This is a genomic window from Jatrophihabitans cynanchi (assembly GCF_027247405.1).
Taxonomy (GTDB): domain Bacteria; phylum Actinomycetota; class Actinomycetes; order Mycobacteriales; family Jatrophihabitantaceae; genus Jatrophihabitans_B; species Jatrophihabitans_B cynanchi.
In genome coordinates, this window is sequence record NZ_CP097463.1 from 3,176,349 (window position 1) to 3,230,505 (window position 54,157).

59 protein-coding genes, 1 tRNA gene and 1 riboswitch (2 of these 61 only partly in view) are annotated in these 54,157 nt (G+C 72.0%); of the genes, 31 read left to right on the forward strand and 29 right to left on the reverse strand.

Features of this window, described 5'->3' with window-relative positions; all coding sequences use genetic code 11:
* The 9 genes from M6B22_RS15445 to M6B22_RS15485 all read left to right on the forward strand — a co-directional run.
* On the forward strand, positions 1-253 hold the 3' end of the coding sequence (locus M6B22_RS15445) for an NAD(P)/FAD-dependent oxidoreductase (RefSeq protein ID WP_269442457.1). It extends 1,079 nt beyond the left edge of the window; 253 of the gene's 1,332 nt are visible here — the last part of the coding sequence; its start codon lies off the left edge, out of view; it ends in the stop codon at positions 251-253.
* Between the two features lie 61 nt (positions 254-314).
* A tRNA-Leu gene (locus tag M6B22_RS15450) sits at positions 315-387 on the forward strand.
* A 63-nt stretch (positions 388-450) separates the two neighbouring features.
* A riboswitch (cobalamin riboswitch) is annotated at positions 451-704 on the forward strand.
* 134 nt (positions 705-838) lie between these two features.
* Positions 839-3,178, forward strand: coding sequence for a ribonucleoside-diphosphate reductase subunit alpha (locus M6B22_RS15455; RefSeq protein WP_269442458.1), 2,340 nt, complete (start codon positions 839-841; stop codon positions 3,176-3,178).
* Between the two features lie 5 nt (positions 3,179-3,183).
* Positions 3,184-4,179, forward strand: coding sequence for a ribonucleotide-diphosphate reductase subunit beta (locus tag M6B22_RS15460; RefSeq protein ID WP_269445834.1), 996 nt, complete (start codon positions 3,184-3,186; stop codon positions 4,177-4,179).
* A gap of 112 nt (positions 4,180-4,291) precedes the next feature.
* A complete protein-coding gene (locus M6B22_RS15465; protein WP_269442459.1) occupies positions 4,292-4,537 on the forward strand; it encodes a hypothetical protein in 246 nt (81 codons plus the stop codon).
* A gap of 13 nt (positions 4,538-4,550) precedes the next feature.
* The gene (locus tag M6B22_RS15470; protein ID WP_269442460.1) at positions 4,551-4,964 is read left to right on the forward strand and encodes a Fur family transcriptional regulator; all 414 of its coding nucleotides are present in this window, start codon (positions 4,551-4,553) and stop codon (positions 4,962-4,964) included.
* A complete protein-coding gene (locus M6B22_RS15475; protein WP_269442461.1) occupies positions 4,961-5,383 on the forward strand; it encodes a rubrerythrin family protein in 423 nt (140 codons plus the stop codon). The genes M6B22_RS15470 and M6B22_RS15475 overlap by 4 nt, the downstream gene beginning before the upstream one ends.
* A gap of 69 nt (positions 5,384-5,452) precedes the next feature.
* A complete protein-coding gene (locus tag M6B22_RS15480; protein ID WP_269442462.1) occupies positions 5,453-6,037 on the forward strand; it encodes a DUF3501 family protein in 585 nt (194 codons plus the stop codon).
* Between the two features lie 56 nt (positions 6,038-6,093).
* Positions 6,094-6,606: an SDR family oxidoreductase gene (locus tag M6B22_RS15485; protein WP_269442463.1), complete on the forward strand. Its 513-nt coding sequence runs from the start codon at positions 6,094-6,096 to the stop codon at positions 6,604-6,606.
* A 39-nt stretch (positions 6,607-6,645) separates the two neighbouring features.
* Here the strand turns inward: M6B22_RS15485 and M6B22_RS15490 are convergent, their stop codons facing one another.
* From M6B22_RS15490 to M6B22_RS15500, 3 genes are read right to left on the reverse strand one after another with little or no spacing between them, the layout of a single operon-like run.
* Positions 6,646-6,831, reverse strand: coding sequence for a DUF5302 domain-containing protein (locus M6B22_RS15490; RefSeq protein ID WP_269442464.1), 186 nt, complete (start codon positions 6,829-6,831; stop codon positions 6,646-6,648).
* 37 nt (positions 6,832-6,868) lie between these two features.
* Entirely contained in the window at positions 6,869-7,276 is a 408-nt protein-coding gene (locus M6B22_RS15495; protein WP_269442465.1) for a nitroreductase family deazaflavin-dependent oxidoreductase, read from the reverse strand.
* Complete coding sequence (locus M6B22_RS15500) at positions 7,273-8,235, reverse strand: pirin family protein (RefSeq protein WP_269442466.1); 963 nt, start codon at positions 8,233-8,235, stop codon at positions 7,273-7,275. Before M6B22_RS15500 ends, M6B22_RS15495 begins: the two co-directional genes overlap by 4 nt.
* A gap of 34 nt (positions 8,236-8,269) precedes the next feature.
* Here M6B22_RS15500 and M6B22_RS15505 point away from each other — a divergent pair, with 34 nt between their 5' ends.
* Complete coding sequence (locus M6B22_RS15505) at positions 8,270-8,548, forward strand: GNAT family N-acetyltransferase (RefSeq protein WP_269442467.1); 279 nt, start codon at positions 8,270-8,272, stop codon at positions 8,546-8,548.
* Between the two features lie 556 nt (positions 8,549-9,104).
* Here M6B22_RS15505 and M6B22_RS15510 read toward each other — a convergent pair.
* Together M6B22_RS15510 and M6B22_RS15515 are read right to left on the reverse strand one after the other, a co-directional pair.
* Complete coding sequence (locus M6B22_RS15510) at positions 9,105-10,313, reverse strand: acyl-CoA dehydrogenase family protein (protein ID WP_269442468.1); 1,209 nt, start codon at positions 10,311-10,313, stop codon at positions 9,105-9,107.
* Between the two features lie 55 nt (positions 10,314-10,368).
* Entirely contained in the window at positions 10,369-11,712 is a 1,344-nt protein-coding gene (locus M6B22_RS15515) for an acyl-CoA dehydrogenase family protein (protein WP_269442469.1), read from the reverse strand.
* Between the two features lie 190 nt (positions 11,713-11,902).
* Between M6B22_RS15515 and M6B22_RS15520 the strand changes: the two genes are divergently transcribed.
* Entirely contained in the window at positions 11,903-12,679 is a 777-nt protein-coding gene (locus M6B22_RS15520; RefSeq protein WP_269442470.1) for a Bax inhibitor-1/YccA family protein, read from the forward strand.
* A gap of 169 nt (positions 12,680-12,848) precedes the next feature.
* Here the strand turns inward: M6B22_RS15520 and M6B22_RS15525 are convergent, their stop codons facing one another.
* The 3 genes from M6B22_RS15525 to M6B22_RS15535 form a co-directional block, all read right to left on the reverse strand.
* A complete protein-coding gene (locus M6B22_RS15525) occupies positions 12,849-14,069 on the reverse strand; it encodes an acetyl-CoA C-acetyltransferase (protein WP_269442471.1) in 1,221 nt (406 codons plus the stop codon).
* A gap of 60 nt (positions 14,070-14,129) precedes the next feature.
* Entirely contained in the window at positions 14,130-15,173 is a 1,044-nt protein-coding gene (locus tag M6B22_RS15530; RefSeq protein ID WP_269442472.1) for an SGNH/GDSL hydrolase family protein, read from the reverse strand.
* 76 nt (positions 15,174-15,249) lie between these two features.
* Positions 15,250-15,771, reverse strand: a complete 522-nt coding sequence (locus tag M6B22_RS15535; RefSeq protein ID WP_269442473.1) for an SGNH/GDSL hydrolase family protein — start codon at positions 15,769-15,771, stop codon at positions 15,250-15,252.
* 115 nt (positions 15,772-15,886) lie between these two features.
* Between M6B22_RS15535 and M6B22_RS15540 the strand changes: the two genes are divergently transcribed.
* Both M6B22_RS15540 and M6B22_RS15545 read left to right on the forward strand, forming a co-directional pair.
* Complete coding sequence (locus tag M6B22_RS15540) at positions 15,887-17,251, forward strand: cystathionine beta-synthase (protein ID WP_269442474.1); 1,365 nt, start codon at positions 15,887-15,889, stop codon at positions 17,249-17,251.
* Between the two features lie 122 nt (positions 17,252-17,373).
* Positions 17,374-18,510 carry a cystathionine gamma-synthase gene (locus tag M6B22_RS15545; RefSeq protein ID WP_269442475.1) on the forward strand — a complete coding sequence of 379 codons (1,137 nt, stop codon included), beginning with the start codon at positions 17,374-17,376 and terminating at the stop codon, positions 18,508-18,510.
* On the opposite strand, the gene M6B22_RS15550 is transcribed toward M6B22_RS15545, so the two are convergent.
* Positions 18,495-19,076 carry a GNAT family N-acetyltransferase gene (locus M6B22_RS15550; protein WP_269442476.1) on the reverse strand — a complete coding sequence of 194 codons (582 nt, stop codon included), beginning with the start codon at positions 19,074-19,076 and terminating at the stop codon, positions 18,495-18,497. The two genes, M6B22_RS15545 and M6B22_RS15550, sit on opposite strands and share 16 nt — an antisense overlap.
* Positions 19,077-19,099: 23 nt before the next feature.
* Here M6B22_RS15550 and M6B22_RS15555 point away from each other — a divergent pair, with 23 nt between their 5' ends.
* On the forward strand, positions 19,100-20,272 hold the full coding sequence (locus M6B22_RS15555) for an acetoin utilization protein AcuC (protein WP_269442477.1): 1,173 nt from the start codon (positions 19,100-19,102) through the stop codon (positions 20,270-20,272).
* Complete coding sequence (locus tag M6B22_RS15560; protein WP_269442478.1) at positions 20,265-22,772, forward strand: bifunctional acetate--CoA ligase family protein/GNAT family N-acetyltransferase; 2,508 nt, start codon at positions 20,265-20,267, stop codon at positions 22,770-22,772. The genes M6B22_RS15555 and M6B22_RS15560 overlap by 8 nt, the downstream gene beginning before the upstream one ends.
* A gap of 101 nt (positions 22,773-22,873) precedes the next feature.
* Here the strand turns inward: M6B22_RS15560 and M6B22_RS15565 are convergent, their stop codons facing one another.
* The 8 genes from M6B22_RS15565 to M6B22_RS15600 all read right to left on the reverse strand — a co-directional run bounded on the left by M6B22_RS15565 (position 22,874) and on the right by M6B22_RS15600 (position 29,755).
* A complete protein-coding gene (locus M6B22_RS15565; protein WP_269442479.1) occupies positions 22,874-23,683 on the reverse strand; it encodes a hypothetical protein in 810 nt (269 codons plus the stop codon).
* On the reverse strand, positions 23,680-24,162 hold the full coding sequence (locus M6B22_RS15570; RefSeq protein WP_269445835.1) for a SigE family RNA polymerase sigma factor: 483 nt from the start codon (positions 24,160-24,162) through the stop codon (positions 23,680-23,682). Before M6B22_RS15570 ends, M6B22_RS15565 begins: the two co-directional genes overlap by 4 nt.
* Positions 24,155-24,637 carry a GNAT family N-acetyltransferase gene (locus tag M6B22_RS15575; RefSeq protein ID WP_269442480.1) on the reverse strand — a complete coding sequence of 161 codons (483 nt, stop codon included), beginning with the start codon at positions 24,635-24,637 and terminating at the stop codon, positions 24,155-24,157. The genes M6B22_RS15570 and M6B22_RS15575 overlap by 8 nt, the downstream gene beginning before the upstream one ends.
* Before the next feature lie 3 nt (positions 24,638-24,640).
* A complete protein-coding gene (locus M6B22_RS15580) occupies positions 24,641-25,090 on the reverse strand; it encodes a hypothetical protein (protein ID WP_269442481.1) in 450 nt (149 codons plus the stop codon).
* 10 nt (positions 25,091-25,100) lie between these two features.
* Positions 25,101-25,466 (reverse strand): SET domain-containing protein-lysine N-methyltransferase, encoded by a 366-nt coding sequence (locus M6B22_RS15585; RefSeq protein ID WP_269442482.1) that lies wholly within the window; start codon positions 25,464-25,466, stop codon positions 25,101-25,103.
* A complete protein-coding gene (locus M6B22_RS15590) occupies positions 25,463-27,421 on the reverse strand; it encodes a VWA domain-containing protein (RefSeq protein ID WP_269442483.1) in 1,959 nt (652 codons plus the stop codon). The genes M6B22_RS15585 and M6B22_RS15590 overlap by 4 nt, the downstream gene beginning before the upstream one ends.
* A gap of 96 nt (positions 27,422-27,517) precedes the next feature.
* Complete coding sequence (locus tag M6B22_RS15595) at positions 27,518-28,954, reverse strand: sigma 54-interacting transcriptional regulator (RefSeq protein WP_269442484.1); 1,437 nt, start codon at positions 28,952-28,954, stop codon at positions 27,518-27,520.
* A 39-nt stretch (positions 28,955-28,993) separates the two neighbouring features.
* The gene (locus M6B22_RS15600; RefSeq protein ID WP_269442485.1) at positions 28,994-29,755 is read right to left on the reverse strand and encodes a hypothetical protein; all 762 of its coding nucleotides are present in this window, start codon (positions 29,753-29,755) and stop codon (positions 28,994-28,996) included.
* A gap of 77 nt (positions 29,756-29,832) precedes the next feature.
* Between M6B22_RS15600 and M6B22_RS15605 the strand changes: the two genes are divergently transcribed.
* Entirely contained in the window at positions 29,833-30,321 is a 489-nt protein-coding gene (locus tag M6B22_RS15605; RefSeq protein WP_269442486.1) for an Lrp/AsnC family transcriptional regulator, read from the forward strand.
* Here the strand turns inward: M6B22_RS15605 and greA are convergent.
* Complete coding sequence (greA, locus tag M6B22_RS15610; protein ID WP_269442487.1) at positions 30,311-30,808, reverse strand: transcription elongation factor GreA; 498 nt, start codon at positions 30,806-30,808, stop codon at positions 30,311-30,313. The two genes, M6B22_RS15605 and greA, sit on opposite strands and share 11 nt — an antisense overlap.
* 198 nt (positions 30,809-31,006) lie before the next feature.
* Between greA and mca the strand changes: the two genes are divergently transcribed.
* Together mca and M6B22_RS15620 are read left to right on the forward strand one after the other, a co-directional pair.
* A complete protein-coding gene (gene mca, locus M6B22_RS15615; RefSeq protein WP_269442488.1) occupies positions 31,007-31,897 on the forward strand; it encodes a mycothiol conjugate amidase Mca in 891 nt (296 codons plus the stop codon).
* Complete coding sequence (locus M6B22_RS15620; protein WP_269442489.1) at positions 31,894-32,229, forward strand: hypothetical protein; 336 nt, start codon at positions 31,894-31,896, stop codon at positions 32,227-32,229. The genes mca and M6B22_RS15620 overlap by 4 nt, the downstream gene beginning before the upstream one ends.
* On the opposite strand, the gene M6B22_RS15625 is transcribed toward M6B22_RS15620, so the two are convergent.
* Complete coding sequence (locus M6B22_RS15625) at positions 32,160-33,194, reverse strand: helix-turn-helix transcriptional regulator (protein ID WP_269442490.1); 1,035 nt, start codon at positions 33,192-33,194, stop codon at positions 32,160-32,162. The genes M6B22_RS15620 and M6B22_RS15625 overlap by 70 nt on opposite strands.
* 95 nt (positions 33,195-33,289) lie before the next feature.
* Here M6B22_RS15625 and M6B22_RS15630 point away from each other — a divergent pair, with 95 nt between their 5' ends.
* The 3 genes from M6B22_RS15630 to M6B22_RS15640 are packed head-to-tail and all read left to right on the forward strand — an operon-like array spanning position 33,290 to position 35,433.
* Complete coding sequence (locus tag M6B22_RS15630) at positions 33,290-33,775, forward strand: DUF3224 domain-containing protein (protein WP_269442491.1); 486 nt, start codon at positions 33,290-33,292, stop codon at positions 33,773-33,775.
* Entirely contained in the window at positions 33,759-34,874 is a 1,116-nt protein-coding gene (locus M6B22_RS15635; protein WP_269442492.1) for a DNA glycosylase AlkZ-like family protein, read from the forward strand. Before M6B22_RS15630 ends, M6B22_RS15635 begins: the two co-directional genes overlap by 17 nt.
* A gap of 40 nt (positions 34,875-34,914) precedes the next feature.
* The gene (locus M6B22_RS15640) at positions 34,915-35,433 is read left to right on the forward strand and encodes a DinB family protein (RefSeq protein ID WP_269442493.1); all 519 of its coding nucleotides are present in this window, start codon (positions 34,915-34,917) and stop codon (positions 35,431-35,433) included.
* Between the two features lie 26 nt (positions 35,434-35,459).
* On the opposite strand, the gene M6B22_RS15645 is transcribed toward M6B22_RS15640, so the two are convergent.
* Positions 35,460-35,852: an antibiotic biosynthesis monooxygenase family protein gene (locus M6B22_RS15645; RefSeq protein WP_269442494.1), complete on the reverse strand. Its 393-nt coding sequence runs from the start codon at positions 35,850-35,852 to the stop codon at positions 35,460-35,462.
* Positions 35,853-35,935: 83 nt separating this feature from the next.
* Here M6B22_RS15645 and nhaA point away from each other — a divergent pair, with 83 nt between their 5' ends.
* Positions 35,936-37,834, forward strand: a complete 1,899-nt coding sequence (nhaA, locus tag M6B22_RS15650; RefSeq protein ID WP_269442495.1) for a Na+/H+ antiporter NhaA — start codon at positions 35,936-35,938, stop codon at positions 37,832-37,834.
* A 15-nt stretch (positions 37,835-37,849) separates the two neighbouring features.
* Here the strand turns inward: nhaA and M6B22_RS15655 are convergent, their stop codons facing one another.
* The 3 genes from M6B22_RS15655 to M6B22_RS15665 form a co-directional block, all read right to left on the reverse strand.
* Positions 37,850-38,065: a hypothetical protein gene (locus M6B22_RS15655; protein WP_269442496.1), complete on the reverse strand. Its 216-nt coding sequence runs from the start codon at positions 38,063-38,065 to the stop codon at positions 37,850-37,852.
* 69 nt (positions 38,066-38,134) lie between these two features.
* Positions 38,135-38,584 carry an alternative ribosome rescue aminoacyl-tRNA hydrolase ArfB gene (gene arfB, locus M6B22_RS15660; protein ID WP_269442497.1) on the reverse strand — a complete coding sequence of 150 codons (450 nt, stop codon included), beginning with the start codon at positions 38,582-38,584 and terminating at the stop codon, positions 38,135-38,137.
* A complete protein-coding gene (locus M6B22_RS15665; protein WP_269442498.1) occupies positions 38,581-40,074 on the reverse strand; it encodes an aminopeptidase P family protein in 1,494 nt (497 codons plus the stop codon). The genes arfB and M6B22_RS15665 overlap by 4 nt, the downstream gene beginning before the upstream one ends.
* A gap of 39 nt (positions 40,075-40,113) precedes the next feature.
* Here M6B22_RS15665 and M6B22_RS15670 point away from each other — a divergent pair, with 39 nt between their 5' ends.
* Positions 40,114-41,160: a hypothetical protein gene (locus M6B22_RS15670; protein WP_269442499.1), complete on the forward strand. Its 1,047-nt coding sequence runs from the start codon at positions 40,114-40,116 to the stop codon at positions 41,158-41,160.
* A 4-nt stretch (positions 41,161-41,164) separates the two neighbouring features.
* On the opposite strand, the gene M6B22_RS15675 is transcribed toward M6B22_RS15670, so the two are convergent.
* The gene (locus M6B22_RS15675) at positions 41,165-42,334 is read right to left on the reverse strand and encodes a saccharopine dehydrogenase family protein (RefSeq protein ID WP_269442500.1); all 1,170 of its coding nucleotides are present in this window, start codon (positions 42,332-42,334) and stop codon (positions 41,165-41,167) included.
* Positions 42,335-42,786: 452 nt separating this feature from the next.
* Here M6B22_RS15675 and M6B22_RS15680 point away from each other — a divergent pair, with 452 nt between their 5' ends.
* Positions 42,787-43,032, forward strand: coding sequence for a DUF6458 family protein (locus tag M6B22_RS15680; RefSeq protein ID WP_269442501.1), 246 nt, complete (start codon positions 42,787-42,789; stop codon positions 43,030-43,032).
* 43 nt (positions 43,033-43,075) lie between these two features.
* Here M6B22_RS15680 and M6B22_RS15685 read toward each other — a convergent pair whose 3' ends face one another.
* From M6B22_RS15685 to pdhA, 3 genes are read right to left on the reverse strand one after another with little or no spacing between them, the layout of a single operon-like run.
* Positions 43,076-44,383 carry a dihydrolipoamide acetyltransferase family protein gene (locus tag M6B22_RS15685; RefSeq protein WP_269442502.1) on the reverse strand — a complete coding sequence of 436 codons (1,308 nt, stop codon included), beginning with the start codon at positions 44,381-44,383 and terminating at the stop codon, positions 43,076-43,078.
* The gene (locus M6B22_RS15690) at positions 44,376-45,344 is read right to left on the reverse strand and encodes an alpha-ketoacid dehydrogenase subunit beta (RefSeq protein ID WP_407935717.1); all 969 of its coding nucleotides are present in this window, start codon (positions 45,342-45,344) and stop codon (positions 44,376-44,378) included. The genes M6B22_RS15685 and M6B22_RS15690 overlap by 8 nt, the downstream gene beginning before the upstream one ends.
* Positions 45,345-45,403: 59 nt before the next feature.
* Complete coding sequence (gene pdhA, locus M6B22_RS15695) at positions 45,404-46,585, reverse strand: pyruvate dehydrogenase (acetyl-transferring) E1 component subunit alpha (RefSeq protein WP_407935532.1); 1,182 nt, start codon at positions 46,583-46,585, stop codon at positions 45,404-45,406.
* Between the two features lie 100 nt (positions 46,586-46,685).
* Between pdhA and M6B22_RS15700 the strand changes: the two genes are divergently transcribed.
* A complete protein-coding gene (locus tag M6B22_RS15700; protein WP_269442505.1) occupies positions 46,686-47,120 on the forward strand; it encodes an Lrp/AsnC family transcriptional regulator in 435 nt (144 codons plus the stop codon).
* 288 nt (positions 47,121-47,408) lie between these two features.
* Here M6B22_RS15700 and M6B22_RS15705 read toward each other — a convergent pair whose 3' ends face one another.
* Positions 47,409-48,071: a TetR/AcrR family transcriptional regulator gene (locus M6B22_RS15705; protein ID WP_269442506.1), complete on the reverse strand. Its 663-nt coding sequence runs from the start codon at positions 48,069-48,071 to the stop codon at positions 47,409-47,411.
* Positions 48,068-48,487 carry a hydroxyphenylacetyl-CoA thioesterase PaaI gene (gene paaI, locus M6B22_RS15710; RefSeq protein WP_269442507.1) on the reverse strand — a complete coding sequence of 140 codons (420 nt, stop codon included), beginning with the start codon at positions 48,485-48,487 and terminating at the stop codon, positions 48,068-48,070. Before paaI ends, M6B22_RS15705 begins: the two co-directional genes overlap by 4 nt.
* A gap of 151 nt (positions 48,488-48,638) precedes the next feature.
* Between paaI and paaZ the strand changes: the two genes are divergently transcribed.
* The 6 genes in view from paaZ to paaE are tightly spaced (at most 56 nt apart) and all read left to right on the forward strand, a layout consistent with a single transcriptional unit that may run on beyond the window.
* Positions 48,639-50,666, forward strand: a complete 2,028-nt coding sequence (gene paaZ / locus M6B22_RS15715; protein ID WP_269442508.1) for a phenylacetic acid degradation bifunctional protein PaaZ — start codon at positions 48,639-48,641, stop codon at positions 50,664-50,666.
* Positions 50,663-51,604, forward strand: a complete 942-nt coding sequence (gene paaA, locus M6B22_RS15720) for a 1,2-phenylacetyl-CoA epoxidase subunit PaaA (RefSeq protein WP_269442509.1) — start codon at positions 50,663-50,665, stop codon at positions 51,602-51,604. Before paaZ ends, paaA begins: the two co-directional genes overlap by 4 nt.
* The gene (paaB, locus tag M6B22_RS15725) at positions 51,601-51,882 is read left to right on the forward strand and encodes a 1,2-phenylacetyl-CoA epoxidase subunit PaaB (protein WP_269442510.1); all 282 of its coding nucleotides are present in this window, start codon (positions 51,601-51,603) and stop codon (positions 51,880-51,882) included. The genes paaA and paaB overlap by 4 nt, the downstream gene beginning before the upstream one ends.
* 11 nt (positions 51,883-51,893) lie before the next feature.
* On the forward strand, positions 51,894-52,781 hold the full coding sequence (paaC, locus tag M6B22_RS15730; protein WP_269442511.1) for a 1,2-phenylacetyl-CoA epoxidase subunit PaaC: 888 nt from the start codon (positions 51,894-51,896) through the stop codon (positions 52,779-52,781).
* A gap of 56 nt (positions 52,782-52,837) precedes the next feature.
* On the forward strand, positions 52,838-53,275 hold the full coding sequence (gene paaD / locus M6B22_RS15735; protein ID WP_407935718.1) for a 1,2-phenylacetyl-CoA epoxidase subunit PaaD: 438 nt from the start codon (positions 52,838-52,840) through the stop codon (positions 53,273-53,275).
* Positions 53,275-54,157 carry the 5' portion of a 1,2-phenylacetyl-CoA epoxidase subunit PaaE gene (gene paaE, locus M6B22_RS15740; protein ID WP_269442513.1) on the forward strand. 194 nt of this gene lie beyond the right edge of the window, so the window shows 883 of its 1,077 coding nt (coding positions 1-883); its start codon is at positions 53,275-53,277; the stop codon falls past the right edge of the window. Before paaD ends, paaE begins: the two co-directional genes overlap by 1 nt.

A 54,157-nucleotide genomic window follows, 5' to 3' on the forward strand; every position in this document is an offset into this window, starting at 1 on the left:
CGCCTCGCTCGGGCTGTATCGCGGCGTCGCGGAGGTCTACGGCATCAAGCTGCGCGGCTTCCCGGCGTGGTGGATGCACCGCACCTACCACGTGTCGCGGATGCCGACGTTCAACCGCAAGGTGCGGATCATCGCCGACTGGACCGGCGCGCTGCTGTTCCGCCGCGAGGTCGTCTCGCTCGGGCAGTTGCAGCGGCCGCGGACCGAGTTCGAGCAGGCGGCCGGCAAGCGCGAGTTGCCCGAGGTCTCCTGACCCGAGCGCGCAACGTTCCGCGGCGTCGGGCCGCGATACGTTGCACAATCGGGTCGGCGGCGCCCCCGTAGCCCAATGGCAGAGGCAGACCCCTTAAAAGGGTCCCAGTGTCGGTTCGAGTCCGACCGGGGGTACTCGCGGGACCGAACGACACGCCGACGGAACATGTGGTGCCGCCTGTTGTCAGAGCGTCCACATATAGTGCTCAACGCAGCTGGTTCGCGCGTCCCGGCCAGGGGCGTGCGAGGCAACAGGGAACCCGGTGCGATACCGGGACTGCCCCGCAGCGGTGAGTGGGAACGACAACCGTCCGCTTCGTGAAGACGAAGCGACAGCACTGGGATCCGGCCAGCCAGATCGGGCCCCGGGAAGCGACGGTCAGTAGGTGATCGGGTGCGTGCACCTGATCGTGCCCGCGAGTCCGAAGACCTGCCAGCGCGCTGCGCCCCGACCGGGGTGCAGTGGTCCGAGGCTCCGTGGGAGAGCCGACGGCACGTGCGGCGGGAGCACCTACTCTCCGGCCCGGCGACCGCCCCCTCCCCGCAGCCTCGGACCTTCGGACCGAGCTCGCGAGGAGAGAGCCAGATGACGGTCACCGACACCCCACCCCCGACCCGGCGCACGACGATGCAGGTGCGCAAGCGCAACGGCGACACCGAGGACGTCGACGTCAACAAGATCGTCCGCGCGGTCGAGCGCTGGGCGGGCGAGTTGGACGAGGTCGACCCGCTGCGCGTGGCCACCAAGACGATCAGCGGCCTGTACGACGGCGCCACCACGTCCGAGCTGGACCGGCTCTCGATCCGGACGGCGGCGGAGATGATCGGCGAGGAGCCGCAGTACTCCCGGCTCGCCGCCCGCTTGCTGGCCGGTTACCTCGACAAGGAGGTACGCGGTCAGGGCATCGCGTCGTTCAGCCAGGCGATCGCGCTCGGGCACGCCGAGGGCCTGATCGGCGACGAGACCGCCGGCTTCGTCAAGGACAACGCGCGCAAGCTCGACTTCGCCGTCGACCACCGCGCCGATCTGCGCTTCGAGTACTTCGGGCTGCGGACCGTGTACGACCGCTACCTGCTGCGGCACCCGAGCAGCCGGCTGGTGATCGAGACGCCGCAGTACTTCCTGCTGCGCGTCTCTTGCGGCCTGTCACACACGCCGGCCGAGGCGATCGACTTCTACCGGCTGATGTCCTCGCTCGCATACCTGCCGTCCAGCCCGACGCTGTTCAACTCCGGAACGCGGCACACCCAGATGTCCTCGTGCTACCTGCTCGACTCCCCGCGCGACGAGCTGGACTCCATCTACGAGCGCTACCAGCAGGTCGCCCGGCTGTCCAAGTTCGCCGGCGGGATCGGCATCTCGTGGTCCCGGGTGCGGTCGCGCGGCGCGCTGATCCGCGGCACCAACGGCGAGTCCAACGGCATCGTGCCCTGGCTGCGCACGCTGGACTCGTCGGTCGCCGCCGTCAACCAGGGCGGCCGGCGCAAGGGCGCGGCGTGCGTCTACCTCGAGCCGTGGCACCCGGACGTCGAGGAGTTCCTCGCGCTGCGCGACAACACCGGCGAGGACGCCCGCCGCACGCACAACCTGAACCTGGCCAACTGGATCCCGGACGAGTTCATGCGCCGCGTCGAGGCCGACGAGGCCTGGTCGCTGATGGACCCGGACGCCGTGCCCGAGCTGCCCGACCTGTGGGGCGAGGCGTTCGACGCGGCGTACCGCGCCGCCGAGGCGGACGGCCGGTACGTGCGGCAGGTGCCGGCACGCGAGCTGTTCGGCCGGATGATGCGCACGCTGGCGCAGACCGGCAACGGGTGGATGTGCTTCAAGGACGCCGCCAACGCACGCTGCAACCAGAGTGCCGACCCGGCGAACGTCGTGCACCTGTCCAACCTGTGCACCGAGATCATCGAGGTCAGTTCGGACGCCGAGACCGCGGTGTGCAACCTCGGCTCGGTCAACCTGGCGCAGCATCTGACCGGCGACGCGGTCGACTGGGACAAGCTGCGCGCGACCGTGCGCACCGCCGTCCCGTTCCTGGACCGGGTGATCGACACCAACTACTACCCGAGTGCCGAGGCGGCGGCGTCCAACCCGCGCTGGCGGCCGGTCGGGCTCGGCGTGATGGGACTGCAGGACGTCTTCTTCGCGCTGCGCCTGCCGTTCGACTCCGCGGCCGCGCGCGAGCTGTCCACCCGGATCGCCGAGGAGATCTACCTGACGGCGCTGGAGACGTCAGCCGGGCTGGCCGAGCAGTTCGGCCCGCACCCCGCGTTCGCCGCGACGCGTGCCGCCGACGGGCAGCTGCAACCGGACCTGTGGGGCGTGCCGCCGACCCAGACGCAGCGATGGGCCGAACTGCGCGCGCGGGTCGCGCGGACCGGGCTGCGCAATTCGCTGCTGATCGCGATCGCCCCCACCGCGACGATCGCGTCGATCGCCGGCTGCTACGAGTGCATCGAGCCGCAGGTGTCCAACCTGTTCAAACGCGAGACGCTGTCCGGGGAGTTCCTGCAGCTCAACGGCGCGCTCGTGCGCGAGCTCAAGCGGCTGGGGCTGTGGACCGTGCAGACGCGTGATGCGATCAAGCGCGCGGACGGCTCGGTGCAGGGCATCGCCGAGCTCCCCGCCGAGACGCGCGAGCTGTTCCGCACCGCGTGGGAGTTGCCGCAACGCGCCCTGATCGACCTGGCCGCCGCGCGGGCGCCGTACGTCGACCAGAGCCAGTCGCTGAACCTGTTCATGGCCGCGCCGTCGATCGGCAAGCTCAGCTCGATGTACCTGTATGCGTGGCAGGCCGGGCTGAAGTCGACCTACTACCTGCGCTCGCGCCCGGCCACCCGCATCGCGCAGGCGACCGTGACCGACCAGGCGGCGATCGCCTGCAGCCTGGAGAACCCCGAGAGCTGCGAGGCGTGCCAGTGACCGGCATGCTGCTGGATCCCGGGATGAACCTGACCCTGCGGCCGATGCGCTACCCGCACTTCTACGACCGGTACCGCGACGCGATCAAGAATCACTGGACGGTCGAGGAGGTCGACCTGCACAGCGACCTGAAGGACCTGACCCGGCTCACGCCCGCCGAGCAACACCTGGTCGGCCGGCTGGTCGCATTCTTCGCCACCGGCGACACCATCGTCGCGAACAACCTGGTGCTCAACCTGTACCAGCACCTCAATGCGCCCGAGGCCCGGCTGTACCTGAGCCGCCAGCTGTTCGAGGAGGCGGTGCACGTCCAGTTCTACCTGACCCTGCTGGACACGTACGTCCCCGACGAGCGGGAGCGGTTCGAGGCGTTCGCCGCGGTCGAGAACATCCCGTCGATCAAGGTGAAAGCGGAGTTCTGCTTCACCTGGATCGACACGGTGTTCGAACTCGATGCGCTGCGCACGCGGGACGAACGCCGCGCCTTCCTGCTCAACCTGATCTGCTTCGCGGCCTGCATCGAAGGGCTGTTCTTCTACGGCGCGTTCGCCTACGTGTACTTCCTGCGCTCGCGCGGGCTGTTGCACGGGCTGGCGTCCGGGACGAACTGGGTCTTCCGCGACGAGTCCATGCACATGGCGTTCGCCTTCGACGTGGTCGACACGGTGCGCGCCGAGGAACCCGACCTGTTCGACGCGGAGCTGGCCGGGCAGGTGCGCGAGATGATCGTCGCCGCGGTCGAGGCCGAGGCGCAGTTCGCCGAGGACCTGCTCGGCGGCGGGGTGGCCGGGCTGTCGAGCGCGGACATGCGCAGCTACCTCGAGCACGTGGCAGACAGGCGGATGCGCCGGCTCGGGCTCGAGCCGATCTACGGCACCGCGAACCCGCTCGCGTTCCTGGACCTGCAGGACGTCCAGGAGCTGTCGAACTTCTTCGAGCGCAAGGTGTCGGCCTACCAGGTCGGTGTGGGCGGATCGGTGGCGTTTGATGACGATTTCTAGGCCCGGCGCGAAGGGTTGCAGATCACATGGCGGCATCCCGGTGCCAGCTGTCCGGCGCGTCGTCCTGATACTCAGATTGGAGTGAGAACAGTTATCAGGACGGGGAGTGCCGATGACCGACGTTGCGTTGCCGTTGCCCGAGCCCACCGAGCTGGACGAGGCGCGGCACCGGGAACTGCAGATCCTCGCCGACGACGCCGTGCTGAAGGGGCATCCCTACGGCGATGAGCGCTGCCGGAACTGCCTGTTCTACCTGGACGTCGACGACTCGATCTCCTACTGCTGGCACCCGAAGCTGCGCGTCCTGGTCGGCGCCGACTGGTGGTGCCAGTGGTGGGAGGAGATCCCCGAGAGCTGAGGCGATGCGCGCAATGGCCGACGACCTGCGGCTGACACCGCAGCGGCAGGCGGTACTCGACACGCTCGCCGCCTCCGACGATCACCCCACCGCGGCCCAGGTGCTCGAGCGGGTACGCGCGCACCTACCGGGCATCGGGCCCGCGACCGTGTACCGCGCGCTCGCCCTGCTCGTCGAAGCCGGCCGGGCGGGCGAGCTGCGGGCCGGCGAGGGACAGGCCATCCGGTACGACCGCACCGCGACCCGGCACGACCACCTGGTGTGCACCGGTTGCGGGCGGGTCTGCGACGTCCAGGTCGGGCTCGATCCGGACGCGCTTCGAGAGCTGAACACGAGCACGTCGTTCACCGTCACGGGGTACGACGTCCGACTGCACGGCCGCTGCGCACGGTGCGCGGCGCAGGACACCGTCAAGGAGAGAGCATGAGTGAGCTGAAGGGTTCCCAGACCCACGCCAACCTCAAGGAGGCGTTCGCCGGCGAGAGCATGGCCAACCGCCGGTACCTGTTCTTCGCCCGCCAGGCGGACAAGGACGGTGTGCCCGAGGTCGCCGAGCTGTTCCGCGACACCGCCGAGGGCGAGACCGGCCATGCGTTCGGCCACGCCGAGTACCTCGTCGGTGCGGGCGACCCGGCGACCGACGAGCCGATCGGCAGCACCGAGCAGAACCTGGCCTCGGCCGTCGTCGGCGAGACGTACGAGTTCACCGCCATGTACCCCGGCTTCGCCGCCACCGCGCGCGAGGAGGGCTTCGAGGAGATCGCCGACTGGTTCGCAACGCTAGCGCGTGCCGAGCGCACGCACGCCGGCCGTTTCCAGAAGGCGCTGGACAAGCTGCGCGGCTGAGCGAGCCGCCTGGGTGCGGGCCGGCCGATCGGGCCGTCCCGCACCGATCACGACGACGTTGGAGGAACCGTGCCCGGTCTCAACCTGGACGAGCTGATTCTCGACCGCGAGCAATACCGAGCCGTGCGTGCCGAGGTGCGCGCGCGGATGCTGCCGCTGCGCCGTAGCCGGCGGGTGCAGGTCGGTGACGCGCTCGCGCTGGAGTTCGAGAACGAGCAGACGCTGCGCTACCAGGTGCAGGAGATGATCTACGCCGAGAACATCACGTCCGAGGCAGCGGCCGGCGAGGAGATCGAGACCTACCGGCGGCTGCTGCCTACGGCGGGCTCGGTATCGGCGACGATGTTCCTGGAGTTCGCCGACCTGGACACCGTCCGCACGAGCCTGGACGGCCTGAGCGGCATCCAGCACCTGATCGAGCTACGGCTCGGCTCGTCCCGGATCGCCGGTGTGGACGTGCCGCCGCCGGACGAGGCGGACGATCGCCAGACGTACTCGGTGCACTTCGTCCGCTTCGACCTGGCGCCGGCTCAGCGCGCCGACCTGGCGAACCTGACCGTTCCGGCGCAGCTGTCGGTGGAGCATCCCGCGTATCGCGCCGCGACCGAACTGCCTGCCGAGTTGCGCACCCAGCTGGTCGCCGACCTGGCCTGACCCGATCGGGCAACGCGCTGCGGCCCGAGGCCGCAGCGCGTTGCACAATCGGGTTCATGCGCATCGCGGTGGCCGGTGGCACCGGCCGAGTCGGCCGGCTCGTCGTCGAGGCCGCCGGGTCGTCCGGCCACGAACCCGTGGTGCTGGCCCGCTCGGCCGGGGTCGACCTGACGACCGGTGCCGGACTGGATGCGGCGCTGGCTGGTGTCGCCGCGGTGATAGACGTGAGCGATCCGGCAACCACCAGCCGGCGCAAGGCGACCGCGTTCTACGAGCGTGCTGCCGAACACCTGCTGCCCGCCGAGCAACGCGCCGGCGTTCGGCATCACGTGGTGCTGTCCATCGTCGGCATCGACCGCGTAGGGCTCGGTTACTACCGCGCCAAGCAGCGGCAGGAGGCGCTCGCGATGGCCGGTCCGGTGCCGGCGAGCGTGCTTCGGGCTACCCAGTTCCACGAGTTCACGCTGCAGGTCAGCGAGCGCGGCGGCCGGTTCGGGGGTGCGCTGCTGCCGAAGGGCCCAGGCCCGCGCGGTCAGCAGACCTTCGACGAATGGTTCGCTGCGCGCTGAGGTCGCCAGTCGCCCCGTGTCGGCGGTGAGCCGGTGCCGTCAGCCGCTCTTGCGGCGGAAGGTGCGCTTGGCGCCGGCGGCGCCGTGCGCCTCGTGGATCTTGGACTCGCCGTGCGTCTCGGCCGCCCGCTCGGCCTGGTGGTGGCGCTTGCGCTCCAGGGCCTCGCGGAACTTGGCCTTGGGGTCGTCGGTGTCGCCGCCGGCCTTGGCGTCGTTGTCAGGCATGGCCCCAGCCTCGCACGCGACGCCGCGGCCGTGCCACTCAGGCCCGCTCGAGGACGACGACGGGGATCTCGCGGGCCGTCTTCTGCTGGTACTCGTCGTAGGCCGGCCACACCTCGGTCATCTCGCGCCACAGCTGGGGCTTCTCCTCGGCGGTGGCGGTGCGGGCGCGGGCGTTGAACACCTCGCCCTTGATCTGCACCGTCACCTCGGGGTCGGCCTGCAGGTTGACGTACCAGGCCGGCGGCTCGGGCGCGCCGCCCTTGGAGGCGACGACCAGGTAGGCGCCGTCGTGCTCGCGGAAGATCAGCGGGTGGGTGTACTCGCGGCCGGACTTGCGGCCCTTGGTGCCCAGCAGCAGGATCGTCGTCCCCTTCTGCCACTCGTAGCCCTCGGCGCCGTCGGTCGCCCGGTACCGCTCGACGTGCTCCTTGCCGAACAAGGTCATCGTTCGCGTCCTCTCGGTCGTAGTCGTCCCGCCGGCAGCGGGGGAGCGGGCAACGGTGCGCCCGCGTCGCGTACAACCCCGAAGCGCTCCTGGTTCATCCAGTCCGCACGCGCGGCCTCGATCTCGTCGTGGTCGCGCGCGAGGAAGTTCCACCACATCAGGATCCGTTCCTCGAACGGGACGCCGCCGAGCAGCAACGCGCGCGCGCCGGCGGGGGCATGCAGCCGCAGGTCGCGCCGTCCGCAGCCGAGGTAGAGCATCGAGCCGACCGTCAGTGTCGCGTTCTCGACTGCCACCGAGCCGCTCATCGCGAGCAGGGCGTACTCGAAGCCGGGCTCCAGCGGCAGCAGCACCTCGCCGTCCGCGTCCAGCGCCACATCGGCGCCGACCATCGGGGCATAGGTGCGGCCCGGCGAGACCGCGCCGGCCAGCTCGCCCATGATCACCGTGGTGCGGGCGCCGGGTTCGGTGAGCACGGGCAGCATCGCGTGGTGATCCCACGCCGGTGCGACCGTCCTCGATCCGTCCGGCAGCGCCACCCACAGCTGGACGCCGTGCAGCAGCGCCGGGTGCGGCACGGGGGAGCGCTCGGCGTGCGCGATGCCCACGCCGGCCGTCATCAGCCCGAGCTGGCCCGGGCTGATCAGCTGGTCGCTGCCGAGGCTGTCCTGGTGGTGCACCTCGCCGGCGAGCAGCCAGCTGACCGTCTGCAGCCCGCAGTGCGGGTGCGGCGGCACCTGCATGCCGGGCGACGTGCTGATGTCGTCCGGACCGTAGTGGTCGACGAAGCACCACGGCCCGACCAGGCGCCTGCCCAGGTTCGGCAGCAACCGGCGCACCTTGGTGCTCTCGCCGAGCAGCACCTCGCGGCCGGCGAACAGTTCGTGCACCGGCCGGATGGCGACGTCGGTCAACCCGCCGAGCGGTGTCAGCCCCGGCGTACGGTCGAGGTTGCTCATATCCCGACAGTAACGCCGTTCGAGGAGAGTGCCGATGGCAACCGAGGTACGCCGCAACGACGAGGCCGGCCGTTACGAGATCACCGTCGACGGCGACGTCGCCGGCTTCGCCGCGTTCCACCCGGACGGCGATGTGCTGGTCTTCCCGCACACCGAGATCGACGAGCGCTACTCCGGGCAGGGGCTGGCCAAGGTCCTGATCGGACAAGCCTTGGGCGACGTGCGTGCGCGCGGCCTCACCATCGTGCCGACCTGCGAGTTCGTGCAGGGGTACCTGGAGAAGAACCCGCGGTACCAGGATCTGATCGCGTAGCCGCCGTCTCGAGCGCGCTCGCGGCGTCACGCAGCACACGCGGCTGTGGATGAAGGTGTGTGCGAGCCGGTGGAAAACCAGCGCAGCGGGGGATAACCCGTCCACTTCTGTGGACGAGCGTGTGGACGAGCAAAACTTCTCGAAATTGCCCTCGATTGCCTATTGCGCAAGCAGATCGTGGTCAGTAGAAATACGTCATCGCTTCGGCGAGGAGTTCGAACCGGAGGCAACTTCGGGCGCAGGAGGACCGGGCAAGCGGGACTTCGGAGGATCGGGAAACCGGATCTTCGAAAGGAACGGGCGGCCGGGACTCGACGGGAACCGGGAGACCGGTGACCGGCGGGATCGGCAGTACGGGAGACCGGGGTGCCGAGCCACGGATTTCCACGCGGGGCGACGGTCGCGCAACGCACGCGCGCCGAGCGATCGGCGAGTGGTGCAGCGAGACAGGACGAGGCCCCTCCATCTCATACATGGAGGGGCCTCGTCTGCGTCTGGCTACCGACAGTCTGTCGCGCCCGGCCCGTGATCGCCGGCAGCGACACGCCGCCGCGCCCTACTTCAGTTCGGTCGAGCTCTTGTTCAGCAGCCGGCGCGCGACGATCAGCTGCTGGATCTGCTGGGTGCCCTCGAAGATGTCCAGGATCTTCGAATCGCGCGCCCACTTCTCCAGCAGCGCGCCCTCGCCGTAGCCGTACGCGCCGGCCAGTTCGACGCAGCGCAAGGTGATCTCCACGCCGACCCGGCCCGCCTTCGCCTTGGCCATCGAGGCCTGCAGCGAGTTCGGCTTGTTGTTGTCGGCCATCCAGGTCGCCTGCAGCGTGAGCAGGTACGCCGCCTCCCAGTCGGCCTCCAGCTTCAAGAACTCCGCCGCCGCCGCGTGCTGCGTGAATACCGGCTGGTCGTAGTCGATCGGCACGCCGGCGTCGGCGAGCAGGTCGTGCAGTTCGTCCAGCGCCGCCCGGGCACATCCGACCGCCATGCCGGCAACCAGCGGACGGGTGTTGTCGAAGGTCTGCATGACGCCGGCAAAGCCCTGATCGGCCTCGATCTCCGCCGAACCCAGCAGGTTCTCCCGCGGTACCCGGCAGTCGGTGAACCGGATCGTCGCGGTGTCCGACGCGCGGATCCCGAGCTTGTGCTCGAGCCGCTCGACCTGCATGCCGGGCGTGCCCTTCTCCACCACGAAGGACTTGATCGCGGCGCGGCCCTTGCTGCGGTCCAGCGAGGCCCAGACGACGACCGAGTCGCAGCGCCCGCCGGCCGTCACGAAGATCTTCTCGCCGTTGAGGACGTAGTGGTCCCCGTCCAGCACCGCGGTCGTCTGCACGGCGGCCGAGTCCGAGCCGAAGGACGGCTCGGTGATCGCCATGGCCGCCCACGTCTTGTCGAACCGCGCGTGCTGCTCGTCATTGGCGACCGACGCGATCGCGGCGTTGCCCAGTCCCTGGCGCGGCATCGACAGCACCATCGCGACATCGCCCCAGCACGCCTCGATGATCGACAGCACCCCGGACATGTTGGTGCCGTTGCGGTTCCCGGTGTCGCCGCTCGCCTCGCGGCGCACCCCGCGCGCGCCGGTGCTCGCCTCGCCCGAGGCGTTCATGCCGTCGATGAGCGAGGCGAGCATGTCCAGTTCCTTCGGGTACTCGTGCTCGCTCTGGTCGTACTTGCGCGAGATCGGCCGGAAGATCTCCTGGGACACCTGCCGGGCCTGGTTCACGATCAGCGCGAACTTCTTCGGCACCTCGAGGTTGATCGTCATGCGGGGCCCCCGCGAAAGTGCGTAGCGTTCTGTGCAGAGCAGTTTCCTGAGGTGTTCATACGAGCACCACGCCTTCCATCACGCCGGCCGCGCGCAGGTCGCGGTACCAGCGCTCCACCGGATGTTCCTTCACATACCCGTGCCCGCCGAGCAACTGCACCCCGTTGCTGCCGATCTGCATGCCGTACTCGGACGTGAGCCGCCGAGCCAGCGCGCTCTCGCGGGCGAACGGCAGACCCTGCTCGGCGCGCGCGGCCGCCCGCAGCGTCACCAGCCGGGCGCCCTCGAGCTCGATGCCGATGTTCGCGACCATGAAGGCGACCGCCTGCCGGTGGCTGATCGGCTCGCCGAATGCCTGCCGCTCGTTGACGTACGGGATCACGTAGTCCAGCACGGCCCGGCACGTACCCAACGCCAGCGCCGCCCACCCGATCCGGCCCAGCCGGATGCAGTCGCCGTAGGCCCGTGCGTCGCCGAGCACGGCCGTTTCCGGCACCTGCACCTCGTCCAGCACCAGCCGGCCCATGCGGGCGGCCCGCAGGCCCATCGCCGGTTCGGACTCGATCTGCACACCGCGCGACGAGGACTCGACGAGGAGCAGGGCGGGGGCGCCGTCCAGCATCGCGCCGACGACGAACAGTTCGGCACTGTCGGCGCGCGGCACCAGCGACTTCACCCCGTCGAGGACGAAACCGCCCGGCACCCGCCGGGCCACCGTCCGCAGTGCGAACGGGTTGAACAGCACGTGCGGTTCCAGCACGGCGACGGCGGCGGCGAGCGGACCGTTCTCCCCGCCCTTAACGAAGGACGGCAGGTAGCCGGCCTGCTGGTCGGCGTCGCCCCACAGCGTGAGCGCGGTGCTGACCGCGGCGGGGGCGAGGCACGCCACCGCCAGCCCCATGTCCCCGTGCGCGAGCGCCTCGTTCACCAGGACGCCGGTGGTGACGGACCGCTCGCCGCCGAACCCGCCGAGCGATTCGGGCACGGTGAGCTGGCCGACCCCGAGCTCGTCGACCGCGCGCGCGAGCAGCGGCGCCGGAGCCGCGCAGTCCTGGTCGGCGGCGGCCGCGGCCGGACGAAGCTGTTCGGCGGCGAACTCGGCGCTCGCCTGCGCGATCATCGCCTGCTCGTCGGTGGGCGTCAGGTCGAACAGCGCCCGCTCGGGCGCCACCGCGGGCCGCTCGGGCGTGCCGTGCCCGCCGGGCCGCGCCGGCGCGGCGAAACGGCGGTTGGCGGCGCCGACGGCACGAAAGCCGGTGCGGGTGGCCTGGTACACGGCCCGCTCGGCGGGCTTGCGCAGCTTGAGCCGGTCGATGAGGCCGGCACCGGCGAGCTTGTTCAGCGCGGCGAGCCCGAGGCCCATCGCATCGCGTGGGCGGGTGCTGCGGCGGGTCGGCATGGCGGCTCCCGGTGATGATCGGCGGCGTTCTCGTTGTGTGGTACGCGATGTCGTAGATACAAGTTACCCGCGAGTAGTGGCACTGCCAACGCGGCGCGACCGATTGTGTCGACCGGCACGGCTGCGGGAACCCCGCTCCGGTCGGCTACGTTGAGCAGGAGTAAGTGCGAGAGAACAGGAGGCCCGGCACATGGCAGAGAACCCGGTCATCAGGAACTTCGGCAAAGCGACCGGCGCCACGCCGTCCGCCGTCGACCTGCAGAAGATGTACGACCAGCCGGCATACGCCGGGCCGCGTGCGGGCCAGCGCTACCTCACGCTCGACGACGTCGTGCAGCGCACCGGCGCGATGCTGTTCGTGCTGCTCGCCGCCGGCACCGTCTCGTGGGTGGCACTGCCGACCAACCTGACGGCTCCGGTGCTCATCGTCTCGCTCATGGGCGGGCTGGGGCTGGGCCTGTACATGGCGTTCAAGCAGGTGGCCAACGCCCCGCTCGCGCTGCTGTACTCGGCGTTGCAGGGCGTGCTGCTCGGCGGCATCAGCCGCGCGTTCGAGCACGCCTACAACGGCATCGTGATCCAGGCGATCACCGGCACCGTGATGGTCGCCGCCGGCATGCTGTTCGTCTACAAGATCGGCGCGATCCGGGTCACGCCCAAGTTCACCCGCGTGGTCGTCGGTGCGACCATCGGCGTCTTCGGCCTGATGCTGGTCAACCTGGTCTCCTACCTGTTCAGCTCCGACGGCCTGGGGCTGCGCAGCGGCGGAGTCATCGCGATCGTGTTCAGCCTGGTCTGCATCGTCATCGCCTCGATGAACCTGGTCATGGACTTCGACATGATCGAGCGCGGCATCCGCAACGGCGCCGACCAGAAGTTCGCCTGGTACGCCGCGTTCGGCCTGGTCGTGACGCTGATCTGGCTGTACATCGAGATCCTGCGGCTGCTCAGCTACCTGCGCGACTGACGCCGAACCCTACTGCGCATCGTCGATGAGGGCGGGCCCCGCGGGGGCCCGCCCTCATTCATGTGCTGCGACTTCCGGACACTCCCCCACGGATGCCCGGACGCGCGCACCGGACCAACGAGCGCGGTCCGGCGCGGTTACGCGGTAGGCGGTGGCGTGCCCGGTGCGGTCAGGACAGCCGCTCGATGACCATGGCCATGCCCTGGCCGCCACCGACGCACATCGTCTCCAGGCCGAACTGCTTGTCATGCGCCTGCAGCGAGTTGATCAACGTCGTGGTGATGCGCGCGCCGGTCATGCCGAACGGGTGGCCGACCGCGATGGCGCCGCCGTTGACGTTCAGCCGGTCCATCTCGATGCCGAGCTCGCGCTGTGACGGCAGCACCTGCGCGGCGAACGCCTCGTTGATCTCGACCAGGTCGATGTCGCCGATGCTCATGCCCGCGTGCGCCAGTGCGCGCCGTGACGCCTCGACCGGGCCGAGCCCCATGATCTCGGGCGAGAGCCCGGAGACGCCGGTGGCGACGATGCGCGCGAGCGGCGTGAGCCCCAGCTCGGCGGCCTTGGTGTCGCTCATGATGATCACCGCGGCGGCGCCGTCGTTGAGCGGGCAGCAGTTTCCGGCCGTCACGCGGCCGTCCGGGCGGAACACCGGCTTGAGCTGGGAGACCGCCTCGTAGGTGACCCCGGCGCGGGGCCCGTCGTCGGCGGAGACCACGGTGCCGTCCGGCAGCGTGATCGGGGTGATGTCACGCGCCCAGAAGCCGTTCTTGATCGCCTCCTCGGCCAGGTTCTGCGACCGGACGCCGAAGTGGTCCATGTCCTCGCGGCTGACGTCCTTGAAGCGGGCCACGTTCTCGGCGGTCTGCCCCATCGCGATGTAGACGTCCGGCACGTTGCCGTCCTCGCGCGGGTCGCGCCACGAGTCGCTGCCGCTCTCGGCGACCTTGGCGGTGCGCGCCTCGGCGTCGGCGAAGCGCGGGTTGTGCGTGTTCGGCCAGCCGTCGGCGTTGCCGTTCGCGTAGCGCGAGACGGTCTCGACGCCGGCAGAGATGAACACGTCGCCCTCGCCGGCCTTGATCGCGTGGAACGCCATCCGGGACGTCTGCAGCGACGAGGAGCAGTACCGCTGGACGGTGGTGCCGGGCAGGAAGTCGTAGCCGAGCTGGACGGCGACCACGCGGCCGATGTTGAAGCCGGATTCGCCGCCGGGCTGCCCGCAGCCCATCATCAGGTCGTCGATGTCGTGCGGGTCCAGCGCGGGCACCTTGTCCAGCGCGGCCCGCACGATCTGGGTGGCCAGCTCGTCCGGACGGATCGTCGCCAGCGAGCCCTTCACGGCACGGCCGATCGGCGAGCGGGCGGTGGAGACGATCACGGCTTCGGACATTGCAGGACTCCTCGACGTCGGCAGGCTTGCCGCCGATCGTGCCATTTGGCCCGCGCGGTGTCAGTCGGCGGTGGTCGGGGTCACCTCGGTCGCGGCACCCTCGCCGGCCTCGGGCACCCGGCGCGCGTGGCGCCGGCGCAGCTGGGCCACCGGCCCGCGGCGGGTGAGCGCGCCGCCGCGCGACGGCGCGGGCGCGACCTCGCTGCCGGGCCGGGCGGCAGCCTGGGCGGCGGCCTTGGCGACCGGCTTGGGGCGCCGGGTGGTGAACGCGCTGGCCGACCGGGCCCGGGTGCGCAGGCCCAGGGCGTCCAGGCAGGAGGGCAGCAGCGCCTTGGACGCCTCCGCGTAACCCGCCGCCGAGGGGTGGAAGCGGTCCTCGGCGAACAGGTCGAGCCGGGTCGCGAACAACGGACCGAGCAGGTCGCCGAGGGACACCGTCCGCCCGCCCGCCCGCACCACGGCGATCGTCTGGGCGGCGGCCATCTGGCGGGACAGGTGCCGCGCGTACCAGCGCAGCGGCTGCGGCAGCGGGCGGATCGTGCCTAGATCGGGACAGGTGCCGACCACGACCTGTATGCCGTCGGCCTTCAGCCGCCGCACCGCCTGTTCCAGGTAGTGCACCGGACCCGACGGGCGGCGCCCCTCGGTGACGTCGTTCGCCCCGATCATCACGATCGCCAGCTCGGGCCGGATGTGCCGGGCCAGCCGCTCCAGCTGCTCGCCCAGATCCCGGGACTCCGCGCCGACGACCGCCACGTTGGTGACGTGGACCGGGCGCCGCGCCGCCGCCGAGATGCCGATGGCGAGCTGGGCGGCCGGCGTCTCGCGGTCGCGTGCCGCGCCGTAACCGGCGGCGGTGGAGTCGCCCAGCAGCGCGATGCGGATCGGCGGCCGCAGCCGGCTCACCCCGGCGGCCGCCCAGGTGGTGTCGTGCGAGACGGGCGGGTCGGTCACGGCCACCGGGATGCGGCGGCGCGCCAGCTTCGTCTCGCCGAACATCACGCCCACGAGCGCGGCGCCGCCGAGGGCGCCCAGCGCGCCGATGCCGCCACCGCCGTAGGCCGCCGCGGTGGCGATCCGCTTCGCCTTGCTCGCCCGACTCACTCGGCATCCTTCCCGGCCGCGGACCCGATCGTGCAACCGGCCGCGGCCTCAGAGCGCAGCCGGGTGCACGATCGGGTCAGGTGTCTGCGACCGAGGTTAACAGCGTCCGGTCCGGGGCGAACAGGGGAGCGAGCGCCGCATGCAGCGCCGGCGGGCAGCCGAGCGCCACCTCGGCGCCGAGCAGTTGCAGTCGGTGGACGGCGAGCGCGAGCTGCCGGACCGATCGGCAGGCGGACCGGTGGCGCAGGTCGCCGATCACGATCACGGCGACGTCCGGGACGAACGCGAGCAGCCGCTGCAGCTGGCCGCGCAGAGCCTCGGGGCCGGCGCCGCGGGCGGACACGTTGCGGACCCGCACCGGGCGGTCCCACTGCCGGGACACCCGCAGCGCGAGCCGGGCAGCTCTGCTCGCGCCGGCAGCCTCGGTGGCCGCCGTGCCGTCAGGCACGGCAGAGCCGGCGAAGGCGAGGGAGCCGCCCAGCAGCGCGAGGCGGACCGGCTCGCCGTTCGCGGCGACGCCCGGTGCGCGCAGGGTCAGCCCGTCACAGGCCGGCCCGCAGTCCGCGAACCGCCGCAGTGCCACCCGTGCGATCGTCATGGCCGGCCTCCTCCGACGCGCCCCGCATTCACACGCACTATCGGCACCGGTTCGCACCATGAGAACGACCAGGGACACGAACTACTGGGGGACACGAACTACTAGGGTCGCGCTCATGCGCTATTGCGAATCACTCCTGGACCTGATCGGCAACACCCCGCTCGTCAGGCTCCGCTCCGTCACCAGCGGCCTGGCACCGACCGTGCTGGCCAAGGTCGAGTACTTCAACCCGGGCGGGTCGGTGAAGGACCGCATCGCGGTCCGCATGATCGACGCCGCCGAGCAGTCCGGCGAGCTCAAGCCGGGCGGCACGATCGTCGAGCCGACGTCCGGCAACACCGGCATCGGGCTGGCCCTGGTCGCCCAGCAGCGCGGCTACCACTGCATCTTCGTCTGCCCGGACAAGGTGAGCGGCGACAAGATCAACACGCTGCGCGCGTACGGCGCCGAGGTCGTCGTCTGCCCGACCGCGGTCGCACCCGAGGACCCGCGCTCCTACTACTCGGTGTCCGACCGGCTGGCGCGCGAGACGCCCGGCGGCTGGAAGCCGGACCAGTACGCCAACGTCAACAACCCGCGCTCGCACTACGAGACGACGGGACCGGAGCTGTGGGAGCAGACCGACGGCCGGATCACCCACTTCGTCGCCGGCGTCGGCACCGGTGGAACCATCAGCGGCACCGGCCGCTATCTCAAGGAGCACGGCCCGGTGCGGGTGATCGGCGCCGACCCGGAGGGCTCGGTCTACTCCGGCGGGACGGGCCGCCCCTACCTGGTCGAGGGCGTCGGCGAGGACTTCTGGCCGGCCACCTACGACCGCGAGATCTGCGACGAGATCGTGGCGGTGTCCGACGCCGACTCCTTCGCGATGACGCGCCGGCTGGCCCGCGAGGAGGGGCTGCTCGTCGGCGGCTCCTGCGGCATGGCGGTAGTGGCCGCGCTGCGGGTGGCCGAGCGGGCCGGACCGGACGACGTGATCGTCGTGCTGCTGCCCGACGGCGGCCGCGGCTACCTGTCCAAGATCTTCTCGGACGCGTGGATGGCCGACTACGGGTTCCTGCGCGGCTCGGCCGAGACCACGGTGCTGGACGTGCTGCGCGGCAAGTCCGGCGAGACCCCCTCGCTGGTGCACGGGCACCCGAACGAGACGATCCGCGAGGCCATCGACATCCTGCGTGAGTACGGCGTCTCGCAGATGCCGGTGGTGCGCGCCGAGCCGCCCGTGACCGCGGGCGAGGTGGTCGGCTCGGTGTCGGAGAAGGCGCTGATGGACGCGCTGTTCACCGGGCACGCGTCACTGGCCGACGCCGTCGAGCCGCACATGTCACCGCCGCTGCCGATCATCGGTTCCGGCGAGCCGGTGACCGCGGCCACCGCCGCGCTGACCGACGCCGACGCGCTGCTCGTGCACGTCGACGGCAAGCCGGCCGGCATCATCACCCGCCAGGACCTGCTCGGCCATCTCACCGCCGCCGGGTGATGCGGCTCGCTGGTGCCCCGTTGAGTGGCGGGTTCGGGTTTCAGTGGCGACCTATAACCCGCCACTGAGCCCATAAGCCGCCACTCAACGAGGACGCGGGCGGGTGCAGGTACGGTCGGGGCATGCCTGGTTTCGACACGACGGCCATCCATGCGGGGCAGGAACCCGATCCGCTGACGGGGGCGGTCGCCGTCCCCATCTACCAGACCTCGACGTACAAGCAGGACGGCGTCGGCGGGCTGCGCGGCGGCTACGAGTACAGCCGCAGCGCCAACCCGACCCGCACCGCGCTCGAGGTCGCGCTCGCCGCGCTGGAGCAGGGCACCCGCGGCCTCGCGTTCGCCAGCGGCCTGGCGGCCGAGGACACCCTGCTGCGCACCGTCTGCCGGCCGGGCGATCACGTGATCCTGCCCGGCGACGCGTACGGCGGGACGTTCCGGCTCGTCGCCCGGGTGCTCACCAACTGGGGCCTGGAGTACACGCCGGTGCCGCTCGCCGACCTGGACGCGGTGCGTGCCGCACTGCGCGAGAACACCAGGGTGATCTGGTGCGAGACGCCGACCAACCCGCTGCTCGGGATCGCCGACATCGCCGCGCTCGCCGAGATCGCCCGCGCGGCGAACGCGAAACTGGTCGTCGACAACACCTTCGCCAGCCCGTACCTGCAGCAGCCGATCACGCTCGGTGCCGACGTCGTCGTGCACTCGATGACCAAGTACCTGGGCGGGCACTCGGACGTCGTCGGCGGCGCGCTGATCACCGCGGATGACGAGCTGGGCCAGCAACTCGCATTCCACCAGAACTCGATGGGGGCGATCGCCGGGCCGTTCGACTCGTGGCTGGTGCTGCGCGGCATCAAGACACTGGGCGTGCGGATGGACCGGCACTGCAGCAACGCCGAGCGCGTCGTCGACTTCCTGACCGGCCACCCCGCGGTGGCCGCGGTGCTCTACCCGGGCCTGCCCGAGCACCCCGGGCACGAGACGGCGGCGCGGCAGATGCGCGGCTTCGGCGGCATGGTCTCGTTCCGGCTGCGCGGCGGCGAGGAGGCCGCGCTCAAGGTGTGCGAGCTGGTGCAGGTGTTCACCCTCGGCGAGTCGCTCGGCGGCGTCGAGTCGCTGATCGAGCACCCCGGCAAGATGACGCACGCCAGCGTCGCCGGCTCGCCGCTGGAGGTGCCGGGCGATCTCGTCCGGCTGTCCGTCGGGATCGAGAACGTCGAGGACCTGCTCGCGGACCTGGCTCAGGCGCTGGCCTGAGCCTGCCCCGCCCGCCACTCGGCGGCGAGGATGGCGAAGTCGAGCTCGGTCGTCCACTCGCCCTTGAACCACTCGTTCTCGACGAGGACGGCCTCCTGGCGCATCCCGAGCCGGCGCAGCACGGCCGCGGACTTCTCGTTGCGGGCGTCGACCCGCCCGACGACGCGGTGCAGGTCCAGCCCGTCGAAGGCGAGCGCGAGCAGCGCCCGGCATGCCTCGGTCACGTAGCCGTGACCCTCGTGCTCGGGGTTGAGCACGTACCCGATCTCGCCGGCGCGGTGCTCGGCGCTGTGCCACATCAGCATGACGTCGCCCACCAGTTCGCCGGTGTCGCGGCGCACCACCGCGAGCGCGATCGCCTGGCCGGCCTCGTCGAGCGTCGAGCGGGTGCGCTGCGGATCGGCCAGCCGCCCGGCCACCTCGTCCCGGCTGCGCGGCGAGTACGGGATGTAGCGGCAGACGTCCTCGCGCGACTGGTAGGCGTGCACGGCGTCGACGTCGGTGGCCGCGTCGAGCGGGCGCAGCAGCAGCCGTTCGGTGCGGATCGGGTAGTCCGGGGTGAGCATCGCGTCACGCTAGCGTGGTACGCATGAGCTGCACAGCGTGCGCCATCTGGGACGAGGGTTACCTCGCGTACGACTTCGGCGAGCACCCGATGAACCCGGTGCGGCTCGAGCTGACGATCCGGCTCGCGCGCGAGCTCGGCGTACTGGACCGGCTCGAGGTGCTGCCGCCGCGCGCCGCCGACGAGCAGCAACTGCGCACCGTCCACGCCGCCGACTACCTCGACGCGGTCCGCACGGCGAGCGTCGACCAGGACTTCACCGGCTACGGCCTCGGCACCGACGACGACCCGGTGTTCCCCGGCATGTTCGAGGCGTCGGCGCTGATCGCGGGCGGCTCGGCGATCGCGGCGCAGCAGGTGTGGGGCGGGCACGTGCAGCACGCGGTGAACATCGCCGGCGGCCTGCACCACGCGATGCCGGGCTACGCCAGCGGGTTCTGCGTCTTCAACGACGTCGCGCTGGCGATCCGCACTATGCTGGCCGCGGGCGCCACCAGGATCGCGTACGTCGACATCGACGTGCACCACGGCGACGGCGTGCAGGCCGCGTTCTACGAAGACCCGCGGGTGCTGACGATCAGCCTGCACCAGGACCCACGCACCCTGTTCCCTGGCACGGGCATGCCGACCGAGACCGGGCGCGGCCCGGGCGAGGGCACCGCGATCAACCTGGCCCTGCCGCCCGGCACCGGTGATTCAGGCTGGTTGCGCGCCTTCCGCGCCGTCGTGCCCGGGGCGGTACGGGCGTTCGCGCCGGAGGTGCTGGTCACCCAGTGCGGCTGCGACACGCACCACGAGGACCCGCTGGCCAACCTGGAGCTGTCCGTCGACGGGCAGCGGGCCGCGATCGGCGAGCTGCACGCCCTCGCGCACGAGGCCGCCGGCGGCAGGTGGGTGGCGTTCGGCGGCGGCGGATACGGGGTGATCCGGTGCGTGCCGCGCACCTGGACGCACCTGCTGGCCGAGGCCTCCGGCGTCCGCGTCCCGCCGGAGACCCGGATCCCGGACGCGTGGACGGACCACCTGCGCGGCCGGGGCGTCTCCGGCGAGCTGCCGCGCACGATGGGCGAGGACCGCGTCCCGTTCGCCGAACGGTGGCAGCCGGGTGGGGAGAGCTGGCTGGACCGCGCGATCGGCGCGACCCGCCACGCGTCCTTCCCGCTGCTCGGCCTGGACCCGGACGACCCCCGTGACTGACTCCGCCGACCCCGTCCCGGACTACGACGACGCCGAGGCGCCGCCCCCGCCGCCGCACTGGGAGGCCGACGTGGTGGTCGCCGACGGCGGGACCGTGCACCTGCGCCCGATCCGTCCGTCCGACGCGCCGAAGCTGGTCGCCCTGCACGGCGGGCTGTCCCCGCGCACCCGCTACCTGCGTTACTTCTCCGCCTATCCGCGCATCCCCGAGCGCGACCTGTACCGGTTCAGCCATGTCGACCACCACGACCGGGTGGCGCTGATCGTCGAACTCGGCGGTGCGGCGATAGCCGTCGGCCGGTACGAGCGGTCACCCGGGACCGACGGTGTACCCAGCGCCGAGGTCGCGTTCGTGGTCGCCGACGCGCACCAGGGCCGTGGCATCGGCTCGGTGCTGCTCGAACACCTCGCGGCGGCCGGGCGCGAATGCGGCATCAGGCGGTTCGTCGCGGTCGTGCTCGCCGAGAACAGCGCGATGATCCGGGTGTTCCGCGACGCCGGATACGAGGTCACGCGGCACCTGGAGTACGGCGAGGTGAACCTGGAGTTCGCGATCGACGAGACGGCGGTGACCGAGGCGGTGATGCGCGAGCGCGAGCAGCGGGCCGAGGCGCGCTCGATCGCCCGGCTGCTCAACCCGGGGTCGGTGGCGATCGTCGGGGCCAGCAACGACGCCGGCAAGATCGGGCACGCGGTCGTGGTCAACCTGTTGCGCAGCGGCTTCGACGGACCGCTCTACCCGGTGAACCCGGACGCGCGGCACGTCAGCGGGATCCCGGCGTACCGCAGCGTGCTGGACGTCCCGGGCGAGCTCGACCTGGCGGTGATCGCGGTCCCGGCGCCGTCGGTGGCGGCGGTCGTCGACGAGTGCGCCCAGCGCGGGGTCAAGGGGCTGATCGTGATCAGCGGCGGGTTCGGCGAGCGCGGCGCCGAAGAGGAACGCGAGGCGGGCCGGACGGCCCAGCGCGCCCTGGTCACGGCGGCCCGGGCACACGGGATGCGCGTGGTCGGCCCGAACTGCCTCGGCGTGGTGAACACCGCGGCCGGGGTGCGGCTGAACGCCTCGCTCGCGCCGCTGCCGCCGCTGCCCGGGCGGGTCGGCTTCTTCTCCCAGTCCGGTGCGCTGGGCGTGACGATCCTGGGCGAGGCCGCGCGGCGCGGGCTGGGCGTCTCGACGTTCGTCTCGGCCGGGAACCGCGCGGACGTGTCCGGCAATGACATGCTGCAGTTCTGGGAGACCGACGAGCGCACCGACGTCGTGCTGATGTACCTGGAGAGCTTCGGCAACCCGCGCAAGTTCGCCCGGTTGACCCGCCGGCTCGGCCGCACCAAGCCGATCGTCACCATCAAGAGCGGCACCGGAACCGTCCTGGTCGCCGGCCTGGAGCAGACGTCGGTCGACGTGCCGGACGTCAGCGCGCGCGCCCTGTTCGAGGCGTCCGGCGTGATCCGGGTGGAGACGGTCAGCGGCATGTTCGACGTGGCGCTGCTGCTGTCGACGCAGCCGCTGCCGGCGGGCGGCCGGGTCGCGGTGGTCGGCAACTCGACCGCGATCGGGGTGCTCGTGGCGAACGCCTGTTCCGCCGAGGGGCTGCAGCTGACGCGTCTGGTCGACGTCGGGGTGGACGCCGGCGCGGAGGCGTTCGAGCCGGCCCTGGCCGGTGCGGTGGCCGACCCGGACGTCGACGCGATCGTGGTGGTGTTCGTTCCGCCGCTGCCGCGTTCGGCCGGTGACGATGTGGCCGTCGCCCTGCGCACGATCGCGGCGTCGAGCCAGAAGCCGGTGCTGTCGACCTTCCTCGGCTTCGAGGGCGTGCCGGACGCGCTCGCGGCAGCCGGCGAGGAGGCTGCGCCCCGCGGCTCGGTGCCGTCGTACCCGTCCCCGGAGCGGGCGGTGCGGGCCCTGGCCCGGGCGGTGCGGTACGCGGCGTGGCGCGCGACCCCGGCCGGGGTGGTGCCCGAGCTCGCGGACCTCGACCTCGACCGCGCGCGGGAGCTGGTGGACGGCGTGCTGACGGCCGCGCCGCAGGGCCGCGAGCTGACCGTCGACGAGGCCGGCCGGCTGCTCGGCTCGGTGGGCGTGCTGCTGTCCTACGAGGAGCCGGCGCGGACCGTCGAGGTGGTCTTCACCGTGTTCGACGACCACTCGTTCGGCGCGCTGGTGTCCTTCGGGCTGGGCGGGGTGGCCACCGAGTTGCTCGGCGACACCGCGTACGCCGCTGCGCCGCTCACCACCCAGGACGCGGAGCAGCTGATCGGTACCCCGCGCGCCGCGCCGCTGCTCACCGGCTACGAGGGCAGCGAACCGTGCGACACCGCGGCGCTCGCCGACCTGGCGCTGCGGCTGTCGGCGCTCGGCGACGCGCTGCCGGAGCTGGCCGAGTGCCGGGTGGGCGCGCTGGCCACGCCGTTCGGCGTGCAGGTGACGTCGGTGGCCGCCCGGCTGGCGCCGCCCACGGCGCGCGGAGACACCGGCCCGCGGCGCATGCGCGGCCTCTAGCTGCTGCGGCGCTCCCCCCACCGGGTGGCGAGTCTTGCTGCGCTCCCCCCACCGGGTGACGGAATTTGGGGCCGGATTTTGGTAACCCGGTGGGGGAAGCGCTAGCGCTTCGGTGAGCCGGACGGTTCGATCGGGTGCGGCCCGGGCACGCTCGGCAGCCCCGGGGTGGCGCGCGTCAGCCGGTTGAGCAGGCCGGACGTACCGGCCGGCGGCGTCCAGTCGTAGCGGACCGCGGTGCCGTTGGTGGCCCACGGTGCGCAGCCGGCGTAGCTGACCACGACGGGGGCGAGCCGGCCGCCCGTGGTCGCGGTCGGGTACAGCACCAGCTCGCGCACCGGCTGGACCGGGCACGGCCGTGCCGACCGGGTGACCGCGGCCGCGTTCAGGCTGGTGGCCACGTCAGCAGCGTCCCGGCCGAGCAGCACGGTGCTGCCGGTGGCCTCGATCCGCCCGCCCAACGAGGTGGCCGCGTAGCCGCACACCCGGATCGAGTCGACCAGTTCGGCGAACAGCGGTCCCGAGCCGCCGAACTGGCCGGTGCCACCCCCGCCGGGAACCATCAGCCGGATCGGAGTCGCCGGGCAACTCGCGGTGTCAGCGCCGTTCGCCCCGCCTGCCGTCTCGGGTGCCGCGCGCGGCGCCGTCCCCTCCGGCGCCGCCGCCTTGCCCTGCAGGTCGCCCGAGACCGAACTGCCGGCGGCCGAATCGCCGGAGCCGTTCGTCCCGGTACTGAGCGCGGCGATACCGGTGCCGATACCGCCCACTGCGATGACCGCCGCGGCGATCGACCCGACCCGCATCCGCCGGTTGTGCCGGACGGCCCGGGCGTGCGCGATCACCAGATCGGGGTTGACCGGCTGGCCTTCGCCGGCGCGCAGCGCGGCGCGCAGCTGCGACTCGCTCGGGCTCATGGCGTTCCTCCTACCGACAGCTCGACGCGCAGCCGGGCCAGCGCGCGCGAACAGGTGCTCTTGACCGTGCCGACCGGCATCCCCAGCGTCTCTGCGGTTTCCTGTTCCGGCAGGTCGCAGTAGTAGCGCAGCACGATCACCGCGCGTTCCTTGGGGCTCAGCCCGGTGAGCAGGCGGCGCAGCTCGTCCCGCTCGTCGGTGCCGGTGGTGCTGTCGGCGACCGGCACCTCCGGCAGTGTCTCGGTCGGCCGCTCGCCCCACCACTTGCGGCGCGTGGAATCGATGTGCGCGGTGACCATCGCCTTGCGCGCGTACGCCAGCGGTGCGTCGATCCGGTCCCACTTGAGGTAGACCCGGGTGAGCGCGGTCTGCACGAGGTCCTCTCCACGGTAATGGTCGCCGGTCAGCAGCCGGGCAGCGTGCAGCAGCGTCGCGCCGTTCGCCTCGACGAACGCGCGGAACGCCGGCTCGTCACGCATCGCCACCTGCCTCCACCTGCATCGACGAGGTGGGCGCGTCACCGAGTTCCAGCCACAGCCGCTGGTGCGGGATCTCGTGTTCGACGAAGATCCCGCCGTGCGGCCGGAAACCCTGCCGAAGGTAGAAGCCGATCGCGCTCTCGCGCGCGTTGCACCACAACAGCGCGCCGCCGCGCTCGCGTGCCTGCCGGACGGCGGCGCCGACCACGAGCGCACCGAGACCACGCCCGCGGTATCCGGGAAGCGTGGCCATCTGGCGCAGGTGCCAGCCGTCCGTGCGGCCCGGCTGCCACGGCGGGGCGTCCCGGTAGATGAAGCAGGTGCACAGCGCGACGCCGTCGTCGCCGATCGCGCCGAGGTGCACCGCGCCGGTCAGCTCGTCACCGGGCAGCGGTGCACCAGGCAGCAGGTTCGGGCGCAGCACGCTCCGGCGCAGCCCGCGGGTCAGCGCCTCGTCGACGACCTCGACACGCACCACCTAGCTGCCCGGCTGGTACACCATCAGGAAGACGATCACGGCGAAGATGATGCCGACGATCCCGCCGGTGGCGGCGACGCGCGCGCTCAGCGACGAGGCCGGCTCCGAGCCGGCCAGCGCGGTGGCCCGCTCCAGCGTCGGGACGATCACACCCAGCACCAGCGCGACCGCGACCAGCCAGAGCAGCGCGGACACCCAGATCCACGGCTCACTGAACTCGGCCACCTTCTCGTGCTTGCCGTACGGCGACTTGCTCGACATCAGCGCGAAGCCGAACACGATCACCAGGATCGAGGCGTAGCTGTAGATCTTCAGCACGCGCGAGGACGACGCGGTCGCGGCGGCATCGCCGGTGCGCACGCCACGCGCCGCGGTCGTGGCCGCGTGCACGAGCGGGCCGACCGCGAACACGGTGAACAGCAGGTGCAGCGCCAGCATGATTTTGAACATGGCGCCCACGCTAGCTGTCGAGCCGCTCCCGCACGTCGGGTCCCCACCGTCCGGCGTACAGCCGTTGCAGCTGCGGGATCTGCCAGTCCTCGCCGGTCACCATCTGCCGGCACCGGTAGCTCTCGCAGTGGCAACGCAGCAGGAACTGCGGGTCGGCGATCACGGTCGCGTAGTCGTAGGTGAGCTCCTCGCCGGCTGCGATCTCGCGGCGCGCCAGGAACCGGTGCGGGCCGGCCCACCACAGGTTCGGCTCGCAGCTGTGATTGACCGCCTCGCCGAGTGCGAGCTCGGTGCCGGCGGCGATCGCGCGCGCCGCGAACGTTCCGGCGCCGGCGATCGCCGACGGGGCTACGCGGGCGAGCACCGCGGCGGTCACCCGGCCCGCCGCTGCCGGCGACCGTGCCGGGCACGCAGGTAGTCGGCCACCACGAACTCGCCGAGCCGCCCGAGTTTGGGCAGGAAGACCCGGCCGCCGTTGCGCCGGCCCACCTCCTGCATGAACTCGATCAGCCGCGGGTCGTCGTCCAGCATGAAGATGTTGATGGTCGCGCCGCGGCGGGTGCAGCGCTCGACCTCGGCCAGCGTGGCCGCAATGGTCTCCGGCGTGGGTGGCCAGGAGAAGTCGGCGAAGCCGTCGCGGGCCAGGTGCGCGGTCGGCTCACCGTCGGTGATGACCAGGATCACCGGCTCGGCGTTGCGGTGCTTGTCCAGGAACCGGCGCGCCAGCATCAGGCCGTGTTGCAGGTTGGTGCCCTGCACGCGGTCCCAGTCGTGCTCGACGAGCGCGCCGGTGGACATCACCCGGGCATAGTCGCTGAACCCGATGATCTCGATCGCGTCCTGCGGGTACTTCGTGCTGATCAGCGAGTGCAGCGCGAGCGCGGTCGTCTTCGCCTCGCCCCAGGTGCCGCGCAGCTCCATCGAGTACGACATGTCCACGAGCAGCGCGACGGCGGCGGACGAGCGGCGCTCGGTCTCGACCACCTCGAAGTCCTCGCCGGTCAGCCGCAGCGGACGGCCTTCCACGGACGACCGCAACACCGCATTGCGGACGGTGCGCACGACGTCCAGCGGCTGCTCGTCGCCGAAGCGCCACTCGCGGCTGGCGCCGGTGACCTCGCCCGCCGCGCCCGCATCGCGCACGTCGTGCCCGCCGCGTCCACGGGATTCGAGCACGTCGAAGACGCGCCGCAGCGCGGTCGAGCCGAGCCGGCGCAGCGCGCGCGGCGTCAGCTTGAGGCCGTCGCTGCCGCGCTGCAGGTAGCCCTGCTCGCGCAGCTCGCGCTCGATGCGGCGCAACTGGTCCATGTCGTCGACGGCGCTGCTGCCGAGCGCGCGCTCGATCAGCTCCTCGTCGATGTCCTCCAGGCTGGCGCCCGGGTATTCCTGGGACAGCAGTTCGTCGAGCTGGTCGAGGTCGGCGAGCTCGGCCAGCGCGCCGGTGGCGTCCGCGTAGCCGAGGCCCTGGTCACCGTCCATCCGCTGCCGGCCGCCCCACGGCAGGTCGGGACGGGCCGAGCGCAGGCCCTGCTGCAGCCGGGCCATCTGCTCGGCCAGCCCGGCGTCGCCGAGTGCCTGCTGCATCAGCGACTCGAGCTCGCCGCGCTGTTCGGGGGTCAGCGAGTCCATCAGCCGCTGGGCCGCCGCCGCCCGGCGGGCGAGCGAGTCGACGAGCTCGGCGAGGTTCTGCGGGCTGTCCGGGAAGTACTGCCCGTACTGCGCCATGAACGCCTCGAACTGAGCCTGGGTGTGCTCGCCGCGGGCGTCCGCGTCGAGCATGTCGTTGAGCGCCTGCATCATCTGCCGGATCTGGTCGAGGTCCTGCGACGTCGCGTTCTGCAGCGCGTTGCGCATGCCGGCGAACTGCGCGTCGAGCACCTCCTCGCGCAGCAGTTGCTGGATCCGCGCGTAGGCGGCAGCAGCCTCCGGTGAGCGCCACTGGTACTCGGCCAGGGCGCGCACCGCGCGGGCGGCGTCGTTGGGCAGCGCGTCCAGCTCGGCCTCGGCCATTCGCGCCGAATCGTCCGGGTCGGGGAACAGGGCGCGGCGCTCGGCCTCGAGAGCCTGCTCGAGCAGCTCGCGGACCTGCTGCAGCGTCCCGTCCAGCCGGCCGCTGTTGCGCAGCTCGCGGGCGCGCGAGCGGGCACGGCGGCGCAGCGCGTCCAGCCCGTCGCGGTCGCCCGCGCCCTGCCGCAGCAGCCGGTTCAGCGCCTGGCGCGGCGAGGCGCCGGCCAGCACGTCGTCGCCGACCCGGTCCAGCGCCTCGCGGATGTCGAACGGCGGTTCCAGCGGGTCCGGCCCCCCGTGCCAGGCCCCGTATCGCGCGCTCACGCCTGCCCGCAATCTCCGCCGAGTGGCGACTCGACACGCCGAGTGGCGAGATTCAGGTCGCCACTGGGCACCCGAGGTCGCCACTCGCGCATGGTGTCAGTGCCCATAGATCGTCCGGACGCCGTCGCTGTCCTTGGCCAGGCGCTTGTTCAGGTGCAGGCCCTCCAGCGCGAACTCCAAGGCCGCCGCCGCGATCCCCACCGCCGCCGGGCCCTCCCCGATCCCGTCCGGCTCCAGGCGCTCGAGCAGCGCGGAGAGCACCGGCACCGGGCCGAGCTGGGCGAGCAGCGCGTCGGCGCCGACCGCGTCGCCGCTGCTCACCGTGAGCCCGTCGTCGAACTTCTGCTGCAGCGGGCGCAGGTCCAGCCCGGCCAGCCGCGCCCGGAACGTCTCGGCGACGGCGCGCCGCAGCAGGTGTTCGAGCACCTCGAACTCGCGCCCCTCGTCGGCGTCGTCGAACTCCACCTTGCCGCGCGAGGCGGGGATGACGCAGGGCAGGTCGGCGACCCGCGCGACGGCCAGCGGTTCGCCGGCGATCGCGGCCCGGCGCACCGCCGACGCGGCGACCGTCTCGACGGCGGCGATAGCGAACCGCGCGGACACTCCGGAGCGCTGGTCGACCTGCGGTGCGTCGCGCACCCCCCGCGCGAAGCGGGCGATCACCTCGAGCAGGTGCGCGGGCACGACCGGCGCCGCGTGCGAGGCGTCCGTCCACAGCACCGCGGCCTCCTGCGCGACCAGGGTCAGCTCGTCGATGAGCTCGAGCGGGTAGTGGGTGCGCACCTCGGCCCCGAACCGGTCCTTGAGCGGGGTGATGATCCGGCCGCGGTTGGTGTAGTCCTCCGGATTCGCACTGGCGACCAGCAGCAGGTCCAGCGGCATCCGCAACTGGTAGCCGCGCACCTGGATGTCGCGTTCTTCCAGCACGTTGAGCAGCGCGACCTGGATCCGCTCGGCCAGGTCGGGCAGCTCGTTCACTGCGATGATGCCGCGGTTGGTGCGCGGCACCAGCCCGTAGTGGATGGTCTCCGGGTCGCCGAGCGTGCGGCCCGCGGCGACCTTGATCGGGTCGACGTCACCGATCAGGTCACCGACCGAGGTGTCCGGGGTGGCCAGCTTCTCGCCGTACCGCTCGCTGCGGTGCTTCCAGGCCACCGGGGTGAGGTCGCCGTCGGTGGCGACGATCGCCACGCAGCGGCCGCACACCGGTGCGTACGGGTGATCGTTGATCTCGCAGCCGGCGATCACGGGCGTCCACTCGTCGAGCAGGCCGGTGATGGTGCGGATCAGCCGGGTCTTGCCCTGGCCGCGCTCGCCGAGCAGCACCAGGTCGTGCCCGGCGAGCAGCGCGCGCTCGACCTCCGGCACCACGGTGTCCTCGAAGCCGACGATGCCGGGCAGTGTCGGTTCGCCGGCCGCGAGCCGGCCGATCAGGTTCTCGCGGATCTCGGTCTTGACGCTGCGGTGCACGTGCCCGGACGCGCGTAGCTCGCCGAGTGTGGAGATGGACGGGGCAGTGGTGGGGGCGCTCACCCGCTCGACGCTACGACCCGGAGGCAAACGCCGCCACGGTCACGGCACCTGCAGGAAGATCGACTGGGCGAGCGTGACGAGCTCCGGATCGTTCTCGCGCGTCGGCCCGTCCAGGTACCAGGCGTCGACCACCTCGACGCCCGCGTCCTGTCCCAGCGCGCTGAAGGCGTCCGGGCTCGGAACCGCGGCAGGTCCCGCGGGCAGGCGATACCCCTCGCGGAGCAGATCGACCAGGTTGCCGGTGCCGTTCCTGGTCACGAGCTTCACGAAGTCGCCCGCCGTCTTGTAGACGCCCGGGTCGCGGCCGGTGAAGCCGAGGTCGGAGATCGCCAGGCCCACCGCGCGCCTGTGCAAGGTGGTGGTGGCCAGGCGTCTGGTCAGCCCGGAGCACTTGTGCGCCCGCAGGAAGTCGATCATCGGCTGCCCGTACGCGTGGTCGGCGCAGGTGGGCGTGCGGACCGAGGCCCAGACCTGGACGAGGAACGTGCTGCCGTCCGGAGCGGTCACGGTGGCACTGCGCAGCGGCGCGCTCGGCACCGGGTGCGTGCCCGGCGCTGTCGAGCGGGGCGCCGAGGCCGAAGCGGTGGCCGAAGCGGTGGCCGAAGCGGTGGCCGACGCGGTGGCGGCCGGCGGCGTCACCGTCGCGACGGGCGAGCCGGCCAGCGCGCTCGGTGCGGGGAAGTCCGCGCTCCTGCCGCCGGCCGGGACGGTGCCGCCGTGCCCGACGCCCTGGGTGGACGTGGTGCACGCGGTCAGCGTCACCAGCGCACCGGCCAGCGCCGCCCATCGTCTCGAACGCATGCGCACAGCATGACCGCTCGGACCCGATCACGGAATACACCCCCGGGTGGATCCGGCGGTGTGCCAGGCTTGGGCCCGTGGCGACGGACGACGGACGCGGTGTCGACGGTTTGGACGCACGGCTGCTGGCCGAGCTGGACGCCGCGCCGCGGGTCGGCGTGCTGGAGCTGTCCCGTCGGCTCGGCGTCGCGCGGGCGACCGTGCAGGCTCGGCTGGACCGGCTGGTGGCACGCGGCGTGATCGCCACGTTCTCGCCCACCCTGGACCCGGTGGCGCTCGGCTACCGGGTGACCGCGTTCGCCACGCTGGAGATCCGCCAGGGTCGCGGCCGCACCGTGCTGGAGCACCTGAACGCGATCCCCGAGGTGCTGGAGGTGCACACCATCACCGGGCAGGGCGACATGCTGTGCCGGCTGGTGGCGCGCTCGAACGAGGACCTGCAGCGCGTCATCGACAGCGTCACCCAGGTTGCCGAGATCGTCCGGACCTCGACGGTGATCGCGCTGACCAACCCGATCTCGCACCGGGTGTTGCCGCTGGTGACCGGCGAGCGGGTCAGCCGCTGAACGGCTTGGCGCTGATCAGCTCCACCTTCATGGTCTTGCCGTTGGGCGTCTCGTACTCGACCGTCTCGCCCTCGTGGCGCCCGTGCAGCGCCTTGCCGATCGGCGACTGCGGCGAGTACACCGCGACGCCGGCGGTCTCGGCCTCCTCGCGGGAGCCGAGCAGGAACGTCTCGGTCTCGTCCTCGCCCTCGTAGCGGACGGTGACGAGCATGCCGGGCTCGGCAACGCCGTCGTCCGGGGGAGCCTCGCCGACCTTCGCGCGGCGCAGCATGTCCTGCAGTTGCAGGATGCGGCCCTCCTGCTTGCCCTGCTCCTCCCGGGCGGCCTGGTACCCGCCGTTCTCGCGCAGATCGCCCTCCTCGCGCCGGTCGTTGATCTCCTTCGCGAGCACCGGGCGGTTCGCCTTGAGCTCCTCGAGCTCGTTGGTCAGGCGGTCGTACGCCTCTTGGGTCAGCCAGGTGACGGCGGTGGTGTCGGGCGTGGACACAGGGCTCTCCATGCAGCTAGCGGTCGAGGTACGAACTTCGAACGTAACACCGGCGGCACGCCAGAGCGAAGTCGCGACGCCGGAAGCGCCCGATTCGTGGCAGGTTGCGTACCGCAGCGCCCGCGTCGTCGCCACACCGGCAAGGGCGCTGCCGACCGGTGTGCGGCCGGCTGTGGGTGATCGGTGACAATGGACGCCGTGAGCAACGGACTGCGGCTGATGGCCGTCCACGCGCACCCCGACGACGAGTCGAGCAAGGGGGCGGCGACGATGGCCCGCTACGTCGACGAGGGTGTCGAGGTGCTGGTGGTGACGTGCACCGGTGGCGAGCGGGGCAGCATCCTGAACCCGGCGTTGCAGGGGCGTGCTGAGATCGAGGCGAACATCTCCGAGATCCGCCGCAAGGAGATGGAGCGCGCCCGCGACATCCTCGGGGTACAGCAGAGCTGGCTGGGCTTCGTCGACTCGGGCCTGCCCGAGGGCGACCCGCTGCCGCCGCTGCCCGAGGGCTGTTTCGCCCTCGTGCCGCTGGCGGAGGCGACCGAGGCGCTGGTGGCCGAGATCCGCCGCTTCCGCCCGCACGTGATCACGACGTACGACGAGAAGGGCGGCTACCCGCACCCGGACCACGTGCGCTGTCACGAGATCAGCGTCGCCGCGTTCGAGGCGGCCGGCGACCCCGACCGGTTCCCCGGGACCGGCGAGCCGTGGCAGCCGCTCAAGCTCTACTACGACGTCGGCTTCAGCGACGGGAAGATCGCCGCGCTGCACGCCGCCATGACGGCGCTGGGGTTGGAATCGCCCTTCGCCGAGTGGCGAGAGCGGCGCCGGCAATGGGAGGGCAAGGTGCGCCCGCCCAAGATCACCACGCAGGTGCCGGTCGGTGACTGGTTCGAGCGGCGCGATCAGGCGCTGCTGGCGCACGCCACCCAGGTGGACCCGAACGGCTGGTTCTTCGCGATACCGCTGGATGTGCAACGCACCGCGTGGCCGACCGAGGACTTCGAGCTGGTGCGGTCCCTTGTCGACTCGACGGTGCCCGAGGACGACCTGTTCGCCGGTGTTCGCGAGCAGGTCGACGCGCGATGACGCCGTTCGTGGTGCTGGCCGACGGCCCGACCGGGGAGGCCGCCAAGTCCGGCCCCTGGGGGCTGGCGATCATCCTGCTGCTGTGCGCGGGCTGCTACTTCCTGTTCAAGTCGATGTCCAAGCACCTGCGCCGGGTGCGCGAGCAGTTCGGCGGGGACGAGCCGACGCCGCCGGCGCCTGCCGGGCCGGACGGCGGTGCGGCTGAGGCGCAGCCGAGCGAGCCGTCGCTGGCCACGCCGCCGCACCCCGATCACGACGCCGGTCAGGACGCGCCGCCGGAGACGCCGGCGGAGACACGGCCGGAGACACGGCCCGAGACACGGCCCGAGTAGCGCTCGGCCAGCGCTCGCGCACTCGCGGCGATCAGCTCGCGCAGTTCGGCCGGCTCGACAACCTCGACCTCGGCGCCGAGTTGCAGCAGGGCGTGGTGCCCGTGCCGGACCGACTCGATCGGCACGGTGGTGCTCGCCCACCCCGCGGCGTCCGGCTCGGACATCGCCGCATGCCCGGCACGGGCGGGGAGGGTGCCGAGCAGGAACAGCAGTTGGCGGCCCGCGGCGGAGAGCCGGATCCGCGCCGTCTCCCGGTACACCCGCTGCTCGTAGTCACGCTGGTAGCCGCACCAGTGCTGCTCGAGGTCGAAACCGTCCGGCCGCTCGAACCGCTCGTCCAGCGCCGCCGCGGCATGCACGCGCGACACCCGGTAGGTGCGGGGGCCGCGATGGTCGGCGGGCACCGACGCGACGAGGTACCAGGTGCCGGCCTTGAGCACGAGGCCGAGCGGTTCCAGGGTGCGTTCGACGATCGCCCGGTTCGCGCGCTCGTAGCGGACCTCGATCCGCCGTTGCCCCCACACGGCGCCGGCGATGGTGGCCAGGTACGGCGGTGCCTCCGTCTCGCGCAGCCAGCCCGGTGCGTCCAGGTGGAACCGGTCGCGGATGCGGGCGGCCCGCTCGCGCAGGTCAGGCGGCAGGGCGGCGAGCAGCTTGAGCTGGGTAGCGGCAAGCGTGCTGCCGAGCCCTAGATCGGCGGCCGCGCCGGGCAGCCCGGCAAGGAACAGCGCGTCGGCCTCGTCCGCGGTGAGGCCGGTGAGCTTGGTGCGGTACCCCTCGAGCAGCTGGAAGCCGCCGGCCCGCCCGCGCGTCGCGTACACCGGGATGCCTGCGGCCGACAACGCGTCGATGTCGCGGTACACCGTGCGCAGCGAGACCTCCAGCTCGTCGGCGAGCTGCTGCGCGCTCACCCGGCCACGGGTGTGCAGCATCAGCAGGATCGACAGCAGCCGGCTCGCGCGCACCCGCCGAGTATCGCGCGAATACCTGACCCAAGCTGACAGGTATAGCCGGAATCCTGGTTCGCATCGACCCGACGGACGTCAACGAGGAGAACCAGATGGCCGAGTCCACCGAGATGACCGAGTCCACCGAGATGACCGAGTACACCCAGCACGCCGGCATCGTCGTCACCGGCAAGTCCTGGGACGAGAAGCGGATCGCCGAGGCCGACGCGGTGCACGCCGTCGCCACCGCCACGTTCACCACCAGCTACGCCGGAGACCTGGTGGGCGAATCGACCTGCGGACTGCTGATCTCGTACGTCGGCGGCAGCCCGGACCAGCCGGAGACGCTCGTCGGGCCGTACACCGGCTACGAGCAGGTCACCGGCACCCTGGCCGGCCGGACCGGAACGTTCGTCCTGGCCGCGTCGGGCACTCACAGCGAGGGCGTGGCGCGCACCGGGTTGCGGGTGGTCCCCGGTTCCGGCACTGGCGAGCTCGCCGGGCTGCGCGGCGAAGGGCACTACACCGCCGACGCGATGCAGTACAAGATGGAGCTGCGCTACGACTTCGACCAGGAGAGCCGTGAAGCTCACGCGTGAGCAGGTGTTGTCCTACCGGGTGGCGGCGCAGGGCCTGTACCGCGACGCCACCCGGACGGATCGGCTGGCCGTGCTCGACTTCGGCGTGCAGGACTCCGCGGGCGAGCAGGCCAGGCTGGCGTTCGACGCGCGGTTGAGCAAGCCGCCGGCCGCCGAGGCGTTCGGGCCCGGCAAGCCACTGGCGCTCGTCTGGTCGCTGCGCGGCGCGCCGCACGTGCACCGGCGCGCCGGCCTGGACGCGCTGGCCGGTGCGCTGTACCCGCTGTCCGAGCAGGACGCGGCGGGACGGCTCAACGAGACCGGCCCCAGCGTGGCGCGCGCCGGCATCAGCGCCCTGGACCAGTACGCGATCGCGGTGCGCGAGCTGCGCGCGGCAGTACGCGCGCCCACCGGTAAGGGTGCGGTGAGCACCGCCGTGTCGCGTGCCATCCCGCCCGTCATGCTGCGCGATTGCCGTCCGTGCAAGGCGAAACACATCTCCGACTCGGCGATGCGCGCGCCCTCGCTGGCCGCCGGGCTGGAGCTCGTCCCGGACACCGCGCCGCCGGTGTTGCAGCGCCGCCCGGGCGCGCGGGTGCCCACGCGGCCCGACCGCGACGCGCTCCGGGAGCTGGCGCTGCGCTACCTGACCCTGCTCGGTCCGGCCACCCCGGCCGACGTCGCCGGCTATCTCGGCGCACGCCGGGCCGACCTGATGCAGGTCTGGCCGGAGGAGCTCGTCGAGGTGAGCGTCGACGGGCGGCGGGCCTGGCTGCCGGGCGCGCAGCAGGACGACGTCGCCGGCGCGCAGCCGGCCGAGCTGGTGCGGCTGCTCGGCGGGTTCGACCCGTTCCTGCAGGCCCGCGACCGCGACCTGATCGTCCCGGACAAGGCGGCGCAGAAGGCGCTGTGGCCGGTGCTCGGGCGCCCGGGCGCGCTGTTCGTCGACGGCGAGGTGGTCGGCACGTGGCGTCCCAAGTCGTCCGGCCGCAAGCTCACCGTCCAGGTCGAGGCGTTCGCGCCGCTGCCGGCGTCGGTCTGGACGTCGGTCGCGGCCGAGGCCGAGCGGGTCGGCGCGGTGCGCGGCGCGACCGACGTGAGCGTGACCCGAGCGCAGTGAACAGCGCCGGCGGCAGCCGGCGACGTGAGAGAGGGAACTGATGAGCCAGACACTGAGCGCGGAGCGGGCCGACCTGCTGGAGTCGCTGAACCGGCACCGGTTCTTCCTGCTGCAGACGGCCCGTGACCTCACCGACACCCAGGCGGCCGAGCGGAGCACGGTGAGCGCGCTGTGCATCGGTGGCCTGATCAAGCATGTCAGCGCGACCGAGAAGCGGTGGATCGAGTTCGCCCAGCACGGCCCGTCGGCGATGCCGGCGTGGAGCGACGCGGACCCGTCCGCCTTCGAGGAGCACGCGGCCGGCTTCCGCATGCAGCCGGCCGAGACGCTCGCGGGCCTGCGCGCCGACTACGCCGCCGTGGCCGAGCAGACGAACGCGCTGGTGGCCAGCCTCGACCTGGACGCCTCGCAGCCGCTGCCCGAGGCGCCGTGGTTCCCGCCGGGAGCGCGATGGACTGTGCGCCGCGTGCTGCTGCACATCATCGCCGAGACGGCCCAGCACGCCGGGCATGCCGACATCATCCGCGAGGCGATCGACGGCGCGAAGACGATGGGCTGAGGCCGCCCGCGGCCGGCGCTACGCGCTCAGCCGGCGAACGTCGAGGAGTCGAGGCTGTAGTCGCGGTGCACGGTCGCGACCCGCACCCGGTAGTCGCCGTACCAGCGTTCGCGTCCCAGCCGCTGCGCGCCCACGTGCGCCGCGACCTGCTTCCAGGCGAGGGCGGCCTGCTCGTCGCGCCAGTACGACACCGTGATCCCCACGTCTTGGCGGGCGGACTCCATGCCGAGATACCCGGGTTGCCGCGGGGCGAGCTCTTCCATCGCGTCGGACATCGCGCCGTATCCGTTGTCGCCGTCCGTGCGCGTCGAGGTGAAGATCACCGCGACGTACGGCGGCTCCGGCGTGTCGGCAAACGGCGTGTCGGCAAACGGCGTGTCGGCAAACGGCGTGTCGACAAACGGCGTGTCGGCAGTCATGGCCCCGAGCCTGCCAGAGGCGGCGAACGAGATTCGACGGGCGCGCTGCCCCGGCGGCCCCCCAACCGCTAGCTTCGCCAGTTATGACCATCCCTGCACCGGCGGCGCCGTCGGCCGGAGCATCGCCCTGGCGCGGCCGGACGCTGTGGGCGCGCAGCCGTGCGGCGCCGCTGCGCGCGTTCTTGCGCACCGAGTCCGCAAGTGCGGGCGTGCTGGTCGCCGCGGTGGTGGCTGCGCTGATCTGGGCCAACGTCGACGCCTCGGGCTACCACTCGGTATGGCAGACCCAGTTCGGCTTGCGGTTGGGCAGCGCCGGCGTCACCCGCGACCTGCAGACCTGGATCAACAGTGCGTTGATGACGCTGTTCTTCCTGGTGGTGGGGCTGGAGACGCGCCGCGAGTTCGATCTCGGTGACCTGCGTGAGCGCCGCCGGTTCGTGCTGCCGCTCGCGGCCGGACTGGTGGGCATGCTCGTCCCGGTGCTGATCTACCTGGCGGTCAACGCCGGCCGGCCCAGCGCGCATGGCTGGGGCGTGGCCATGTCCACCGACACCGCCCTCGCGCTCGGCCTGTTGGCCCTGCTCGGCCGAAACGTCCCGTACCGCGCGCGGGTGTTCCTGCTGACCGTGTTCGTCGTCGACGATCTCGCCGCGCTGGTGGTGATCGCCGTCGTCTACAGCGGGCGGATCGCCGTGCTACCACTCGGGATCGCCCTTGCGGTCTTCGCCGTCGTGATCGTGACCGCGCGGCTCGGGATATCGCATCGCGTGCTCTACGCGGGGCTCGGCGCCTGCATGTGGGGCGCGCTGTTCGCCAGTGGCGTGGACCCGATCGTGACCGGGCTCGTCATCGGCCTGGTCGCGCCCGCGTACACGCCGAACCGCGACGAACTGGAGGCGGCGACAGGACTGGTGCGGCGGTTCCGGGAACAACCCACCCCCGCGCTCGCCCGTGACGCCGCGACCGGGCTGACCGGCACCTTGTCCCCGAACGAACGGATGCAGAGCTTCTTCCACCCCTGGACGAGCTATGTCATCGTTCCGCTGTTCGCGCTGGCCAACGCCGGCATCGTCCTTGACGGCCACTTCCTCGCGCACGCCTACACGGCGCCCGTCACCCTGGGCGTCCTGCTCGGCTACCTCGCCGGCAAGCCGCTCGCGGTGGTCGCCACGTCGTGGCTGGTCGCGCGGCTCAGCCGCGGGCGGATCGTGCCTCCGGTCGGCTGGGCCGCCGTACTGGGTAGCGGAACGATCGCCGGTATCGGCTTCACCGTCGCGTTGTTGATCGCCGACCGGGCCTTCGAGGGGCCGCAGTTGGCCGAGGCCAAGCTCGGTGCGCTCACCGCCGCATTCGTCGCCGCGCTGCTGACAGGGGCGGTCTACCGAACGGCCGGCCTGCTGCCGCCCGCCCGGCGCGCGCGTGCCCTGCTCGGGGACGCGCGGGTGGTTCAGGACCTGATACCCGAGGTGGACCCGGTGCGCGACCACATCCGCGGACCGGCCGAGGCGGCGATCACGCTGATCGAGTTCGGGGACTTCGAATGCCCGTACTGCGGCCGCGCCGAGCAGGTGGTGCGCGAACTCCTCGACGACACCGGCATCCGCTTCGTGTTCCGTCACCTACCGCTGGGCGACGTGCATCCGGGAGCACAACTGGCGGCCGAGGCGACCGAAGCAGCCGGGGCGCAGGGCGCCTTCTGGCCGATGCACGACCTGCTCATGCGCAATCAGGACGACCTCAGCGTCCGGAAACTGGTCGGCCTCGCGGCCGAACTCGGACTCGACACCGAGCAGTTCCGGTCGGACCTGACCCGGCACAGCTACGCGACGCGGGTGGCTCAGGACGTCGAATCCGCCGATGTGAGCGGCGTGTCCGGCACGCCGACGTTCTTCGTGAACGGTCAACGGCACTACGGGGCGTTCGATCTCGACACGCTGTCCGAGGCGATCATGGCCGCGCGGGCGGCGCTGGCAGCGCGCTGACTGCCTGCCCACAGCTCAGGCCGCGCGGGCGGCGTGCAGGGCGCGCGAGTGTGCCGTGATCGCCTCGTGCAACCGGTCCGCGGCCGCGGTGATCCAGGCGTCGACGTGGCTCTGGTGGGCGAAGTGCAGCGCGCACTCGGCGTCGTACATGCGGCGTTCGGCGTCGCGCAACTCGCTCGCCGGTACGTATCCGGCGAGCGGCACGCCAGCCGGCTGGCTCGTGGTGGTCACCGCGACCTCCTGACAGAGAACTGTTCGCTCAGGAGGTTCGGCGGCCCGGGTTGATACTTGAGCCGAACGTCACGCACTGTCCGGATCGCGACGCCCGCGCCCGGCCTTCAGGTCCCCGCGGCGGCGTTTGCTGTCCAGCCGCCGCTCGCGCGCTGCCCGGCTCGGCCGGGTCGGGCGGCGCACCGGGGCGGGCGGGGTCAGCGCAGCGGCGAGCAGCGCCCCCAGCCGGGCGCGTGCGGCCGTCCGGTTCTGGCGTTGCGAGCGGTGTTCCGAGGCGACGAGCACCACGGCGCCGTCGACGACACGGCGTCCCAGCCGCTCGATCAGCTGGGTGCGCTGCACGTCGGTCAGGGCAGTCGAAGCGGCGAGGTCCCAGCGCAGTTCGACCCTGCTGTCGGTCGTGTTCACGCCCTGGCCGCCCGGGCCGGACGAGCGGCTGAACCGCTCGATCAGCTCGGCGGCCGGGACGACCAGTCCGTCGGGCAGCCCCCGCTGCGGCCGCAGGACCAGGTCGGTCACGGCAGCGCTGGCGTGCCCTGCGCGTGCCGCATCCAAGCGGTGATCTCGTCCGGATCGCGGGGCAGCCCGGCGGACAGGTTGACCGGAGAGCCGTCGGTGACCGCGATGTCGTCCTCGATCCGCACCCCGATGCCGCGCAACTCGGCCGGGGCGGTGCGGTCGTTGACCTGGAAGTACAGCCCGGGTTCCACGGTGAGCACGTGCCCGGCTGCCAGGGTGCCCTCGCGGTAGGCCTGTTCGCGTGCCTGCGCGCAGTCGTGCACGTCGATGCCGAGCATGTGCGACGTGCCGTGCAGCGTGTACCGCCGGTGCAGCCCGGCACCCGGCCGCTCCGGGTCGGCGTCGCAGGACACCGCGGCCGGCACCGGCAAGATCCCCCAGCTGTGCAGGTAATCGGCGAGCACCCACATCGCCGCCCGGTGCGCGGCCAGGAAGTCCGCGCCCGCCTTGACCTCGCTGATGCCCGCGATCTGCGCCTCCTGCACCGCGCGGTAGACACGCAGCTGTTCCGGCGTCCACTCGCCGGTCACCGGCATGGTGCGGGTGACGTCGGCGGTGTACAGCTCGTCGGTCTCCACGCCCATGTCCGCGAGCAGCAGTTGCCCGGACCGGATCTGCCCGTGGTTGCGCCACCAGTGCAGCGTCGTGGCGTGCCGGCCGGCGCCGACGATCGAGGTGTAGCCCACCTCGTTGCCCTCCAGCCGGGCGCGCCGCCAGAACGTCCCCTCCAGCCAGCGTTCGCCGCGTACCGGCCGGTCGAGCACGTTCGGCAGCTCGCGCGCCACGTCGGCGAAGCCGCGCGCGGTGATCTCGCACGCCTGTTGCAGCCGGGCCAGCTCCCACTCGTCCTTGACGAGGCGCAGCTCGTCGATCACCTCGGCGAGCGAGCCGGCGCTGGCGTGCGGCAGCTGCGCGTCGACGGATCGGTCGATGCCGGTGAGCACCGCCGTCGCCCGACCGCGGTGGGCGCGCAGGTCGTCGGCGAGGGCGGCGAGCGGGCGGGTCGCCAGGTCCAGTGCGGCGGACGTGTCGGCCAGGTCGGGCACGTTGCCGACCCACACCGCGCCGTGCGTCCGGCTGGTGAAGTAGCCGACGTCGCCGGGCTGGGCATATTCGCGCACGTACAGCGTGGCCTCGTGACCGGTCGGTGCGGGCGCCAGGACCAGGACGGCGTCGGCAACCGTCTCGCCGGTGAGCCAGGTGAACGCGCTGTTCGCCCGGAACGGGTAGTCGGTGTCGTTGGCGCGAGCGGCCAGGCCGCCGGCCGGCACGACCAGCACGGTGCCGGGGAACCTCGCCGACAGCGCCGCGCGGCGTGCCCGCGCGTACGGCCCCACGCCGGTCTGCGCCGGGTGCGGCATCGGGGGCGCCGGGTCCCAGTCCTGGGCGATCGCGGCGCGCAGGTGCTCGGCCATCGGGATGTCGTAGGACGTGCTGCCGCCGGCCTCCGGCATCTCGCCGGCGGATTCGGGGGTGTCGCTCTGGCTCATATCCCCGAGTCTAGGGCGGATTGAAGTTAGCCTCGACGGATGGAGCCAGCCGACCAGTCGACCCTTTCGTCGCCCTCCGGACCTGCCCAGGACCAGGTGCGGACCTACCGCATCCGCCCGTGGCTCGTCGCGCTCACCGCGCTGTTCGCGGAGCTGGTGGTGATCGCCGCCGTCGACAACCAGGGCGTGGCGGGTGCGCTGCGGAACTATCTGAAAGACCCGGCGCACCGGTTCGCGGACTACTCGCGCGGTGCCCTGGACGCGGCGTTGACGTTCTCGTGGCGCTTCGCCCCCGCGCACGGGCAGGCGACGCACGAGTGGGCGGCGCAGCTCGCCGGCATCGGCACGCTGCTGCTGCTGACCCTGCTCGCCGTCGCGGTGGTGGCGCGCGGGGTGGGCGGGTTCGGCCGGGTGCTGGTGTCGGTCTGGGCCGTCGTCGCGATCCTGACGCCGGTGGCGATCATGGTGCGCAACGTGATCGTCGTCCCGTCGACGCCGGGCCCGTTGCAGTCGCGGATCGGGCAGTCGGTGTACGGCTATCCGGACTTCGGCCCGGTCCTCGTCGCCGGGCTGGCGCTGGGGTTGGTGACCGGCCTGGTCGCGGCGATCGTCGCGTTGCTGAGCCGCCGCGCGATCGGCGGCGCTGCGGCAGGCGGCGCGCCGCGTGACGACGAGGCGGACGAGTACTTCGACACGGCCTTCGCGCCCCGCTACGACACCGAGGCGACCACGCAGTTCCCCCGTACGCCGCAGCAGCGGGCGCCGGGCGACGAACCCACCCACCAGCTGCCGACCTACCAGCAGCCCGCGTACCGGCAGCCGGACGAGCAATCGCAGTACGGGCAACAGGCGTACGGGCAGCAGCGCACCGAGCAGCAGCCGGCGTACGAGTACCGGCAGCCGCAGCGCGATCCGGCGGCCTCCGATCCGGCGGCCTCCGATCCGGCGGCCTCCGATCCGGACGCGCCGCAGCGGCCGGCAGTGCAGCGGTCCGCGGCGCAGGAGCCTGCCGAGCAGCCGACGGCGGAGCAGCGGGCGGTGTACCCGGGTGATCCGGCCGCCCGGCGTCGCGCCGACCAGCAGTAGCCGCTCAGCCGAGAACGGTGAAGCCGATCCCTGCTTGCTGCAACCGGCGGGTCAAGGCTTCCCCCATTGCGGCGACTGTGGTGAGCTGCCCGGACGCCGGCGGCAACGGGTCGTACGCCAGGCACAGCGCAGACTCGGCGAGCATCGTCGCGGTCTCGCCGTAGCCCGGATCGCCGCCGGACACCCTGGTGACGACGCGCTGTCCGCCGCCGGTACCTACGAAGGTCACGGTGAACCAGCTGCGCGCACGCCGCTGCGCACTCGGGCCGGCACCCTGCGGGAAACGCCGCAACACTGCCCGCCGCAGCGGCGCGACCTGGGCCGCGGCGAGCAGCGCACCGACCCCGGCCACCCCGCCCACCGCCGTCCACAGGTGCGGTACCGAGGCGTAGTGCGAGTAGCCGAAGTCGGGCCCGTATTCCGCCGACGCGCGCGCCGAGCGCGCCACCACCTGCCCGTCGATCGTCGGCAGCGGGATCGCCCAGCCGCCGTTGACCGGGTCGCGGCCGGGACGTCCGGGCAGGTAGCGGGCGGTGCGCCCGGACGGCCCCGGCTCGCGCGCTCGCCGTTCTCGGGCGACTGCCAGGTTCTGCCGGCCGCGGGACATCGCGCCCAGCGCCGAGTGGACGGTTCCGCCGGAGACCATGCCCGACGCGCGCACGTAGCCGGCGACCCGCAGCGGCACGTCGGCGGGCAGTTGCCGCACGGTGAAGTAGGCGCCCAGATCGTGCGGCACCGAGTCGAAACCGCACGAGTGAACCAGTCGCGCGCCGGTCTGCACCGCGCGCGCGTGGTGGCGCAGGTAGGTGGTGTCGACGAACTCCGGCTCGCCGCACAAGTCGAGGTAGTCGGTGCCTGCCTCGGCGCACGCCGCGACCAGCGGGTAGCCGAGCTGCACGTACGGTCCGACGGTCGTGATGACGACCCGCGCGCGCCCGGCGACCTCGCGGACGGTGACGGGGTCCGTCACGTCCGCCCGAACCAGTTCGAGCGTCGCCAGTGCCGGGTCGATCGCCGCGACCCGCTCGCGCACCCGCTGCAGCTTGTCCGGGATGCGTCCGGCAAGTGCCCAACGGCCGCCGCGCGGCATGGTGCGGGCCAGGTACTCGGCGGTCAGCCCGCCGGTGAACCCGGTTGCGCCGAACAGGATCAGATCGAGCTCGCGTCCTGCCATCGGGCCAGCGTAGATGCGGGCGCGCCCCCGACGCGCTAGCGGACGCGGCAGCAACGCGCAGCGGTGCAGAGCGGCGCAGAGCGGCGCAGAGCAGCGCAGAGCAGCGCAGAGCAGCGCAGAGCAGCGCACAGCAGCGCACAGCAGCGCTCAGCAGAAGAGGCAGCGGAAGAGGCAGCGGAAGAGGCAGCGGAAGAGGCAGCGGAAGAAGCAGCAGTACTTGTCGGATCGGTCGGGCTCTGCAGGCAAGAATGCATGCAGAGCCCGATCGGCCCGACGACATGTGCGCCGGCGCCGGGCGTCGGCACGCGCGTCAGCCACGGATGCACCGGCGGAGCCTGTTACCTGGCTGTTTGGAGCACGTCCGCGAACGGGTATGCCAACGGCAACCGATTCGCCTCGTGTGTGCCGGAAACCCCGAGCCATGCGCGGCGGACCAAGCAAGGGAGCAGGACATGCGTATCGGCGGGAGCTTGTTACTGATTGCGATCGGCGCCATCTTGAAGTGGGCGATCACCGACAACGTGAAGAATGTCGACCTCGGCGTCATCGGCGTCATCTTGATGGTGGTCGGCCTCGTCGGACTCATCTTCTCGATCATCTGGATGTCCACCCGTCGTCGTACCGAGGTCATCCACCGCACCCCGGCCGGCACCAGCGGCACCACGTACGTGCAGCCGAACGACGGGCTGGACTACTGACGGACTGCTGACGGGCTACTGATGCGCCGCTGACGGCGGCGCGCTACAGGTCCGCGAGCGTGGCGACGGGTGACTCGACGCAGTCGGCGATGAAGCGCAGGAAGCCGCCGGCTGTGCCGCCGTCGCACACGCGGTGGTCGAACGCGAGGGTCAGCTGGCTGACCTTGCGCACCGCGAGCGCACCGTCGACTACCCAGGGCCGGTCGATGATGCGGCCCATGCCGATGATCGCGACCTCCGGGTGGTTGATGATCGCCGCGGAGCCGTCGACGCCGAACACGCCGTAGTTGTTGACGGTGACGGTGCCCCCGGTGAGGTCGGCCGGTGCCAGCGAGCCGTCGCGCGCGGACGCGGTGCGTGCGGCGAGTGCGGCGGACAGTTCGCGGGTGGTCAGCCGCTGCGCGTGGCGCACGACCGGGACCAGCAGGCCGCGCTCGGTCTGCGCGGCGAAGCCGAGGTGCACGTGCTCGGGGACGACGATCGCGTCCTGCTCCACCCGGGCGTTCAGCTCGGGGTAGCGGCGCAACCCCAGGATCGTGAACCGGGCGAGCAGCGCGAGCAGGCTGACGGGCTGGTGCGGGTCGCGCGCGTTGATCGCGGCGCGGGCCGCGAGCAGTTCGGTGGCATCGACGTCCACCCAGACGGTCGCTTCGGGGATCTCCCGGCGCGAGCGGGCGAGCTTGTCCGCGACCGCTCGGCGCACCCCCTGCAGCGGGATCCGCGTCGGCCCGGCGTCGGCAGCCACAGCCTCACGCGGCGCACCGTCGCTCGACGCTGCCGCTGCCGGTCCTGCCGGCGCCGATGCCGCAGCCACATCGCGGCGCAGCACTAGGCCGCCGGGCCCGCTGCCGGGCAGTGAGGCGAGGTCGAGGCCGGCGTCGCGCGCCTGCTTGCGCACCAGGGGCGAGATCACCGGCACCGGGCCGTCGTGGCGGCGCACCGGCTCGGGCGTGGTCGCGGGCGCGGTCCGGTTGCGGCGCCGCCGCCGCTCGCCGCTGGTGCCGCCGCTGGTGCCGCCGCTGGTGCCGTAGCCGATGAGGACGTTGCCGCTGCCGCCGGGAGCATCGCTCGCGACGGGTGCGCTGACCACGCCGGGCTCTTGCAAACCGGCTGCCGCTTCGGTGGTCACGCTGATCAGCGGCGTCCCGACGACCACCGTCGCCCCCTCGGCACCGTGCAGCGCGGACACCACACCCGCGAACGGCACCGGTACCTCCACAGCCGCCTTGGCCGTCTCCACCTCGACGACGATCTGGTCCACCTCGACGCGGTCACCGACCTGCACCCGCCAGCTGACGATCTCGGCGGTCTCCAGCCCCTCGCCCAGATCGGGCAGCAGGAAATCAGACATGATCGTCCCATTGCAGGCGGGCGATCGCGTCCAGGATCCGGTCGACGTCCGGCAGGTGGTGCTGCTCCAGCTTGGGCGGCGGGTACGGGATGTCGAGTCCGGTCACCCGCAGGATCGGCGCCTGCAGGTAGTGGAAGCACTGCTCGGTGAGCCGGGCGACGACCTCGGCGCCGTAGCCGCCGAAGCGGGACGCCTCGTGCACGACGACCGCCCGGCCGGTGCGGCGTACCGATGCGCTCACGGTGGCGTCGTCGAACGGGCTCAGGCTGCGCAGGTCGATCACCTCGACGTCCCAACCCTCCGCCGTCGCCGCTTCGGCCGCGTCCAGCACGGTGCCGACCGTGCCGCCGTAGCCGATCAGCGTGACGTCGGTGCCGGCGCGGCGGATCGCGGCGCTGTCGATTCCCGGACCGTTCGTGGTCAGCTCGGCGCTCTCGCGCGACCAGTAGCGCCGCTTCGGCTCGAGGAAGATCACCGGGTCGGGGCAGGCGATCGCCTGGCGCAGCAGCAGGTACGCGTCCGCCGGGGTGCCGGGTGCGACCACGCGCAGCCCGGGGGTGTGCGTGTAGTACGCCTCGGACGAGTCGCAGTGGTGCTCGACCCCGCCGATGCCGCCGCCGAACGGCACGCGGACCACCACCGGCAGCGCGACCTTTCCGCGCGTGCGGTTGTGCAGCTTGGCCAGGTGGCTGGTGATCTGCTCGAACGCGGGGTAGGCGAACGCGTCGAACTGCATCTCGACGACGGGCACGAGGCCGTTCATGGCCATGCCGATCGCGGTGCCGACGATGCCGGACTCGGCGAGCGGGGTGTCGAACACCCTTGTCTCGCCGAAGCGTTGGGCCAGCCCGTCGGTGACCCGGAAGACGCCGCCGAGCGCGGCGACGTCCTCGCCGAACACGAGCACGCGCGGGTCGTCGGCAAGCGCGTCGGCCAGTGCGGCGTTCAGCGCGCCGGCCATGGTCACCGGCGCCGGGGTGGGTGCGGGTTCGGTGGCGGCGTCGCGGTGCAGGGTGCTGGTCACGCGTCCTCCTGGTTCCCGAGTTCGGCCAGCAGTTCCTGGCGCTGCGCGACGAGCTGGGCGGTCGGTCGCGCGTAGACGTGCTCGAACAGTTCGGCCGGGTCGAGTTCGTCGTCCTGGTTCATCCGCTCGCGGACGGACGCGGCGAACTCCTCCGCCTCGGCCTGCACGGCGGCGGCCCGCTCGTCGTCGAGCAGGTCGTGCTCGCGCAGGTAGGTCTCCAGCCGTGTCAGCGGGTCGCGGGCCAGCCAGCGCTGCACCTCGGCGTCGGCGCGGTAGCGGGACGCGTCGTCGGCGTTGGTGTGCGCCTCCATGCGGTAGGTGATTGCCTCGATGAGCGTCGGCCCGCCGCCGGCCGCGGCACCTTCGACCGCCTCGCGCACGCTTGCGTACACCACGGCGGGATCGTTGCCGTCGATCAGCACCGAGCGAACGCCGTAGCCGATCCCCTTGTATGCGAGGGATGGCGCGGCCGTCTGCTTGGCCAGCGGCACGCTGATCGCGTAGCCGTTGTTCTGGACGAGGAACACCACCGGCGCGTTCCAGACCCCGGCGAAGTTGAGCGCCTCATGGGTGTCGCCCTCGCTGCTCGCACCGTCGCCGAGCAGCACCACGGCGATGGTGTCCTCGCCCTTGAGCCGCGCTGCATGCGCCAGGCCGACCGCGTGCAGCGTGTTCGTCGCGAGCGGCGTGCACTGCGGAGCCACCCGGTGCTCGTACGGGTCGTAGCCGCAGTGCCACTCACCGCGCAGCAGGCAGAGCACCTCGATCGGGTCCACCGACCGGGACACGATGGCGACCGAGTCGCGATAGGTCGGGAACAGCCAGTCCTGCTCGCGCATCGCGAGCGCCGCGCCCACCTCGCATGCCTCCTGCCCGCGCGAGGACGGGTAGACGGCGAGCCGGCCCTGCTTGGTCAGCGCGGTGGCCTGGGTGTCGAAGCGGCGGCCGACCACCATGTCCCGGTACAGCCGGCGCAGCGCCTCCGGTGGGGGTAGCGCGCCATGCCCGGCGGTGGGCCGGCCCTGCGGATCGATCAGCTGCAGCGGTGTCTGGCTGGGCAGTAGCCCCTCGATGCGCGCCGCATCGGTGGCGGCAGTGGTCACGGCGGCGTCCCTTTCGCGGTGTGCTGTACCCGGTCGTACCTGTTCGACAGTCTCGTCCGACCGGCGGCCATTCATCCACCCATCCAGTGATTTGCAAGACGAATGGCTTCATCTACCGGTACAGTTCAGAACTATGGCCGTCAGACCTGGAAGCGGCGCCGGTGCGGATGGACGAATGGCGCCGCTGGACGAGCTCGATCGGCGCATCGTCGCCGCACTGCGGGCGGACGGCCGGATGTCCATGCGCGCCCTCGCCAGCGCGCTGCACATTTCCCGGGCGAGCGTGTACAGCCGGGTGGAGCGGCTCGAGCGGGACAAGGTGATCACCGGCTACACCGCGACCGTGGACCCGGAGAAGTGTGGCCTCGCCCTGTCGGCCTACGTCTACCTGAGCGTCAAGCAGCAGTCCTGGAAGGCGTTGCGGCGCAAGGTGTTGAGCATCGCCGAGGTCGACCACGCAGCGCTGGTGTCCGGCGAGCACGACATGGTGCTGCTGGTGCGCGCTCCCGATGCCGCGGCGCTGCGCGACCTGGTCCTGAACAAGTTGCAGGACATGCCGGAGGTGCAAGGCACCCAGACCGTCCTGATCTTCGAGGAGGCGACCCGCTGAGGCGGCCTCAGCCTCTCCTGCGCGCGCTCCCCCCATCGGCAGTGACGTCTGCGCGCGCCTTCCCCCACCCGGTGACGCCCTGCGCGTGCGCCTTCCCCCACCCGGCTTACGCTCTGCGCGCGGCTTCCCCGACCGGCTTACGCTCTGCGCGCGGCTTCCCCCACCGGCTTACGCCCTGCGCGCGGCTTCCCCCACCGGCTTACGAGATCCGGCCCCTCTTTTTGGTTACCCGGTGGGGGGAGACGGCCCGGTTTGGTCACCGGGTGGGGGGAGCCGAACCCGGGCTGGTCACATGGTGGGGGGAGCCGAACTCCCGGGCTGGTCACCTGGTGGGGGAGCCGAAGTGGGCAGCCGGAGACCGTCGAAGGCGATCGCGCAGACCGAGTCGGCCAGCGACTGGCCGCCGAGGCGCCGTCCCGGTCGGTACCACTCGACCAGCGAGTTGACCATGCCGAACAGCAGCCGGGCGGTCACCGCGGGGTCGACGTCCGGACGGATGTCGCCGTCGCGTTCGGCCTGCTTGACCAGGTCGGCGACCACCCGGTCGAACGCACGCCGGCGGTTCAGCGCGGCACGCTCGACGTCGGTGTTGCCCCGCACGCGTAGCAGCAGCGTGACGTAGGGCAGTTCGGCCTGCAGCACCTCGACGCTGCCCCGTACCAGCCGTTCCAGCCGTTCGATCGCCGGCGCCCTAAGAGCGCGGGCCTCGTCGGCAACGGCGAACAGCCCGTCCAGCGCGCGGTCGAGTGCGAGCCGCAGCAGTTCCTCCTTGCCGGAGACGTGGTGGTAGATCGCCGACTTGGCGATACCGAGGCGCCGGGACAGATCCTCCATGCTGGTGCCGTCGTAGCCGCGTTCGTTGAACACCTCGACGGCCACGGCCAGCAGGCGCGCCACGTCGTAGCCCGGACGTCCGCGCCGGGCGGGCACCGCGTCCGGCGCGGCGGTCACGCGGGGCCCTCCCGAAGTGGCTGGCCGCGCAGTTGCTGGCTGCGCCCACGGAACTCGGCTATCACGTCGGTGCCGCGGCGCACCGTGACGTCGTACACGCCGGAGCGGCCGAAGCGGGTCCGCACGACCGCTTCCGCGGTCAGCACGTCGCCCGTGCGGGCCGGTGCGACGAACACGATCTCGGCGGCGGCTGCGACGGTAACCGGGCCGTAGCTGTTGCACGCGCAGGCGAACGCGGTGTCGGCCAGCGAGAAGATCATCCCGCCGTGCGCCACGTCGTGCCCGTTCACCATGTCCGGACGGACGCTCATCCGGGTGACGGCGCGCCCCTCGGCCTGCTCGATCACCTCGATGCCCAGGGCGCGCGACGCTGCGTCGGCGGCCATCATCGCCTGCACGGCGGTCAGTTGCGCCATCGCTCGGGCCTCCGCTCCTATTACTGAACGTCCGGTCGAGTTACTGAACGTCCGGTCGAGAATAGTGCCACAAGTCCTGTACAGTCCTGGACCTTACGGGTAAATTACTGAACGTACGGTCGGGAATACGCGGGTTTGCGAGGTCTGATTGATGACAGTGCTGCGCAGCTATGTCGGCGGTCGGTGGACGGCTCCGGACGACGGCCAGCCGGTCCATGACGCGGTGACCGGGCAGGAGGTCGTCCGCGTCTCGTCCGAGGGCGTCGACATGCGCGCTGCGCTCGAGTACGCGCGAGCCACCGGCGGCCCGGGCCTGCGCGCCCTCACCTTTCATGAGCGTGCGGCGCTTGCCAAGGCGGTGGGCCTGATGCTGCGTGAGCACCGCGAGGAGCTGTACGCACTGTCCGCCCGCACCGGCGCGACGCTGGGCGACTCCAGGTTCGACATCGACGGTGGCATCGGCGTGCTGCTCAGCTACGCCAGCAAGGCCAAGCGTGAGCTGCCGAACGACCGCTTCTACGTCGAGGGTGCGGTCGAACAGCTCGGCCGCGGCGGGCAGTTCGTCGCGCAGCACGTGCTGACCCCGCGGCTCGGCGTCGCCGTACAGATCAACGCGTTCAACTTCCCGGTGTGGGGCCCGCTGGAGAAGTTCGCACCCGCGCTGATCGGCGGCGTGCCGTCGTTGATCAAGCCCGCGTCGCAGACGTCCTACCTGACCGCGCGCGTCGTCGAGCTGATCGTCGAGTCCGGCCTGCTGCCCGACGGCGTGCTGCAGCTGGTGTGCGGCAGCGCCGGCGACCTGCTCGACCACCTCGGCGAGCAGGACCTGCTTTCGTTCACCGGCTCGGCCGCGACCGCGCAGCGACTGCGCTCGCACCCGTCGGTGGTGGCGCGCTCGGTGCGCTTCAACGCCGAGGCCGATTCGCTGAACTGCTCGATCCTCGGCCCGGACGCCGAGCCCGGTACTGCCGAGTTCGACCTGTACGTGAAGCAGTTGGTGACCGAGATGACCGTGAAAGCGGGCCAGAAGTGCACCGCGATCCGGCGCGCGTTCGTCCCGCGCGAGCGGGTCGACGCGGTCGTAGCGGCCGTGTCGGCGCGACTGGCCAAGATCGTGGTCGGCAACCCGGCGGACGAGTCGGTGCGGATGGGGGCGCTGGCCAGCCTGGAGCAGCGCGAGGAGGTGCGCCGGTCGCTGAAGGCGCTGCGTGAGGCCGGACGGTTGGCGTTCGGCGACCCGGAGCACGTCGACGTAGTCGGCGCGGACGCCGAGCGCGGGGCCTTCATCTCGCCGCTGCTGCTGGTGTGCGAGGACACCCGGCGGGCCGAGCCGCATGAGGTCGAGGCGTTCGGGCCGGTCAGCACGATCATGGGCTACACCGACACCGCTGACGTGATCGACCTCGCCGCGCGCGGGCTGGGCAGCCTGGCCGGCTCGATCGTCACGGCCGACGCCGACTTCGCGCGTGACGTCGTGCTCGGCGTCGCGCCGTGGCACGGCCGGCTGCTCGTGCTCGACAGCGAGGCGGCACCGGAGTCCACCGGGCACGGTTCGCCGCTTCCGATGCTGGTGCACGGCGGTCCGGGCCGGGCCGGCGGCGGCGAGGAGCTGGGCGGGATGCGTGGCGTGCTGCACCACATGCAGCGCACCGCCGTGCAGGGCAGCCCGCGGATGCTGTCCGCGGTGACCGGACGCTGGGTGCGGGGCGCGGCACGCACCGAGGGCGAGCACCCGTTCCGCAAGTCGCTGGCCGAGCTGCGGATCGGGGACACCGTGGTCGGCGGCCCCCGCGCGGTCAGCCTCGAGGACATCGAGCACTTCGCCGAGTTCACCGGCGACACGTTCTACGCGCACATGGACGAGGAGGCCGCGGCGGCGAACCCGTTCTTCGACGGCCGGGTCGCGCACGGCTATTTGATCGTGTCGCTGGCAGCGGGCCTTTTCGTGCAGCCCGATCCTGGCCCGGTGCTGGCCAACTACGGCATCGACAACCTGCGCTTCCTCACCCCGGTGTATCCCGGCGACGAGCTGACCGTGACGCTCACCTGCAAGCAGATCAGCCCGCGCGAGGGCGAGTACGGCGAGGTGCGCTGGGACGCCGAGCTCACCAAGCAGGACGGCTCGGTGGCGGCCCAGTACGACGTCCTGACGATGGTCGCGAAGCGGTGGCCGGCATGACCGAGACGCTCGAGCACCACTTCGACGAGACGATCGCGCACGAGCGGCGCATCGAGCCGCGTGACTGGGTGCCGGACGGCTACCGCAAGACGATGATCCGGCAGATCGCGCAGCACGCGCACTCGGAGATCATCGGCATGCAGCCGGAGGGAAACTGGATCACGCGCGCGCCGTCGCTGCGCCGCAAGGCGATCCTGCTCGCGAAGGTGCAGGACGAGGCGGGCCACGGGATGTACCTGTACTCGGCCGCCGAGACGCTCGGGGCCGATCGGGCCGAGCTCACCGAGATGCTCATCAGCGGCCGGCAGAAGTACTCGTCGATCTTCAACTACCCGACGCTGACGTTTGCCGACGTGGGCGTGATCGGCTGGCTGGTCGACGGCGCCGCGATCTGCAATCAGGTGCCCCTGTGCCGCTCGTCGTACGGGCCGTACGCGCGGGCGATGGTGCGCATCTGCAAGGAGGAGTCGTTCCACCAGCGGCAGGGCTACGAGCTGCTGATGACGATGATGCGCGGCACGCAGGCGCAGCGGGACATGGTGCAGGACGCGACGAACCGCTTCTGGTGGCCGTCGCTGATGATGTTCGGGCCGCCCGATGCGTCCTCACCGAATACCGCGCAGTCGATGGCCTGGGGCATCAAGCGGCACACCAACGACGAGCTGCGCCAGCGGTTCGTGGACATGAGCGTGCCGCAGGCCGACAAGCTCGGCGTCAGCCTGCCTGACCCGGAGCTGCGCTGGAACGCCGAGCGCGGGCACTACGACTTCGGCGCCGTCGACTGGGACGAGTTCACGCAGGTGGTCAAGGGCAACGGGCCGTGCAACGTGCAGCGGGTCGCGCACCGCCGCAAGGCGCACGAGGACGGCGCCTGGGTCCGCGAGGCGGCGATGGCCCATGCCACCAAGGCCAAGCAGCCGGCGGAGCTGGAGCGATGAACGACTGGCCGCTGTTCGAAGTGTTCCTGCGGGGCAAGCGCGGGCTCAACCACGTGCATGTCGGGTCGTTGCACGCGGCCGATCCGCAGATGGCGCTGCACCACGCGCGCGACCTGTACACGCGGCGCAACGAGGGCGTGAGCATCTGGGTCGTCGCCTCCAGCGACATCACCGCGTCCAGCCCGGACGAGAAGGACCCGTTCTTCGCGCCGAGCGGCGACAAGGTGTACCGGCACCCGACGTTCTACGACATCCCCGCCGATGTCCCGCACATGTGATGGGCGGACCGATGGCTGAAGACGAGTTCACCGCGTATCACTCCCTCGGCGAGGACAGCGAGGACCACCGCTGGGCGTTCGGCACCGGCTTCACCGATCCGCTCGAAGGGATCGACACGTCCGTCCCGGAGGGGATCGACCCGCCGTCGCTGGCCGCGTACTGCCTCGCGCTCGGCGACGACGCGCTGATCTACAGCCACCGGCTGCAGCAGTGGCTGACCCGGATGCCGGAGCTGGAGGAGGAGACGGCGCTGGCGAACATCGCGCTCGACCTGCTCGGCCAGGCCCGCATGCTGCTGGCCCGCGCCGCCAAGGCCGACCCGTCGCTCGGCGCGGACGAGGATGCCCTCGCCTTCCTGCGCGAATCGAAGCAGTTCCGCAACGTGCGCCTGGTGGAGCGGCACGACGACGACTTCGCCGAACTCGTCGCGCGGCTGCTGGTGTTCGCGACCTGGCGGCTCGCCCTGTTCACGAAGCTGAGCGCGTCGGGGGATCCGGTACTTGCCGCGATCGCGGCGAAGGGCGCGAAGGAACTCGCGTACCACCGCGACTACGCCGGGCAGTGGGTGGTGCGCCTCGGCGACGGCACCGGCGAATCACACGCCCGCATGCAACGTGCGCTCGACACGCTGTGGCCTTTGGTCGGCGAGCTGTTCGTCATCACCGGCGTCGAGCAGGCGCTGCCGGGCACCGCGGTCGATCCCGCGCTCGTCCGGCCCGAGACCGACGCGATCATCGACACCGTCCTGGCCACGGCCGGCCTCGACCGTCCGGACGTCGCGCCGCTCGGCACGCTCGCCGGTCGGGCCGGCCGCGACGGCGTGCACACCGAGGCGCTCGGCTACGTGCTGGCCGAACTGCAGAGCGTCGCCCGTGCCCACCCGGACGCGACGTGGTAGCGCCGGCGCTCACCGCCTGGGACGTCGCGGCGCAGACCCCGGACCCCGAGTTGCCGATGGTGACCGTCGCCGATCTCGGCATCCTGCGTTCGGTCGAGCAGGACGGCGACCGGGTGGTCGTGACGATCACGCCGACGTACAGCGGCTGCCCCGCGATGCGCGAGATCGGCGCCGATCTGCGGCATCGCCTGCAGCAGGCCGGCTACGCCGAGGTCGAGGTGCGCACCGAACTCGCCCCGGCCTGGACCAGCGACTGGATCACGGCCGACGGGCGGCGCAAGCTCGCCGGCGCGGGCATCGCCCCGCCGCACAGCGCGCCCGCGCGACACGGTCCGGCGCCGCTGAACCTCGGGCTCACCCGGCGCGCCGTCCAGTGCCCGCAGTGCGGTTCGGCGAACACCGAGCGCAGCGCAGACTTCGGCAGTACCGCCTGCAAGGCGCTGTACCGCTGCGCCGACTGCAGCGAGCCGTTCGAGTACGTCAAGGAAATCTGATGGCTGCCCCGGTCACGTCGCGCACCGAGTTCTTCCCACTCACCGTCGCCCGCGTCGATGCACTGACCGACGACGCGGCGGCTGTGACGTTCGCGGTCCCGGACGAACTGCGTGAGCGGTTCGCGTTCGCGCCTGGGCAGTCGCTGACCGTGCGGCGCCGGGTGGGCGAGGCGGACGAGCGCCGCTCGTACTCGATCTGCGTCCCGGCCGGCGCGGCGCCGCGCATCGGCGTGCGGGCGGTCGCCGGTGGCGCGGTGTCCGGCTGGCTGGTCCGCGAGCTCGCACCGGGGGACGTGGTCGAGGTGCAGGCGCCGAGCGGGGCGTTCACGCCCGACCTGGCCGCAGCCGGGCGGCATGTGCTGCTCGCGGCCGGCAGCGGCATCACCCCGATGCTCTCCATCGCCGGGTCGGTGCTCGCCGCCCATGCGGACGCGGAGGTCACGCTGGTCTACGGCAATCGCCGCAGCGACAGCGTGATGTTCGCCGACGAGCTGGCCGATCTGAAGGACCGCTACCCGGCACAACTGCAACTGGTGCACGTCCTCTCGCGCGAGCCGCAGGAGGTAGAGCTGTTCAACGGCCGGCTGGACGCGGCCAAGCTGCGCGCGCTGCTGCCCGCGACCGTCGACGTCGACGCCGTCGATCACTGGTGGCTGTGCGGGCCGTTCGGCATGGTCACCGACGCGATCGACGTGCTCACCGAGTTCGGCGTGCCGCGTGCCCGCATCCATCGCGAGCTGTTCTACGTCGGCGACGATCCCCCGGCCGAGGTGCACCATGTCGACGCCCCGATCGGGACGGGCGCCGAGGTGACGGTCGTGCTGGACGGACGCACCACGGTGGTCACGGTCCCGCCGGACACCGCGGTGCTCGACGGCGCGC

Excerpts from the sequence above, each read along its gene's own strand:
- paaC (WP_269442511.1), top strand. The coding sequence starts at position 51,894 with ATGGCTGAAGACGAGTTCACCGCGTATCACTCCCTCGGCGAGGACAGC.
- M6B22_RS15645 (WP_269442494.1), bottom strand. The coding sequence starts at position 35,852 with ATGACTGCCGACACGCCGTTTGTCGACACGCCGTTTGCCGACACGCCG.
- M6B22_RS15675 (WP_269442500.1), bottom strand. The coding sequence starts at position 42,334 with ATGGCAGGACGCGAGCTCGATCTGATCCTGTTCGGCGCAACCGGGTTC.
- M6B22_RS15465 (WP_269442459.1), top strand. The coding sequence starts at position 4,292 with ATGACCGACGTTGCGTTGCCGTTGCCCGAGCCCACCGAGCTGGACGAG.
- nhaA (WP_269442495.1), top strand. The coding sequence starts at position 35,936 with ATGACCATCCCTGCACCGGCGGCGCCGTCGGCCGGAGCATCGCCCTGG.
- M6B22_RS15555 (WP_269442477.1), top strand. The coding sequence starts at position 19,100 with ATGAGCTGCACAGCGTGCGCCATCTGGGACGAGGGTTACCTCGCGTAC.
- M6B22_RS15500 (WP_269442466.1), bottom strand. The coding sequence starts at position 8,235 with ATGAGCAACCTCGACCGTACGCCGGGGCTGACACCGCTCGGCGGGTTG.
- M6B22_RS15700 (WP_269442505.1), top strand. The coding sequence starts at position 46,686 with ATGGCGCCGCTGGACGAGCTCGATCGGCGCATCGTCGCCGCACTGCGG.
- M6B22_RS15535 (WP_269442473.1), bottom strand. The coding sequence starts at position 15,771 with ATGACGATCGCACGGGTGGCACTGCGGCGGTTCGCGGACTGCGGGCCG.
- M6B22_RS15685 (WP_269442502.1), bottom strand. The coding sequence starts at position 44,383 with ATGTCTGATTTCCTGCTGCCCGATCTGGGCGAGGGGCTGGAGACCGCC.
- M6B22_RS15470 (WP_269442460.1), top strand. The coding sequence starts at position 4,551 with ATGGCCGACGACCTGCGGCTGACACCGCAGCGGCAGGCGGTACTCGAC.
- M6B22_RS15620 (WP_269442489.1), top strand. The coding sequence starts at position 31,894 with ATGACGCCGTTCGTGGTGCTGGCCGACGGCCCGACCGGGGAGGCCGCC.
- M6B22_RS15550 (WP_269442476.1), bottom strand. The coding sequence starts at position 19,076 with ATGCTCACCCCGGACTACCCGATCCGCACCGAACGGCTGCTGCTGCGC.
- M6B22_RS15510 (WP_269442468.1), bottom strand. The coding sequence starts at position 10,313 with ATGACGATCAACCTCGAGGTGCCGAAGAAGTTCGCGCTGATCGTGAAC.
- M6B22_RS15495 (WP_269442465.1), bottom strand. The coding sequence starts at position 7,276 with ATGACCTTGTTCGGCAAGGAGCACGTCGAGCGGTACCGGGCGACCGAC.
- M6B22_RS15670 (WP_269442499.1), top strand. The coding sequence starts at position 40,114 with ATGGAGCCAGCCGACCAGTCGACCCTTTCGTCGCCCTCCGGACCTGCC.
- M6B22_RS15565 (WP_269442479.1), bottom strand. The coding sequence starts at position 23,683 with ATGAGCCCGAGCGAGTCGCAGCTGCGCGCCGCGCTGCGCGCCGGCGAA.
- M6B22_RS15475 (WP_269442461.1), top strand. The coding sequence starts at position 4,961 with ATGAGTGAGCTGAAGGGTTCCCAGACCCACGCCAACCTCAAGGAGGCG.
- M6B22_RS15640 (WP_269442493.1), top strand. The coding sequence starts at position 34,915 with ATGAGCCAGACACTGAGCGCGGAGCGGGCCGACCTGCTGGAGTCGCTG.
- pdhA (WP_407935532.1), bottom strand. The coding sequence starts at position 46,585 with ATGAATGGCCGCCGGTCGGACGAGACTGTCGAACAGGTACGACCGGGT.
- M6B22_RS15490 (WP_269442464.1), bottom strand. The coding sequence starts at position 6,831 with ATGCCTGACAACGACGCCAAGGCCGGCGGCGACACCGACGACCCCAAG.
- M6B22_RS15485 (WP_269442463.1), top strand. The coding sequence starts at position 6,094 with ATGCGCATCGCGGTGGCCGGTGGCACCGGCCGAGTCGGCCGGCTCGTC.
- M6B22_RS15600 (WP_269442485.1), bottom strand. The coding sequence starts at position 29,755 with ATGCGTTCGAGACGATGGGCGGCGCTGGCCGGTGCGCTGGTGACGCTG.
- paaD (WP_407935718.1), top strand. The coding sequence starts at position 52,838 with ATGGTGACCGTCGCCGATCTCGGCATCCTGCGTTCGGTCGAGCAGGAC.
- M6B22_RS15515 (WP_269442469.1), bottom strand. The coding sequence starts at position 11,712 with ATGCCGACCCGCCGCAGCACCCGCCCACGCGATGCGATGGGCCTCGGG.
- M6B22_RS15630 (WP_269442491.1), top strand. The coding sequence starts at position 33,290 with ATGGCCGAGTCCACCGAGATGACCGAGTCCACCGAGATGACCGAGTAC.
- M6B22_RS15580 (WP_269442481.1), bottom strand. The coding sequence starts at position 25,090 with ATGTTCAAAATCATGCTGGCGCTGCACCTGCTGTTCACCGTGTTCGCG.
- M6B22_RS15505 (WP_269442467.1), top strand. The coding sequence starts at position 8,270 with ATGGCAACCGAGGTACGCCGCAACGACGAGGCCGGCCGTTACGAGATC.
- M6B22_RS15460 (WP_269445834.1), top strand. The coding sequence starts at position 3,184 with ATGCTGCTGGATCCCGGGATGAACCTGACCCTGCGGCCGATGCGCTAC.
- M6B22_RS15690 (WP_407935717.1), bottom strand. The coding sequence starts at position 45,344 with ATGGCCGGCGCGCTGAACGCCGCACTGGCCGACGCGCTTGCCGACGAC.
- M6B22_RS15570 (WP_269445835.1), bottom strand. The coding sequence starts at position 24,162 with ATGCGTGACGAGCCGGCGTTCCGCGCGTTCGTCGAGGCGAACGGCGCG.
- M6B22_RS15455 (WP_269442458.1), top strand. The coding sequence starts at position 839 with ATGACGGTCACCGACACCCCACCCCCGACCCGGCGCACGACGATGCAG.
- M6B22_RS15680 (WP_269442501.1), top strand. The coding sequence starts at position 42,787 with ATGCGTATCGGCGGGAGCTTGTTACTGATTGCGATCGGCGCCATCTTG.
- M6B22_RS15540 (WP_269442474.1), top strand. The coding sequence starts at position 15,887 with ATGCGCTATTGCGAATCACTCCTGGACCTGATCGGCAACACCCCGCTC.
- M6B22_RS15525 (WP_269442471.1), bottom strand. The coding sequence starts at position 14,069 with ATGTCCGAAGCCGTGATCGTCTCCACCGCCCGCTCGCCGATCGGCCGT.
- M6B22_RS15545 (WP_269442475.1), top strand. The coding sequence starts at position 17,374 with ATGCCTGGTTTCGACACGACGGCCATCCATGCGGGGCAGGAACCCGAT.
- paaI (WP_269442507.1), bottom strand. The coding sequence starts at position 48,487 with ATGGCGCAACTGACCGCCGTGCAGGCGATGATGGCCGCCGACGCAGCG.
- paaA (WP_269442509.1), top strand. The coding sequence starts at position 50,663 with ATGACCGAGACGCTCGAGCACCACTTCGACGAGACGATCGCGCACGAG.
- paaZ (WP_269442508.1), top strand. The coding sequence starts at position 48,639 with ATGACAGTGCTGCGCAGCTATGTCGGCGGTCGGTGGACGGCTCCGGAC.
- M6B22_RS15665 (WP_269442498.1), bottom strand. The coding sequence starts at position 40,074 with ATGAGCCAGAGCGACACCCCCGAATCCGCCGGCGAGATGCCGGAGGCC.
- M6B22_RS15520 (WP_269442470.1), top strand. The coding sequence starts at position 11,903 with ATGGCAGAGAACCCGGTCATCAGGAACTTCGGCAAAGCGACCGGCGCC.
- paaB (WP_269442510.1), top strand. The coding sequence starts at position 51,601 with ATGAACGACTGGCCGCTGTTCGAAGTGTTCCTGCGGGGCAAGCGCGGG.